Here is a 55720-nt window from a genome sequence, read left to right as displayed (position 1 = left end):
GCGCCGGAGCGCCGACGATTGAACTGCACACCGGGGCTTACGCCGAAGCGCGTTCCGGCAGCGATGCCGCCAATGCGGAGTATCATCGCTTAACCACCGCTGCGACTCACGCTATCTCACTAGGCTTGGTGGTTAACGCTGGCCACGGCTTGCACTATCACAACGTGGAAGCGATTGCGGCGCTGCCGGGCGTTAACGAACTCAATATTGGCCATGCCATTATCGCCCGTGCGCTGTTTGTTGGCCTGAAAGAGGCCGTGCAGGAGATGAAGCGCTTGATCGTCGCTGGCCAAGAGGCAGGGTTAATGGCGGCCTTAGATGCCCACGATCATGAGCACGACCATGACCATGCAGACCACGCTGAGCATATTCATAATGGCTGCTGCGGGCATTAATCAGCGGTTTTCTATTGAGAGGTTGTTTAGGCGATGATCGTGGGAATCGGTTCTGATATTGCCCGCGTTGAGCGTTTTACGCGGGCCATGCAGCGGCACGGCCCACGCTTTGCCCAGCGTATTTTAGGCCCCGATGAGCAGACCCTTTGGCTGCAGAAATCCCAGCCCGCGGCGTTTCTGGCCAAACGCTTTGCTGCCAAGGAGGCCTTTGTAAAAGCCCTGGGGCTAGGCCTGCGCCAGGGATTGCAGTGGAGTGATATTCAGGTGCTGAACGATGCCTTGGGTAAGCCCTATTTCCTGCTCAGCGGCGAAGCCGAACGGCTGTTGCAAGCCGCAGGTGTGATCAACAGCCATGTGACCTTGAGCGATGAAGCTGAGTACGCGGTGGCTTTTGTGGTGCTTGAGCGCTAATTTCAAGATTAATGTTAAGGATTACTGGGTGCTCGATTTACTTAGCGCCCCAATAATTTAATAGACGGTAATTTAATGTCCTGTCATTTAATGTCTAAGTAGCTGTGGGCGGTGCGCACGTAGCCGCGCCATTGCTTGGTATAGCTCTTCCAATAGTCCCTCAACATGGTCTAAACCGCTGGTACGAAGGCGGGTTTCCAGGGCCTCGACCAGCAGAGCTAACTCCGGCGCGCCGCAGTAACGGCTGGCGCCATTAAGTCCATGTACCCAGTCGAGCAGTGTGGGCAAGTGTTGTTGGCTAAAAGCGGTGCGCATATGCTGTTCGCTTTCATCCAAACTGTCGATCAAGCGTTTGAGCTGCTCTCGCGCCAAGTCCTCTTTTCCCCCCGCTAGGCGCGCGCCAATCTCAAGATCAACGACAGGTAGCTTAGCGGGTGCCGTGTGGCTGAAGCGTGGCTTGGTGGTTTTGCTATCGCGCTGAGAGTCGGGCGTTGCAGGGTTGCTGGCGGTTAGCCCTTGGGTAACCCCCAAAAAGCGCTTTAGCAACTGTTCTAGCTGTTCCTCATCAATCGGTTTTATCAGCACGTCATCAAGGCCTTCCGCGAGCCACCGCTGGCGTTCGCTGCTAAGCACATGGGCGGTGACGGCAATAATCGGGCAGCGGGCCCAGGTGCTACTGATTCGGCGCAGCGCCTGGGTGGTCTGGACGCCATCCATCCGCGGCATGCGAATGTCCATTAACACCATGTCAACATTATGGGTGCGGGCGAACTCAAGCGCCTGATGGCCGCTTTCTAGCGTGGTGACATGCAGAGCAGGGGTCTCAAGCATGCTTTTGAGCAGCTCCCTGTTCGGCGCATTATCGTCGACAATCAGTAGTTTGAGTGGCGGAGTCGCGGCTGGAAGCGCTAGCTGTTCCTGTTCGGTGTTAGGCGACGTAAATGCAGGTAATAATAGTAGCTGCTGGAGGGATGTCACCAACTGAGCGCGGGAAAAGGGTTTGTAGAGCGTCTCGCCGCCATGGGTTAAGTGCAGCGGCGGCAGATCAAAGCTGTTGCCATTGGCTAAAATGAGTGTGGGGCAGGGCGTTTGATCAATCACCGTTTGCCAATGGGCGTGCCATTCGGGGCTAAAGTCGCTGTGCTCCAAGCCTAATATGAGTAACTGTGCTGGCTCAGAGGCATCAAAGGTGATCGGCTGTGCTTCCCAGCGCTGCAGTAAATGCTCGAGTACGTGCCGGGTTGGTGCGTGAGTCTCATATAAACGAATAGTCGGATTGGCAAGGCTGATTTCCGCTGGCCGTTCGATGGCTTTATGAGCCAGCATGGGCAGTGTAAAGGAGAACGTCGTGCCTTTGCCCAGCTCGCTTTCGACGCCAATCTCTCCGCCCATGCGCTCAATCAATTGTCTGCAGATAGTAAGGCCAAGGCCGCTGCCACCAAATTGCCGCGAATGGCTGGGCTCTGCTTGAGAAAAGGCGCTAAACAGTGCTTCCTGATGGGCCTCGCTTAGGCCAATCCCCGTGTCACTGACGCTGAGATTGAGCACCACATGCTGGCCTTCCAGGTTGTCCAGCATGACGCGCACAATCACGTCGCCTTCATGAGTGAACTTGAGCGCATTGCCAATTAAGTTATTCAACACCTGATGAATGCGCAGCGGGTCGCCGGTCAGTGGTGTGGGTACGTCGTCATACACCATGGCCACCAAGTGCAGCTGCTTGCGTTGGGCTTCTGGGGCGTGCAGCCCCACCACTTCGTCGACCAGGGCGACGATATCGATATCCGTCTCTTCCAGGGTGAGGCGATTGGCTTCAAGCTTGGAAAAGTCGAGTACATCGTTAACCAGTATCAGCAGATTGTCGCAAGCGCGGTGGACATGCTGCAGCCACTCCTGCTGTCGTGTATCCAGCGACGAACGGCCCAGTAACCGGCAGAAGCCGATAATGCCGTTTAGCGGCGTGCGAATCTCATGGCTCATATTGGCTAAAAATTCAGACTTCACGGCGTTAGCTCGCAGAGAGCTCCGGTGAGCCAAATCGAGCTTGATATTCTGCTCCTCAATGGTTTCCATTGACTCTTGCAGCTCGCTGGTGGCCTGCTTAATTTGCGTTTGCATATCCCGCTGGGCCTGCTGAAAGTGCTCGGCCAGGGCGTTGATATAGCTACTTAAGTGGTGAAGCTCGGTTGCATTTGAGGGCGCCAGACGTAGCCGATAGTCACCGCGGGATAGCCGATAAAGGGCCTGGTTGGCTTCCTCGATAGGGCGGGTGGCATAGCGGCTGATGGCAAACGCAACTAAAAACAGCAGTAGGCCAAGTAGCATGCCGCCTAAGCTTAGACTGGCGATCAGTTTATAGCGTCCTAGGGTTAATGCCCGGGTGTCCATTTCGATATCTAGCCAACCAACGCTGCTATTGTCTGCTTGGCTGGCATTAGTCTGGGGAGTGCTTAGCGGCAAACGCAGTCGCCAAGCCTCTTGCTCCTTAATCAATTGCTGATCAGCGGGGGCGGTTAGCGGTGGTGGGTTGGATTGACCCATTAATAAAAGACGATTGCCTTGTTGATTAAAGAGCGCAACCGTACGCAGCCCTTGCATATTGAGCAGTTGGCGGCCCAAGGTCTCCAAGCGCTGGATATCAGCCGTTTCGACCGCATTAGCAAGACTTGGGGCCAGCAACTCGCCGACGCTGACTAAACGCTCTTGGTGGGCCGCGCGCGCTTGCGTATCACTCAATATGACCAGCATTACCGCCATCAGGGCGTACACCAGGAGTGGAAAACCGAGTAAGGCAAATAGAAGACGGGTATTCAATGACATGAAAAGAAGCTCGTTGATTCAATAAGGTTGCCTGTCCAGTCCAAGGCAGCACCGATATAATGCAGCATAACGGTGACGATAAGGAACATTCATGAATGATCTCAAGGGCTATCTCAAGAACGATCTCAAGGGCTATCCCACGTTAGAAGATGTGGTTGGTAACACGCCCCTGGTACGCCTGAAGCGCATTAGCGCTGGACGTAACAATACACTGTTGGCCAAGCTCGAAGGCAATAATCCTGCCGGGTCGGTCAAAGACCGCCCCGCGCTCTCCATGATTAATGAAGCAGAAGCGCGGGGCGATATTACCCCTGGCGATACGCTGATTGAGGCGACTTCAGGCAATACCGGGATTGCGCTCGCCATGGCGGCGGCGATTAAAGGCTACCAGATGGTGCTGATAATGCCGGAAAACGCCTCCGATGAGCGTAAACAGGCGATGGCAGCTTTTGGGGCTAAATTAATTTCTGCCAGCAAATCCGGGGGCATGGAGGAGGCTCGGGATATCGCAGATGGCATGATTGCCAGAGGCGAGGGGAAGCCGCTCAATCAGTTCGCCAACCCGGATAACCCCCTGGCGCACTACCGCACCACCGGCCCGGAGGTATGGCAACAGACGGGCGGCGAGGTGACTCACTTCGTTAGCTCCATGGGTACCACGGGTACCATTATGGGCGTGTCACGCTATTTGAAAGAGCAAAATCCAGCCATTCAAATTGTCGGCTTGCAGCCTGCCGATGGCGCGAGTATTCCCGGTATCCGCCGCTGGCCACAAGCTTACCTGCCGGCTATTTTTGAGGCACCGCGGGTGGATGTCACCCTGGATATTGGCCAACAGGAAGCTGAAGAGCACATGCGACGTCTGGCGCGCGAAGAGGGTATTCTGGCCGGGGTGTCGTCGGGTGGCAGCCTCGCCGGTGCGCTGCGCATCGCTGAGCAAACCGAAAATGCAGTGATTGTGTTTATTGTCTGTGACCGTGGTGATCGCTATCTCTCCACTGGCCTTTTTGCCCCAGGAGTATAACCATGGCCATGTTGGGAAAACGGCGGCCGCCCAGGCCTGCGTCAGGTCATTCTGGGCTAGCGGGTACGCCAGGCGGCAAAACGCGGCCTACGGCGACGGATGATACATCGCCCCTGGTGATTGAACGCTTGGCCCACGATGGCCGCGGCGTTGCCCACGCTGCCAACGGTAAAACCGTGTTTGTTGATCAGGCGCTGCCCGGTGAACAGGTGGAAGTAGCCGTTCACCTCACCCGCAAGCGCTTTGATGAAGCGCATATCAAGTCATTGCTGACGACGTCGGAGCAGCGCGTTACCCCGCCGTGCCCGCATTTTGGCCACTGCGGTGGTTGCGATTTGCAGCATTTAAATATCGATGCCCAGCGTGCCCATAAGCGCGAAGTAGTGCGCGACCTCTTTGCGCGTCAAGGCATCACGCTGGATCAGATCGCCTCGATTCAGGGGGATGATCAAGGCTACCGTCGCCGTGCGCGGTTGGGCGTCAAAGTCGATAGCCAGGGTAATACGCGGCTTGGTTTTCGCGCTGCCCACAGCCACCGCCTGGTGGATATCGAACGCTGCCCGGTATTGGTGAATCCCCTGCAGCAGTTGCTAACGCCCCTGCGCGAGCTGCTGGAAACCCTGGAGGCCCCGCGACAGGTAGGTCATATCGAACTGCTGGCAACGCCTGCAACACCGGTGGTGTTGGTGCGTCAGTTAAAGGAGCATGGTAACGACGCCGAACGCTGGCAAGCCTTTGCAAAGCAGCAGGCAGTCGCGCTGGGCACTTGGTTGGGGCGTGAATCGCCCACACTGCACTGGCATGGCGCACCGCCGACGCTAGAAGAGTCGTTAACCGTTAACGGCCAGCCACCGCTGAGTTTAAGTTTTGCGCCGGGGGACTTTTTACAGGTCAACGCCCAGGTTAATCAGCAAATGGTCGCTCAGGTGATCCAGTGGTTAGCGCCTAAGTTAGGACAAAAGCTACTCGACCTGTTTGCCGGTATCGGTAATTTCAGCCTGCCCATCGCGGCCGCGGGAGCTGAGGTGCATGCGGTGGAGGGTAACCCCGCCATGGTGGCGCGCATTGCCATTAATGCCAAGCGTAACCAGCTAATGGTTAGCGGCCAGCAGGCCGATTTAAACAGCACTGTCAGCGTTAAGGAGCTGTTAAACGACCACGGCGATAGTGACGCGCTGGTGCTCGACCCGCCGCGTAGTGGCGCTGAAGTCATTTGTCAGGCGCTGGCGCAGCACCCTGTGCCCAGGGTGGTCTATATTTCCTGTGATCCAGCGACGCTTGCCCGGGATGCGGCACATCTTGTGCATGCAGGTTACCGGGTCAAGCAAGTAGCAGTGGCGGATATGTTCCTTCACACTGCACATATGGAAACGCTGATGCTGTTTGAAACTGATGTTAAAAGCTGATGTTAAACGTTGCGGGCTAGGGTTGCCCCATCGCATCAAGCCACGGTGACGGCCGTGTAGAGACCGTCTTCCTGAAAGGATAAGTGATTGTCATGGTGAAAGTGCGTGAAGACCAGCCGCTAACCGCAAGCGGAAAGGTGGACATACAGCAGTGGTTAACGCGCCTGCAGGAGGATGTGCGCCTACCTGAGCCTGAACGTTTAGTCGAGGCCTGTGAACTCGCTGAGCAGTTAGAGCTTGAGGCACCGCGTACCCATCGCGTATGGCTGTCGCCAGGTTCTAGCTTTCGTATGGGCCTGGAAATGGCCGATATTCTTGGCGAATTAAAGCTCGATCAAGCGACGCTGGAGGCCGCCGTTCTCTACCGCGCGGTGCGTGAAGAACTGCTGAGCCTTGAGTCGGTGTCAAAGCGCTTTGGCGAAGAAGTGGCCAGCCTGATTGATGGCGTGCTGCAAATGGCCGCTATCAGCTATCCGCTGGCGCCTGACCATGGTATGGGCCAACACAATCAGCAGGAAAACCTGCGCAAGATGCTGGTTAATATGGTCGGCGATGTGCGGGTAGCGCTGATCAAAATTGCCGAGCGAACCTGTGCCCTGCGCCAGGTAAAAGACGCTCCCCGGGAAAAAAGTTTACAGGTGGCCAGGGAAGTCGCCGATATTTACGCACCGCTGGCTCACCGCCTGGGCATCGGTCAGCTTAAGTGGGAGCTGGAAGACCTATCGTTTCGTTATTTACACGAAGACGAGTACAAAGCGATAGCCAAGCTGCTGGCGGAGAAGCGTCTTGACCGCGACCGCTACATCCACGATGTCGTCGAAACCATCAAGGCTTTGATGGAAGCCCAGCACATCCACCGCTATGACGTGGATGGTCGGGCCAAACATATCTACTCGATCTGGCGCAAAATGAAGCGTAAGCGGATCGATTTTTCCCAGGTACACGACGTACGTGCGGTGCGTATCCTGGTGCCAGAAGTAGCCGACTGCTACACCGTACTGGGCATTATTCACTCGCGTTGGCACCATGTGCCCAACGAATTTGACGACTACATCGCCAACCCCAAAAAGAACGGCTACCAGTCGCTGCATACCGCTGTGATGGGGCCAGAAAACAAGGTGCTCGAAATTCAAATTCGCACCTTCGCCATGCACGACGAAGCGGAGCTGGGCGTGTGCGCCCACTGGCGCTACAAAGGCCACGACACCAACGCCAAAAGCCGTAGCTACGAAGAGAAAATTGCCTGGCTGCGTCAGGTATTAGAGTGGCAGGACGAAGTGGGCGGCTTTGGCGATCTTCGCGAAGGGCTCTCTAGCGATGTGGCACCTGACCGTATCTATGTATTTACCCCCGACGGTCATGTGATCGATTTGCCGCGGATTGCTACACCGATCGATTTCGCCTACCGGGTGCATACCGAAATTGGCCACCGCTGCCGAGGCGCCAAGATTAATGGCCGCATCGTACCGCTCACCTACAAGCTTAAAACCGGCCAGCAAATAGAAATTCTTACTGCTACCAAAGGCGGGCCGAGTCGCGACTGGTTAAACCCCAGCCTGGGCTATGTGCGCACCTCTCGGGCGCGGGCCAAAATCCAGGCGTGGTTTAAACATCAGGCGCGGGATCAAAATCTGGACGAAGGACGCGTGCTGTTTGACCGTGAAATGCGCCGTCTGGACGTCGAGGGCCTTGATCTGCCCAAACTGGCCAAAGCGGTTAACTACCTCAATGCTGATGATATGTACGCCGCCATTGGCGCCGGTGACCTGCGCATTGGGCAAGTGCTACACCAGGCCCAGCAGCTGTTTGGCGAAAGTGACGACCAAGAGCAGCTCGACCGCCTACTCGCCAAGCCAAAACGCCAATCCAGCAAAGCCACCAAAAGCGATATTACCGTGCTGGGTGTCGGCAACCTGAAAACCAGTATGGCCAACTGCTGCCGCCCGGTGCCCGGTGAGCCGATTATCGGCTTTATTACCCAGGGGCGCGGCGTTACTGTTCACCGTCAGGATTGCAGCAATATTCTGCAATTGCGCCTGGACGAACCCCAGCGCATTATCGAAGTGGAGTGGGGCGAGCGCGCCCAAACCCGCTACCCGGTGACCATCGAGATTCAGGCCTGGGACCGTTCCGGTCTATTGCGTGATGTCACTGGTTTACTGGGTAATGAAAAAGTTAACGTGCTGGCGGTGAACACGCTCACCGATACTGATGAGGGCATTGCCCGGCTGCGTATCACGCTGGAAGTCGACGGTCTGGAGTCCCTGGGGCGGCTGTTCTCGCGTATCCAGCAGTTGCCTAACGTTACCGAAGTGCGCCGTTTGCGTAACGCCGACCCGGAACAAAATATCCGCAAGGGAGGAGCATAATGCGCCATGGTATCGACGACCTGCTGACGCTCATGCAGGTGCTGCGTAACCAGGAGCAGGGCTGCCCTTGGGATCTCCAGCAGGATTGGGACAGCATTGTTCCCCACACCCTGGAAGAGGCTTATGAAGTCGCCGATGCCATCGAGCGACGCGCTTTTGACGAACTACCCGGCGAGCTGGGCGATCTGCTCTTTCAAGTGGTTTACTACGCCCAGTTCGGCGCCGAAGAGCAGCGCTTCGACTTTGCTGATATCGTCGATACCCTGACCGCCAAGATGTTGCGTCGCCATCCCCACGTATTTCCGGAGGGCACCCTTGGCTCGCGCCGCCCGCCGGGGGTGAGCGCCGAGGAAGTGCAAACCCAGCAGGTCAACAGCCGCTGGGAGTCGTTGAAAGCCGAAGAACGTGAGAAAAGGAAGCGTGCTGAAAGGGCCGATGAGGCGCCCTCTGTGCTCGACGATGTACCGCGCACGCTACCTGCGCTAAGCCGCGCTGCCAAGCTGTCTAAACGCGCCGCGCGGGTAGGCTTTGAGTGGCCCGATGCCCGCGGTGTGATTGACAAAATTCGTGAAGAGTTGGCCGAGGTCGAAGAAGCGCTTGCCGCTGGCGACCAGCAGCACGCCCAGGAAGAAGTCGGCGATTTGTTGTTTGCGGTCACCAACCTTGCCCGCACGCTGAATGCCGACCCGGAGCAGTGCCTGCGCGCTACCAATGCCAAGTTCGAGCGCCGTTTTCGTTTTGTTGAGCGCGAGCTGAGCGCTGCCCAGCGGCCATTGACGGAGGCTTCTCTAGACGAGATGGAAGCCCACTGGCAGGCGGCGAAAGCAGAAGAAAAACAACCTACCCATCCCTGATTTAATAATTATGCGACCCCTGCAAGGAGGCCATGCCAATGAGTCACGACCTACACGAATCTCTGCGCGATAACGTGCGTATTCTGGGCGACAGCCTGGGGCGCACCATTGCCGATGATTTGGGCCAAGCATTTGTCGATAAAATTGAAACCATCCGCGCCCACGCCAAGCGCGGGCGCCAGGGCGACTCGCTGCAACAGCGCGAGTTGATCGAGTATCTGCGTGAGCTCCCCGAGAGCGACCTGCTGCCGGTCACCCGAGCCTTTAACCAGTTTTTAAACCTCGCCAATATTGCCGAACAGCACTATCGGGCACGCTTTCGCCGGGTAGAGGACTACAAACCCGGTTCCCAGCCGGTGTTGGGGGAGCTGCTTGAGCGCGCCCAGCAGGCGGGCAACTCACCGCGTAATCTGGTTGAGGCCCTCGCCAATATGCGCGTAGAACTGGTGCTCACCGCGCACCCCACGGAAGTTATCCGCCGCACCTTGATCCAAAAATATGACGCCATTGATGAGTGCCTAACCGCTATTGAGAGCTCTGATGACTACCCTGAGCGTGGCACCCGCGCCCAGGGGCGCCTGGAAGAGCTGATTAGTCAGGCGTGGCACACCGACGAGATTCGCCACGAGCGGCCCACCCCGGTAGACGAAGCCAAATGGGGCTTTGCAGTGATCGAAAACTCGCTGTGGCAGGCGGTGCCTGACTTCCACCGCGATCTGGATAATCTGCTGCTGGATACCGCTGGCGAGCGCCTGCCCCTGGACGCCGCACCGATTCGCTACGCCTCCTGGATGGGGGGGGACCGGGACGGTAACCCCAACGTTACCGCACGGGTGACCCGCGAAGTATTGCTACTGGGCCGCTGGATGGCCGCCGATCTCTATCTGCGCGATCTTGAGCAGCTCAAAACCGAGCTCTCCATGTGGAAGGCCAATAGTGCGCTCAAAGCCGAAGCGGGCGATGTCGCTGAGCCTTACCGCGAAGTGCTCAAGCGGTTGCTTGCGAGGATGGAGTCGACCCGGGATTGGGCCAAGGCCGAACTGGAAGGGCGCAACTACGACGGCGGGCCGATTATCGAAACCCGCGATCAGCTCTATTCGCCACTGCTCGCCTGCTACCGCTCGCTGTGCGATGTAGGTCTCGACACCATCGCCAATGGCGCACTGCTGGACACCCTGCGCCGGGTAGCCGTGTTTGGCGTCACGCTGACCAAGCTCGACCTACGCCAAGAAGCCAGCCGCCATGCCCAGGTGATAGAAGAGCTGACCAGCACGCTGGGCCTTGGCCACTACCGCGAATGGGACGAGGCTCAGCGCCAAGAGTTTCTGCTCGCCGAGCTTTCCTCGCGCCGCCCGCTGATTCCTCGCCGTTGGGAGTGCTCCGCCGAGTCCCGGGAGGTGCTGGACACCTTCAAAGTCATCGCCCAGGAGCATTCTGAAGCGCTGGGAACGTACATTATCTCCATGGCCGCTGAGCCCTCAGACGTGCTCACCGTCGCACTGCTGATGAAAGAGGTTGGGGGACAGGTAACGCTACCGATTGCGCCGCTATTTGAAACCCTTAACGACCTGGATCACGCAGGCGACGTTGTCGATAAACTGCTCTCAATTCCTGGCTATCGCTCGCTGATCGATGACCGTCAGGAGGTCATGATTGGCTACTCTGACTCGGCAAAAGATGCCGGCCAGCTGGCCGCTGCCTGGGCGCAGTACCGTGCACAGGAGTCGCTGGTGAATGTGTGTAATCGACACGGCGTCGATTTAACCCTGTTCCACGGCCGCGGCGGCACCGTCGGCCGCGGTGGTGGTCCGGCCCATGCGGCGATACTCTCCCAGCCCCCTGGTTCGGTAAACGGCAGCCTCAGGGTTACTGAGCAGGGCGAGATGATTCGCTTCAAGTTTGGCCAACCCGATATTGCCCTTCGTTCCATGGAGATCTACGCCTGTGCAGTACTGGAGGCCACGCTATTGCCTCCACGCACACCAGAACCCCACTGGCGCGAGGAGATGGATCAGCTCGCCAAGGTGGCGCACGCGGCTTACGTAGGCGTAGTGCGGGAAGACCCGGACTTTGTGCCTTATTTCCGCGCGGTCACACCAGAAGGCGCATTGGGCAGGCTGCCGTTGGGCTCACGCCCCACCAAGCGGCGTCAGGATGGCGGGGTCGAAACCCTGCGCGCCATTCCATGGATTTTCGCCTGGACGCAGATTCGCCTGATGCTGCCCGCATGGCTGGGCAGCGGCGAAGCCTTCTCGCGGCGCTTGGAACAGCCCGGTGGCCGTGATGTGCTGCAAGAGATGCGCAATGAGTGGCCCTTCTTCGGCACCTACCTGGACATGCTTGAGATGCTGCTGGCTAAAGCTGACGTAGCGATTGCCGCTTACTACGAGCACCGCTTAGTCGACGAGCCCTCGTTGAAGGCGTTGGGTAAACAATTACGCCAGCGCTTCGCGTCGTTGGAAGAAGCCGTGCTGGATATTCTTCAGCAGGAGAAGCTGCTGGAGAACACGCCGCTGATTCGCCAGGCGATCGATGTTCGCAACCCCTACATTGATCCGCTGCACGGTTTGCAGGCGGAGCTGCTGCAGCGTAATCGTGATGCCGATGGGGCGATTAGCGCCGATCTTTCCCGCGCACTCATGGTCACCATGGCGGGAATTGCGGCGGGTCTACGTAATACGGGCTAGGTAGTACGGGCTGGTTTTTTTAATTACTCTAAGGAGGAGGCGTCAATGCTCTCAGATGCTCAAGCAGTACTCGATTTTTGGTTTGAGGAATTGACGCCGGCTCAGTGGTTTAAAAAAGACGCTGAGTTGGATCGTACAATCTCGCAGCAGTTTGGCGCGTTGCATGCCCAAGCCGCACAGTGCGAGTGCTACGCTTGGCGGCAAACAGCCGAAGGGCGGCTCGCGGAGATCATTGTGCTGGATCAGTTCTCGCGTAATATCTACCGCGACGACGCCCGCGCCTTTGCCACCGATACCTTAGCGCTGGCGCTGGCCCAAGAGGCAGTGGCCGTTGGAGCCGATGCTCCGCTTTCCAGCGTGCAGCGGGCGTTTTTGTATATGCCCTATATGCATAGCGAGTCTGTGGTCATTCATGAGCTGGCGATGCAGCTGTTTGACCAGCCGGGGTTAGAGAATAATCTCGATTTTGAAGTACGCCACAAGGCGATTATTGATCGTTACGGGCGTTATCCGCACCGCAATGCATTGCTGGGGCGGGCCTCTAGCGACGAGGAGCTGGACTTTCTAAAGCAGCCCGGCTCCTCTTTTTAAGCGTATATTTATTCCCTTTTAGCCCTATGGCGTTATATGTCGTTGCGAAAATCTACCCGGATCAATAAGTACATTAGCGAAAGTGGCATGTGTTCGCGCCGCGAGGCCGACCGCTTTGTGGAGCAGGGCAACGTGTGGATTAATGGCCGCCGCGCCGCTACTGGCGATCAAGTGGTGGCGGGGGATCTGGTTAAGGTCAACGGTCAGGAGATCGAGCCTCAGGAAGAGGAGGATCTGGTGCTGATCGCGCTGAACAAACCGGTGGGCATTGTGAGTACCACCGAGTCCAGCGAAAAGGACAATATCGTTGAGTTTGTAAAACATGGCACGCGGATATTTCCTATTGGGCGGCTCGATAAAGACTCCCAGGGGCTGATCTTTTTAACCAATAACGGCGATCTGGTTAATAAGATTCTGCGCGCCAATAACAACCACGAAAAAGAGTACCAGGTGACGGTGAACAAGCCGATTACCGACGAGTTTATCGACGGCATGCAGAGCGGCGTGCCGATTCTGGGTAAGGTGACCAAGCGCTGCAAGGTGCAAAAAGAGTCCACCTTTGTGTTCACCATTACCTTGGTGCAGGGGCTCAATCGGCAAATTCGCCGTATGTGCGAATACTTTGGCTATGAGGTCACCCAGCTGATTCGCACGCGGATTATGAATGTGCCGCTTAAAGGCTTAGCCCTGGGCGATTGGCGCGATCTCACCGCCAAAGAGATCGAGACCATTATCGCCCTGACTGAACGCTCAGAGGCTGCCCCAGAGAAGAAAAGCAAACCTAAACCTGAAAGACCCAACTACAGCGCAGGCAGAGCAAAGCCGCCCGCCGCTAAAGGGCGTCAGAAACCGGCCAAAGCCGCCGACGCTAAACCCCTTCCCAAAGGTAAAAAAGCCGCCAGCGGAAAAGTCAGTACCGGCCCGAAAGGCGCTGCTTCTGGTAAGCCGCACTCCAAAGGCAAAGCCCCCGGTAAGCCGGGCGCTAAAAGCAAGCTTGGCGCGAAAGGTAAGCCAGTGGGTAAAGGCCGCGGTAAACCGGCGGCGGGCGGCAAGCCTTCACCGCGACGCAAATAGCATTCAACACCTCATCCTTCAAGAGTCTCCACTGTGATCCCAATCGTCGCTTTTTACGCTGTGGTCAGTATTCTCGCTTACGTGACCTATGCCATCGATAAAAAAGCGGCGATTAAAAACCGCCGTCGGGTAAGCGAGAAGTCGCTACATTTGCTTGGGGTGTTGGGCGGTTGGCCGGGCGCGCTACTGGCCCAGCAGCGGCTGCGGCATAAAACCCAGAAAACCGCTTTTCGATTGGTTTACTGGGTTACGGTAGCAGTGAATTTAGCGGGTTTGTGGGGCTTGCTGTTTTACCTAGGCTATTCGTCATAGCAGGTAGATGTATTCATGTTTGGCAACCATGCCTATCACCTGCTCAGTGCCAAGTGGCCGAGCCAACAGTTGCCGTGTATTTAGGGCTTAAACAGCTCGTCGAGAGATTTGGCTGTCAGCATTCGAGTTCCCCAGGTGCTAAGCTGCTCATCGGTTGCCGCGTCAAGCTTTGCCTCTACCCACAAAGGTAACTCACCAAATTTTGAGGCTAACTGAATACGCAGCAGCCCTGAAAAACCTTCTAGTCGACCTTCTTGCTTAGCTTCATTCAAAAACGAAACCTCATCCCGCAGCGCCCGTTCCCGCACAAGCGCCAAACGGCGAGTCTCTTCGTCGGCGCTCAGCTCGCGGATCCGGCTCATCGCTTTCTTAACCGGCTCGTGGGCAATATTGGCCATGGTAAGCTCCTCCTGCCAATGCTTAAAGAAGGTGATCCAGGCGCGCAGCGGGCCTTCCGATCCCCCAAGACGATCCGCCTTGTTTAGTTCGATCAGGTTCATCTGCAGAATGTTCCCCAGCGATACATTCGGCTGCTGCTCGTCGCGCATCTCAAACCGCCACATTGCCTGCTGTCGTTCTGCGTTCGTTGCGGTGAACAAGTCAAAGTCGAGAAGATGTAAACCTACCGTAGCATTAAGCGTTTGGTAATCCTCGCCCGCGCCGAGCTGATTTCCCAACATACGGGCTAGGTAAAACAACCCACGCTTGTGCCAAGCACCGTAGCGACGCACTTGTATTTCTACATTATAGCAGTGGCCTTCGCCATCGCGTGCAAGTACATCGAGTATGATGTACTTGCCGTTCAGCTCTGACGGCTCAATCGTCGGATTGAGTATTTCCACCGACTCAATGTCAGGTAAGTCAGGGCGCAGGTCGTTGATCAAATCCACTAATAGATCAGGAGCTTCGGCAAACAGACGCTTGAAGACGTAGTCGTTGGTGGGATCGAGTAGCTCATTCATCGCACCTCCTTGGGCAGTACGGATATGATCATTCCAATGCCTCAAACTTTAGACGCAAACAGAAAGTTAGCAATCAACTCTTTGCCGCCTTCGGTAGCGAAAGACTCTGGATGAAACTGGATACCGTGAATCGGGTACTCCCGATGTTTAACGCCCATCAGCTCAAACTCACCCATTGACTGCCAGCGGCTGCGCTGTTCGAAATTAGCAGCTTCCAGGGCACCTACGGTGGCGGTTACTTCCAGGCACTCGGGCAGGGTGGCCGCATCGGCAATCAGTGAGTGATAGCGCATTACCTCAAGCTGGTCGGGTACGCCATTAAACACCGAATGGTTATTATGATTGATCGGGCTAATTTTGCCGTGCATGGGTAGCGGCGCTTTCACCACCTTGCCGCCGAATACGTGCACAATGCCCTGCATGCCCAGGCAAACGCCTAGCAGCGGCGTGGTCTTACCCAGTTTTTCGATCACCTCAGCGCACACGCCAAAGTAGTGTGGGTCATCCGGCGAGCCGGGGCCGGGGGATATGATAATGCGATCCGGCGCCATGGCTTCGATGGCGTTAAAATCGATTTGATTATTGCGTTTAACGAGTATCTCGAAATTGGCCAGCCCGCCGCGATTTTTCTCCGTGGTCAGAATCTCACCAATAAACTGGTAGAGGTTATAGGTGAAGGAGTCGTAGTTGTCGATGATCAGCACCTTCATGCGGGGCTCTCCGTTTCCGTGCTCATAAAGGGGGTCAAGGCCTTGCGGGTGCCGGCAAACTTGCGGCGAATCTCTTCGTATTCATCTTCGGCGTTACTGTCATACACGTTGCCGCCGCAGGTTTGCACGTAAGCGCGCTCGCCGTTGACGAATACCGTACGAATGGGAATGGCAAAGGTGCAGTCGCCGTTAAACGAGAACTGGCCCACCGCACCCCCGTAGGGGCCGCGCCCGTCGGTTTCCAGGTCGTCGATAATTTTCATCGCCTCAATCTTGGGGGCGCCGGTGAGTGTGCCTGCAGGGAAGTTGCTGGCCAGCGCGGTAAACATATCTTCGCCTTCGGCGATAATGCCGACGATCTCGCTGGAGATATGCTGAACGTGGCTGAAACGCTTAATATCCATCAGGCTGCGCACTTTGACGGTGCCGAACTGGGCCACCCGGCCAATATCGTTGCGGTGTAGATCCACAATCATATTGTGTTCGGCGATCTCTTTGGGGTCGTTGAGCAGCGCCCGGGCGAGCTGGGTATCCTCCTGGGGCGTTTGGCCACGCAGCGTGGTGCCCGCCAGGGGGAAGGTTTCCATTTCCCCTTGGCGCAGCCGGAACAGAAGCTCGGGGCTGGCGCCAATCAGCTTCTGTTCGCCAAATTTGACGTAGTACATCTGCGGCGAAGGGTTAATGGTGCGTAGCTGGTCGTAGAGCGCCAAGGTATCGCCTTTAATACGAAAACGCTTTTTAAAGCCGACTTCACACTGGAACACCTTACCGTCGATAATATCCTGCTTTACCTTGGCCACCGCCTCGGCGTGCTCTGCCTGGCTCATGGTGTCGCCCAGCGCGGTGATTTGCAGCGGGCCTGCTGGCTCATCGTCTGCATTGATCAGCGTCTGCAAAAAGTCGTAGCGGCTGTTGTCGTAGTAGAAGTAGGTGACTTCCCCGGTCATTTTGTCGAGGATCAGACCATCTTTGTAGAGCCCAAAGCGGAAGGTATCGAAATCGTCGCTGGCTTTGAGCGTTAGCGATGGCTCGAAATACTGCATGGCGTCGTAGCCAAGATAGCCACTTAATCCACCGGCATATTTGCGGGAAATAATATTCTGCGGGATCAAGCTGCGCAGCAGCTCATAGGGATTATCGCTGGGGTAGTGATTGGCGTTGCCTTTGCGGTCTTCGATGGTCAGCGTGTTGCCGTTGGCGTAAAGCGTGTACTCGGGATCAAAGCCAATGATCGAATGGCGCGCCATATGGCTGTCTTCGCCCAGGGACTCCAGCATGTAGCAGGTCGCAAATTGGCGTTCGATTTTTTGAAATAGCGCAAAGAAGTCGCAGTCCGCCGCCAAGGTCACATAGTGAGGTTTGCGTGGCAGCGTAAAAGGCTGCGGGCCTGATGCGGCCTGTGTATTGGCAGTGGTCATGATGGATCATTCCGTGAAGAAGGTGGCGATGTTGAAGAAGGTAACGTTGCTAAGGCGCGGGAGCCCCGTGAAACCGTAGCAATGCCCACGCCCAGGGTTTCGGCAATTTTGCGGTGGGGCACGCCTTCCTGCAGCATTTTAAAAATCTGTAGGCGTTTACTGATTTCTTGGTACTCTGCAGGAGTCAGCAGGCTGGCCAGCGCCTCATCCATTGCGTCCGGCGAGTCGATGGCGAGCAGGTGACGAATGAGCTCAGCCTGGTAGTGTTCGTTTGTGGGCATGGTCAAGGCCGGTTAATAAGCGTGTACTAGCGTACTAGTACGATATATTGTTGGCCAGAAAAGTCAAGCAATGCGTGTTGATTTACGTTAAGGGAATTCGATGACCGGCTACTTTATTCAAGCTTTTATTTACCTTGTCGCCGCGGTGATTGCGGTACCGCTGGCCAAGCGCTTTGGCCTGGGGTCAGTGCTGGGTTATTTGGTTGCTGGGGTGGTGATTGGCCCCATTTTTGGGCTAGTGGGGCAGGAGACCACCACCATTCAGCACTTTGCCGAGTTTGGCGTGGTGATGATGCTATTTTTGGTGGGCATGGAGCTTGACCCCAAGGGCCTTTGGGCGATGCGCGTTAGGCTGATCGGTCTGGGTGGGCTTCAGGTAGTGCTAACGGCCGCTGCTGGCACTGCCATTGCTTGGTGGCTGGGGCTTGTGTGGCAAACCGCCCTGGCGGTGGGGCTGATTTTTGCGCTCTCCTCCACGGCCATTGTGTTGCAAACACTCAATGAGAAAGGGCTCGCCAAAACTGAAGGCGGGCGCAGCGCTTTCTCGGTACTGCTGTTCCAGGATATTGCGGTGATCCCAATGCTGGCGCTGATTCCGCTGCTGGCGCTGCCGGAATTAATGGGCGCGGGCGGCGATGATGGCCATGCCAGCTTAAGCTTGGTCACCCATTTGCCCGGTTGGGCACACGCCTTGGTGGTCGTCGCCGCTATCGCCAGCGTGATAGCCGGGGGCTACTATTTAGTGCCGCTGCTGTTTCGCTATGTGATTGGCTCTGGCCTGCGCGAGGTGTTTACCGCTACGGCGCTGATGCTGGTCATTGGCATCGCCGCACTGATGAGTGTGGTCAATCTATCTCCTGCCCTGGGGGCCTTTCTGGCCGGCGTGGTACTGGCCAATAGCGAGTTTAAGCACGAGCTGGAAGCCAATATTGAGCCCTTCAAAGGGCTGCTACTGGGGCTGTTCTTTATTACCGTCGGCGCGGGCATCAACTTCTCGGTGCTGGCGGCAGAGTGGGGCACGGTACTCTCGTTAGGCGTGGCGGTTATCGTTGTCAAAGGTGTTATTTTGCTGGGCTTGGCGCTGCTATTCCGCGTGCATGGCAGCAACGGCTGGCTATTTACGTTAAGCCTTGCCCAAGCCGGTGAATTCGGCTTTGTGCTGCTAACCTACAGCGTACAAAACAGCGTGATTCCTACTGATATCTCCCAGATTCTCTCACTTGTTGTGGCGCTATCGATGTTCTTAACGCCGCTGCTATTTATTGCCTATGACCGACTGGTGCTGCCGCGCTACCTTATCGCTAAAAACGATGATCGCGAAGCCGATGCCATTGAGGAGCAGGCACCGGTTATCGTGGCGGGGGTAGGGCGGTTTGGACAAATTATCTGCCGCTTGCTGCGCGCCAATAATATCCCCATCGTGGCGCTGGATCTGGAGATTGAGCAGATCGAGAACCTGCGAAAAATTAACATCAAAAGCTACTTTGGCGACGCCAGTCGCTCCGATTTGCTTGAGACCGCAGGGATTGAGCACGCTCGGCTATTGGTTATCGCCTTAGATGATCGTGAGCGTGCCGTGCAGATGGTTAAGCATGTGAAGCATGCCTACCCCCAAGTGTGGGTGTTGGCCCGTGCCTTCGACCGTGGGCATGGCTATCAGCTGCGTGATGCGGGCGCCGACGACGTGATCAGTGAAACCTACCACTCAGCGCTAGAGCTGGGTGGTCACGCGCTGACGGCTATGGGCGTGCACCCCATGCGAGCGAAGCAGATGACCTGGGCCTTTGTGCAGAACGAAGATGCCCATGAAGACGAGCTGTTTGCCGCCTGGAAAGATATCGAAGAGGGCATCAGCTTCAGTCCCCGCTATGGTGAGCTATTTATGAAGCTGGAAGAGTCGCTGAATAGTGCCATGCAGCAGGATTGGCCAGAACCGCAACAGGAAGATGTGCCTATTTGGACACCGCCAGACCAAGATCGCGATAATGTTCAACGTGTAGGTGAAAACTAAAAAGGCAGATGCAGAGAAGCGCTTAGCATATTGAGGTGGTTGAGGGAGGGAGCGTCGATGCGTTCGTACTCCAAACGACTGACGAGTCGGTTAATCGTCACGGTGGCGCCGAAACCTTGTAGCATCGCAGTGCCGCTTTCATCGGCACCTTTCAGGTCGCTTTCACCTCGCCATTCCGTGATGCCGGACTTCGCATAGACGCTGAAAGCGCCCATGCGAATACCGGCAATAACGGCACCTCCCAAGCTCAACGTATCCATAATCAGCGGGCTGACACCAGAGGAAGTGGCGATTTCTTCGCTTTCCCGGTAGGCAATTTCAGCACCGATATCGAGTTGGGGGAGCCGCCAGGGGCTGAAGCCTGCGGTGACTCGAAAACCGCTAGTATAGTTATCAAGGCTTTGAAGATCGCTGCCTTCTAAGATAACGCCGTTATCAAGCTGCATCAGTTCGCTATTGGGTGCGGTATAGGCCATGACCGGCGGGGTATCGTCGGCGTAGCTGCTAAACCAGGGAACAGAGCAGCAGAGCAGGGTGCTTGCCAAGCGTTTGATTGGCATTTCTTATACACCTATCGTTTCGTACCCATCTATTATCGTTTTGCCATGGGTAGGGAGGAAAAGCTATTGCTATTCAGGTTAGCAACTGGCTTGGATTTCCACCACTTTAATTGCGCCAAGAGCTAGGTTATCGACTAAATTTTTACCCATAGTCAGAAAGCGTTCGCCAAATATCCATTGGGGTGACAGCACCGCTTGCCGTGGCGTCTGCTCCTTTTGCCGCTGGCGTTGGCGCCATTCCAAGGCGATTTCGCTCCAGTCTTCCACGTGTTCAAGTAGAAAACCGCCTGTTTCCAGCAGTCGAGTCAGCCCTGTAATAGTCAGTAGGTGGGAGTGCTCGGAAGAGGCTGCCCAGGGCACCGGGTAGCGAAGGTGTGCCACATTGGGGCCGCTGATGACTTCATGCATCACTAGCTGCCCGCCAGGGCGCAGAACACGCTGGCTTTCTGCGATTACCTTGGTGGCATCGGGCATATTGAGTAGGCTGTGCTGAAAGAGCACGGCATCAAAGCTGCTATTGGCAAATGGCAGGGCGCTCGCGTTACCGGTTACCCAGGTGAGTGGTAACGCGTCAGTCTGGTTAACCCGTAAACTCAGCGCTTTGTTCAGTGCACTGAAGCCATGCGTAATATCCAGCCCAGTCACCTTAAAACCCATCGCAGCGCCCTGGCGCATTAATCCGCCCAGCCCCGCGCCGATATCCAGTACTTTGTGGGTGTCAGGGTTGAGGCGTGCCAGCAGCCGAGTAGAGGCCGCCACGCCGCCAATATGCAGCTGATCCAAAGGGGCCAGTTGATGCAGCGTGGGGCCAGCGGGGTAGTGGGCGTCAATCTGCGCCAATATCTCATCAGCGCGCAGGGCGCGCTGATAGTGGTCGGCTAAAGGGTTGGAGGGGATCATCGCTTACGATTCTTGATCCAAGCCCAACTCTTGAATGGAAATTTCACGCATTTTGAATTTCTGAATCTTGCCGGTGACGGTCATCGGGAACTCGTCAACGAACTTGAAGTAGCGCGGAATCTTGAAGTGAGTGATTTTGCCCTTGCAGTATTCACGCAATTCTTCACCGGTGACCTCATCGGCAGTGCTGTTGAGTTTTACCCAGGCAATCAGCTCTTCGCCATACTTCTTATCCGGCACGCCGGTAACCTGTACCTCAGAAATCGCCGGGTGGGCGTATAAAAACTCTTCGATCTCTTTGGGATAGACGTTCTCGCCGCCGCGAATGACCATATCTTTGATGCGGCCGACGATCTGGATGTAGCCCTCCTCATCCATGGTGGCGAGGTCGCCGGTGTGCATCCAGCCCGCTTCGTCGATGGCCTCGGCGGTGGCTTTATCGTTGTTCCAGTACTTGAGCATTACGCTATAGCCGCGGGTACACAGCTCGCCGATTTCACCACGTGGCAAGATACCGCCGTTACCGGGGTCGACAATTTTGTTCTCTAAGTGAGGCTGGGTACGGCCCACGGTGGAAACGCGTTTCTCAATGCTGTCGTTGGCACCCGTTTGAGTGGAGACCGGGCTGGTTTCCGTCATGCCGTAGGCGATTTGCACGCCCTTCATATTCATCTTATTGATGACTTGCTTCATGATTTCCGCAGGGCAGATCGAGCCCGCCATAATCCCGGTGCGCAGTGTGGAGAAGTCAGTGCTAGCAAAACCCTCGTGTTCAAGCTCGGCGATAAACATGGTGGGCACGCCGTAGAGCGCGGTGGCTTTCTGCTCGTGAACCGCTTTAAGTACTTTGCCGGGATCGAAGCCCTCATCCGGGTAAATCATGGTGGCGCCGTGGGTCATACAGCCCAGGTTGCCCATCACCATGCCAAAGCAGTGATAAAGCGGCACCGGAATCACCAAACGGTCTTTGCTGGTAAAGCCCATGCTTTCCGCCACAAAAAAACCGTTATTGAGAATATTGTGGTGGGAAAGCGTTGCACCTTTAGGAAAGCCCGTGGTGCCCGAGGTGTACTGGATATTGATCGCATCATCAAACTGCAGCGTTGCCTGCAGGTCGTCAACATCGGTTTGGCTAACCTTATTGGCTTCTTTCATCAGGTCAGACCAGCGCCACATGCCGCTGAGCTTTTCGCTGCTTAAATTAATAACGCACTCAAGGTCGGGCAGCTTTTGTGACTTCAGCTCGCCATCGTTACTGGCTTTTAATTCTGGTGCCAGTTCATACAGCATGGCGCTGTAGTCAGAGCTTTTAAAGCTGTTGGCAGTGACCAGAAAACGGGCACCGGACTGATTCAGCGCGTACTCCAGCTCATGGGTGCGGTAGGAGGGGTTAATGTTGACCAAAATGGCGCCAATTTTGGCGGTGGCGAATTGAGTTAACGTCCATTCACTGCAGTTGGGCGCCCAGATGGCCACGCGGTCGCCCTTGTTAACCCCAATGGAGAGCAGGGCGCGGGCACAGCGGTTAACCTCTTCGTGAAGTTGGCGATAGCTCCAGTGAATATTCTGGTGCAGCACAATCAGCGCATCGTTATCGGCGTATTGCGTCGCGATCTGGTCGAATTTATCGCCAATGGTCATACCTAGCAGCGGTTTGTCCGCCATGCTGCTGGAGTAGCTGGGTTGGGTAAGAGCAGATGATGCCATGTTGAGACTCTCCGATATTTTTCTTGTCCGAGCGGGAAGGCAGAGGATAGTTAGCTGCTTTTATTATTTTATTGATAATGTCTAATTTTACTGGCTAGGGCCTTTTGCCAGGGCGACTTTGGAGCTCGGCTTGCGGCCTAGCTCGCCAGTGATCCAAAAGCCGGTATCGATCACTGCCTGCAGGTCGATACCCGTTTCAATCCCCAGCCCTTCAAGCATGTAGAGCACGTCTTCGGTGGCCACATTGCCGGAGGCGCCCTTGGCGTAGGGGCAGCCGCCGAGGCCTGCCGTCGCCGCATCAATCACGCTGACGCCCTCTTCCATTACTGCGTAGAGGTTGGCCAGCGCCATACCGTAGGTGTCATGGAAGTGGGCGGCCAGGAACTCAATCGGCACCTGTTGCTGAACGGCTTCAATCATGCGCTTGGCGGCCAGCGGTGTGCCGACGCCGATGGTGTCGCCGAGTGACACCTCGTAGCATCCCATCTCATAAAGCGCCTTGGTGACTTCGGCTACTTTGCCTGGCGCGATCTCGCCCTCATAAGGGCAGCCCAATACGCAGGAGACGTAGCCGCGTACACGTACGCCAGCATCGCCTGCGCGCTTGAGCACCGGTTCAAAGCGTGCCAGCGATTCGGCAATCGAGCAGTTGATGTTCTTTTGCGAGAAAGCTTCAGAGGCAGCACCAAACACTGCGACCTCTTCAACGCCAACGGATAAGGCGTTTTCAAGCCCTTTCAGGTTGGGCGTGAGCGCTGAGTAAACCACGCCGGGTTGGCGCTTAATACCGGCCATCACTTCGATGGCGTCACCCATTTGCGGCACCCATTTGGGTGACACAAAGCTGGCGGCTTCAATATGCGTCATACCCGCCTTGGCAAGCCGCTCGATCAGGGCAATTTTGGTCGCCGTGGGTACTATCCCTCCTGGCTCGTTTTGTAGGCCGTCCCGGGGGGCCATTTCAAACAGGCGAACGTGCTGGGGTAGGGTGGATGGGCGCAATGCCATACAGAGCTCCTTTATTCGTTGGCCGCAAAATCGAGTAGCACAGCGCCTTGGCTGACCGTATCGCCGGCCTGGAAGTGGAAGGTTTCCACGCTGCCGTCCGCCGGAGCGGTCATGGTGTGCTCCATTTTCATGGCTTCCATGACCATTAGCGGCATGCCTTTCTCAACCGCCACGCCGGGTTCCACCAGCAGGGCAACTACGGTGCCGTTCATGGGAGCCGTCAGGGTGGATTCCGCTTCGTGGTGGCCATGATCGATGGCATCAATGCGCCGCCAGAACAGGCGCGTTTCACCGCTGGGGTCGGCCATCACCACCACATGCCCATCGCGGCGGGCCTGCAGGCGGCGGCGGTGGCCGTTTAGCGTGACCGCAACTGCATCACCAGTGAGCGGCTGTAGGCTTGCGGTGAGGGTGTCATTGCCGATAGTCAGGTTCCACAGCGCCTCGCCAGCATTGCGTTTACCTTCGACGATCACCACTGTCTCGTCACTATCAGCGGCTTTTATATCTGCCTGGTCACACAGCGCGATTCGAATGGTGTGGGGTGCGTTTAGGCGGAAGCCATCATGGCGATCCCAGGGGGAGTCACTTTCGCACTCCTGAGCCAATTGATTCAGGCCAATCAGCGCCGCGCTGGCGTAGGCCTCCATGCTGTAAGTTCGGGGAGCAAACAGCGTCGCTTCGTTGCGCTCGATAAAGCGGGTATCCAGCTCCACGTTCTTAAAGCCCGGATGCGTTGCCAGGCGCATTAGGAAGGCGCGGTTGGTCACGACACCTTGTACATCCAGCGCCGCCAAGGCGCGGTTGAGTGTAGCCAGCGCTGCATCACGATCGGCGCCGTGAACGATCAGCTTGGCGAGCATGGGATCGTAGTGCATTGACACCGTATCGCCGCTCTCTACACCGCTATCCAAACGTACTTGGTCGCCGCTTAGACCAGCACCTTCTAAATCCAGCGCGAAACGGTTGAGCAGGCCGGTAGCGGGAAGGAAATCCTGATCCGGGTCTTCGGCGTAGATACGCGCTTCAAAGCTATGGCCGGTGATCGTCAGCTCATCTTGAGAGCAGGGCAGTGGTTCGCCCATGGCGACGCGCAGCTGCCACTCGACCAAATCTTGGCCGGTGATCATCTCAGTGACGGGGTGTTCGACCTGGAGGCGAGTGTTCATCTCCATAAAGTAGAACGAACCATCAATGTCTAAAAGAAACTCGACGGTGCCTGCGCCTACGTAGCCGATCTCCTGGGCGGCGCGCACCGCGGCATCGCCCATGGCGCTGCGCAGCTCCGCCGTCATGCCGGGTGCGGGAGCCTCTTCAATGACTTTTTGGTGGCGCCGCTGAACGCTACAGTCCCGCTCGAACAGGTAAACGCCGTTGCCATGGCGGTCGCAAAATACCTGCACTTCCACATGGCGGGGCTGTACCAGATACTTCTCGATCAGCATCCGGTCATCACTAAAAGCAGCTTTGGATTCGCGGCGGCAGCCATCCAATGCGGCCTGAAAACTATCACCAGACTCAACCACGCGCATGCCTTTACCACCGCCGCCGGCGCTGGCTTTGAGCATTACTGGGTAGCCGATTTTGTCGGCTTCGCTGCGCAGCAGGGTGTCGTCCTGATCGTCGCCGTGATAGCCCGGCACCAGCGGCACGCCCGCATTGGCCATGCGCGCTTTAGCAGCGGATTTATCGCCCATGGCAGCAATCGCCGAGGCGGGCGGGCCGACGAAGGTAATGCCTGCTTCTTCAAGGGCTTTGACGAAGGTACCGTTTTCGGAAAGAAAACCGTAGCCGGGGTGAATAGCGCCGGTGCCGGTGCGCTTGGCGGCGTCAATCACGGCATCAATATTGAGATAGCTTTCCCGCGCAGCGGCAGGGCCTAAGCGCACGGCCTCGTCGGCTTCACGCACATGGCGGGCGCTGGCATCGGCGTCAGAGTAGACCGCGACGGTTTTTAGCCCCATCCGGCGTGCAGTGCGCATCACACGGCAGGCTATTTCGCCACGGTTAGCGACCAGCAAGGTATCAAAAGGCGTCGTGCGAGCGGCTTTTTGGTGTTTTTTCATGGGCGACGCTCCGAAGCGTGAGGTGTGTTATTAGAATCGGCCCAGACGGGGCGGCGCTTCTCAAAGAAACTGGATAAACCCTCTTGGCCTTCCTGGCTTACCCGAAGTTTGGCGATGACCTGGCAGGTGTGTTCTCGAGTGGCGTCACTGTCTGGCGCTTGAGCTACCGCGCCCATCAGCGCTTTAGTGGCGCGCTGGGCCTGGGGTGAACCCGCCTGAAGAGTGGTAAGCATGTCGTCGACCGCGCTATCCAGCGCATCGTGTTCGACCACCTGGTGGACTAATCCGAAGGCGAGCGCCATTTCTGCGTCTATCACCTCGGCGGTTAGCGCATAGCGGCGCATTTGCCGCTCACCAAGGGCGCGCTGAACGTAAGGGCTGATCACGGCGGGGGAAAGACCAATCTTGACTTCCGACAGACAGAATTTGGCTTTCCCTGAGGCAATCACCACATCACAGCAGGCGGCAAGCCCCACCGCGCCGCCAAAAGCCGCGCCTTGCACGCGGCAAAGCGTGGGGCAGGGCAGTGTGTCGAGACCGTGCATCAATGCGGCAAGCTTGCGGGAGTCGGCGAGGTTATCCTCCAGGTCGTAATCGACCATGCGCTTCATCCAGTTCAGATCGGCACCCGCAGAGAAGCTTTTGCCTTCTGAACCCAGCACTACCGCGCGCACATCGCCTGATTCGGCCAACGTATGCAACTGGTCAAGGTGCGCGTTTAGCTCAGCGATCAGGCTGTCGTCAAAAGCGTTATGCACCTCGGGGCGGTTTAAGGTCAGGCGCGCCACACCCTCTTCTATAGTCAGTGTTGAGTAAGCCATGGTAAGACCCCCTTACATCCGGAACACGCCGAAGCGCGTCTCTTCGACTTCTGCATTCATGGCTGCCGCTAATGATAAGCCGAGCACATCGCGGGTTTGCAGCGGATCAATCACGCCGTCATCCCATAAGCGGGCGCTGGCGTAGTAAGGGTGACCTTGATGCTCATACTGCTCACGGGTGGGCTGCTTAAAGGCTTCTTCTTCCTCTTTGCTCCACTCGCGGCCTTCACGCTCGTGCTGCTCGCGCTTCACCTGGGCCAGTACGCCCGCCGCTTGTTCGCCGCCCATCACGGAGATACGCGCGTTGGGCCACATGAATAGCAGGTTGGGGTCGTAGGCGCGACCGCACATACCGTAGTTTCCAGCACCGAAACTGCCGCCAATCAGTACGGTGTATTTGGGCACCTTGGCGCAGGCCACGGCGGTGACCAGCTTGGCGCCGTGCTTGGCAATACCTTCGTGTTCGTACTTGGAGCCGACCATAAAGCCGGTGATGTTCTGCAGGAAGATCAGCGGAATCTTGCGCTGGGCGCACAGCTCGATAAAGTGCGCGCCTTTAACCGCACTTTCGGAAAACAGCACGCCGTTGTTGGCTACGATACCCACCGGGTAGCCATGAATATGGGCAAAGCCAGTGACCAGGGTCTCGCCGTAGTAGCGTTTGAACTCGTCAAAATCGGAGTCGTCGACGATGCGGCCAATCACCTCGCGCACGTCGTAGGGCTTTTTAAGGTCGGTGCCGACAATGCCGTAGAGCTCGGAAGGATCGAGCTTGGGTGGTTTTGGCGCCTGCATGGCGAGCTTGCCACGCTTTTGCCAGTTCAGCCGTGACACGCAGGCGCGGGCAAGCTGCAGTGCGTGGGCGTCGTTCTCCGCGTAGTGGTCGGCCACGCCGCTGACCTTGGCGTGAACATCCGCACCGCCCAAGTCTTCAGCGCTAATGCTTTCACCCGTAGCGGCTTTTACCAGCGGTGGGCCACCCAAGAAAATCGTGCCCTGCTCTTTGACGATGATCGACTCATCCGCCATCGCAGGCACATAAGCGCCGCCCGCGGTGCAGGAGCCCATGACCACGGCGATTTGTGGAATGCCTTCGGCGGACATGGTCGCCTGATTATAGAAAATGCGCCCAAAGTGGTCGCGGTCGGGAAAAACTTCATCCTGGCGGGGCAGAAATGCGCCGCCGGAATCGACCAAATAAATACACGGCAGGCGATGCTTGCGGGCAATCTCCTGGGCACGAATATGCTTTTTCACCGTCAGCGGAAAGTAGGTGCCGCCTTTGACCGTGGCGTCGTTGGCAACGATCACACATTCGACGCCGGAAACGCGGCCAATACCGGTGACCACGCCCGCGGCGGGTATCTCGCTGTCGTAAATGTTGTGGGCCGCCAGGGCGGAGAACTCTAAAAACGGCGAGCCTTCATCGATCAAGTGATCGATGCGGTCGCGGACAAACAGCTTGCCCCGGCTTTCGTGGCGTTCGCGGGCTTTGGCACCGCCACCTTGAGCGATGGCGGCGGTCAGTTCACGCAGTTTGTTCACTTCACCGAGCATTGAGGCTGCGTTGGTTTGAAACACATCGCTGCGCGGGTTGATCTGAGTGGAAATGGAGCTCATGACAGGACCCTTACTTACTTTCGGTGAAGAGTTCGCGACCAATTAGCATCCGCCGAATCTCGCTGGTGCCTGCGCCGATCTCATACAGCTTGGCGTCACGCAGCAGGCGCCCGGTGGGGTATTCGTTGATATAGCCGTTGCCGCCGAGCAACTGAATCGAATCCAGCGCCACTTGAGTGGCTTTTTCCGCGCAGTAGAGAATCACTCCAGCGGCGTCTTTGCGCGAGGTTTGGCCGCGGTCGCAGGCACCTGCAACGGCATATAAATAGGCGCGGCAGGCGTTCAGGGTGGTGTACATATCCGCCACTTTGCCCTGCACCAGTTGGAACTCACCAATCGACTGGTTGAACTGCTTACGCTCATGGATATAGGGCATCACCACATCCATGGCGGCCTGCATGATGCCAATGGGGCCAGCGGCGAGCACGGTGCGCTCAAAATCCAGGCCACTCATCAGAACCCGCACGCCTTTGCCTTCGCCACCGAGGATATTCTCAGCGGGCACGGCGCAGTCCTGAAACACCAGCTCGCAGGTGTTGGAGCCACGCATACCCAGCTTGTCGAGCTTCTGAGCCGTTGAAAAACCGGGCATGCCTTTTTCGATAATAAAGGCGGTGATGCCTTTGGAACCGGCGTCTGGATCTGTTTTGGCGTACACCACCAGCACGTCCGCATCGGGGCCGTTGGTGATCCACATTTTATTGCCGTTGAGGATATAGTGATCGCCACTCTGCTTGGCTCGTAGCTGCATTGAGACCACATCAGAGCCTGCGCCGGGTTCGGACATGGCCAAAGCGCCCACGTGGTCGCCGCTGATTAGTTTGGGGAGGTACTTGGCTTTCTGTTCGGGGGAGGCGTTGATCTTGATCTGGTTAACGCACAGGTTGGAGTGGGCGCCGTAAGAGAGCGCTACCGATGCGCTGGCCCGGGAGATCTCCTCCATAGCGATACAGTGGGCAAGATAGCCCATGCCGCTGCCACCATCCTCTTCGGAGACGGTAATGCCCAGCAACCCCATATCGCCAAACTTCTTCCACAAATCGTTGGGAAACTCGTTATTGCGGTCGATTTCAGCAGCGCGGGGAGCAATCTCGCTGGAAGCAAAGGCGTTGACCTGCTCACGCAGCATGTTCAGCTCATCATCGAGGCCAAAATTAAGTTCTGAGTAGTGTGAAAACATGGTCAATCACCTGCTATTAATTATTGGTGTTTGCTAACTATGCTGGCTAGCTGTGTCGGCGAGTCGAGCTGGCGTTAGAGATGAACGGGCGCTGAGTCAGTGCATGGTGGCGGAAGAGGTTGCGTTTTTTTCGGAAGAACCATCAGCAGTACCCGTGCGCTCCTCTTCATGCTGTTTTTCGTGTGGCCCTTTTTCATTTAGCTCTTCGAGCGCTTGGCGGCAGCGAATTTCGGCGCTTTCAAGCTCTAACTGCACCATCGTGATGTCTTTCATCTGCTGGTCGAGAGCCGACCGGCGCTCGGCTATCTTGCTGAGCATTAAATGCAGCTGCTTTTTACTGCCGCTGCGGGTTTCGTCCCATAGCTCGAATAGCTCGCGAATCTCAGCCAGAGAGAAGCCCAGTCGCTTGCCGCGAATGGTCAGCTTGAGACGCACCCGATCTTTGCTGCTGTAGACCCGGGTCTGCCCGCGACGGGTGGGGTGAAGCAACTCCTGGTCTTCGTAAAATCGGATGCTGCGGGTGGTCAAGTCAAACTCGTTGGCCAGTTCGCTAATCGAGTAAGTTCTGCTCATGGCGACGTTCTCTCAAAAAGGCATGTTGTTAACAATCATTCCTAAGGATCATTCCTAAGATATACCTTCTATGGAACACTGCCACTGAGGCTAAAACAAGTTTACGTTAACGTAAAGTAATAATTGCTAGCAGTTTAAAAGCGTTGAATGTATTTAACCAATTGATATTTATGTTTTTAATATGTTTGTTTAGGTAAGAGAATCTCGTCGATAGACCAAAGTTGTAATTGTATTGCCATAGCGAGAGTTGCTAGTTTGCACATACACCTTACGTTCAGGTAAGGCAGTGGCAGCCACATCTGCTTACCTGTAAAGATTTAGCACAACAACAATAAGAGGCTTGCCACTCTATGAGTGCAAACGATGTCCTTCAGGGACCTGTCCTCGAAACCCGAGGGCTGACCAAAGAGTTTCGCGGCTTCACCGCCGTGGACGATGTCAATCTCCAGGTACAGGAAGGGCATATACACGCGCTGATAGGCCCCAATGGTGCGGGTAAAACCACCGTATTTAACTTATTGACCAAATTTCTGCCGCCTACCCGCGGCGATATTTTGTATCGTGGCAAGTCGATCACGGGTAAAAAGTCCAATGAAATTGCTCAGTTAGGTTTGGTGCGTTCGTTTCAGATTTCAGCGGTGTTTGCCCATATGACCGCGCTGGAAAACGTGCGGGTAGCACTCCAACGCAAACTGGGCACTTCGTTTCATTTCTGGAAGTCAGAAAAATCCCTGGATCACCTCAACGAGCGCGCCCTTGAATTGCTAGAAGAAGTGGGGCTGCGGGAGTACGCCGACACCCTAACCGTGGAAATGCCCTACGGGCGCAAGCGGGCACTTGAGTTGGCTACTACGTTAGCGCTAGACCCCACCATGATGCTGCTGGATGAACCGACCCAGGGCATGGGCGCGGAAGATGTGGATCGCATTGTGGCGCTGATCAAGCGCGTGTCTCAAGGGCGCACGGTATTGATGGTGGAGCATAACTTAAGTGTGGTTAGCCGTCTGTGCGACCGCATCACCGTGTTGGCGCGAGGCGCTGTTTTGGCCGAGGGTGATTACCAGGCTGTTTCTCGTAACCCACTGGTACGTGAAGCCTATATGGGCAGCGACGCTGCGGAAGAAGAAGGAGCTGCCGTATGAATACCGCTGAAGCGCAGGCGCCTATCGATACTGTTCAAAGCCTGGAAATGTTGCGGGTGCAGGATCTGCACGCCTTTTATGGCGAGTCGCATATCCTGCACGGCGTTAATTTCGATGTGAAACGCGGCGAGCTGGTTACGCTGTTAGGGCGCAACGGCGCCGGGCGAAGCACCACGCTGAAATCAATTATGAACATGGTGGGGCGGCGCACTGGCTCGATTGTGATTAACGGCAATGAAACGCTGCATATGAAGCCGCACCATATTCCGCGTTTAGGGATTGGTTACTGCCCAGAAGAGCGCGGCATTTTTGCCAGTTTGGATGTGCATGAAAACCTGCTGTTGCCGCCAACGGTTCGCTCAGGTGGTATGAGCCTGGATGAAATCTACGCCATGTTTCCTAACCTCTATGAGCGGCGTCGAAGCCAGGGCACGCGGCTTTCCGGTGGCGAGCAGCAGATGTTAGCCATGGCGCGTATCTTGCGCACCGGTGCGCGCATGCTGCTGCTGGATGAAATTACCGAAGGGCTGGCGCCGGTTATCGTGCAGAAGCTGGCCGAAGTGCTGGTTCAGCTTAAAGAGCGCGGTATGACCATTGTGCTCGTAGAGCAGAACTTCCGCTTCGCGGCGCCGCTGGCAGACCGCCACTTCGTGATGGATCACGGTCAGATTGTCGAAGAAATCAGTGCCGCGCAGCTGCCATCGCGGCGGGAACATCTCAACTCAATGCTGGGGGTATAACGCACCAAAAAGCACGCTAGCACCACCTTGCTCCGAAGACTTTTTCGTTTTGCTATTAACCGTAGCATCACAGCAGCTCAATAACTAAACAACAGCTGAACAACAACCGCACAATAACAAATGGGCCCCCAAGGGCCAGGAGACGAACATGACCTTTATGAAAAAAACGCTGACCGCCAGTATTGCCGTCGCGGCAGCTTCAAGCCTCGCTGTGTCCACTGCCCAGGCGGATATGAGCGATGGCGAAGTGCGCATTGGCTACCTGGCCGATATGTCCGGCACTTATCGCGACCTCGCAGGTCCGGGCGGTTTAACCGCCATGGAAATGGCGGTGGCCGATTTTGGCGGCAGTGTCAACGGCGCATCCATCGTTATTTCCAGTGCAGACGATCGCAATAGCGCAGACGTGGGTGCTAACACCGTGCGTGGCTGGATCGATCAGGATAACGTCGATATGGTCGGCGGCTTAGTGGCGTCTTCTGTGTCCATTGCGGTCACCAAAGTGCTGGAAGAGAACAACGGGCTGGGCATCGTCTCCGGCTCTGCGGCTTCGAGTATTACCAACGAGCACTGCACCCCTAACCATATTCACTGGGTCTACGACACCTATCCGCTGGCTAATGGTACGGCCAAGGCCGTTGTAGAGCAGGGCGGGGATACGTGGTTTATGTTGACTGCTGACTACGCCTTTGGCCATGCATTGGAGGGCGACGTAACCAAAGTAGTGGAAGAGAGCGGCGGTGAAATTGTGGGCGGCGTACGCCACCCATTCCCCACGAACGACTTCTCGTCGTACATCCTTCAGGCGCAAGGCTCCGGCGCGAAAATTGTTGGCTTGGCGAACGCCGGTGCCGATACGGTTAATGCCATCACCACGGCCAGCCAGTTTGGCCTGACGCAATCCGGACAGCAGCTTGCCGGCCTGTTGATTTTCTTGAACGACGTTCACGCCCTTGGCCTCGAAGCTACTCAGAACCTGTTGCTGACGACCGGCTGGTACTGGGATATGGATGAGCAGTCCCGCGAGTGGGCGCAGCGCTACTTCGATGAAGTAGGCCGTATGCCGACCATGGTTCAAGCGGGTATTTACTCCAGCACCATGCACTACCTGAAAGCCGTTGAAGCTGCAGGCACCGACGACCCAGAAACCGTGCGCGCGCAAATGGCCGAGATGCCAGTTGAAGACTTCTTTGCCCGCAACGGCACTATTCGTGAAGATGGCCGCATGATTCACGATATGTACCTGGCCCAGGTGAAAACGCCGGAAGAGTCCACCGGTGAGTGGGACCTTTACGAAATCCTCAGCACCATTCCCGCCGAAGAAGCCTATCGCCCGCTGTCTGAAAGTCAGTGCAAGCTAGTGCAAAACTAGGCTGTTCCCACTGAATAGGCCGAGCCACTGTAGGTGGCGTTTAGAACCGGTTGGCGGCAAGTGGCCGCCAACCGCTTGACGGCGAGGAGAGTCGTATCATGATGATGATATTCGGCGTGCCAATGGCCGTCTTCATGGGGCAGCTAACGCTGGGCCTTGTGAATGGCGCCTTTTACGCACTGCTTAGCCTGGGTCTGGCGGTCATCTTCGGCCTGTTGAAGATCGTTAACTTTGCCCATGGGGCGCAATACATGCTGGGGGCCTTCGCCGCGCTGTTAGGCTTTCGTTACCTGGGCATTAACTACTGGCTGGCGCTGCTGTTGGTTCCTTTAGTGGTCGGTGCCTTCGGTGTGCTGCTGGAACGCTTTTTACTGCGCAGGATCGCGCACTTAGATCACCTTTACGGGCTGCTGCTGACCTTTGGTTTGGCGCTGATTTTTGAAGGTACGCTGGTCAACTTCTTCGGTGTTTCCGGGGCGCGCTACGCCACGCCGGAAATTTTTCAGGGTGGTTTGAACCTGGGCTTTATGTTCCTGCCCACTTACCGCGCCTGGGTGCTGGTGGCGGCGCTGGCGATGTGCCTGTTTACCTGGTTTATGATCGAACGCACGCGGTTGGGGGCTTACCTGCGTGCGGGTACGGAGAACTCGCAGCTAATGCAGGCGTTTGGCGTCAATGTGCCGCTGCTGATAACGCTAACTTACGGCTTTGGGGTTGCTTTGGCTGCGTTTGCCGGGGTACTGGCTGCGCCGCTCTATCCGGTATCGCCGACCATGGGCTCAAGCCTGCTGATCGTGGTGTTCGCGGTCGTGGTAATTGGCGGTATGGGCTCGATTCTAGGCGCCATTATTACCGGTCTCTCCATGGGTATCATCGAAGGGCTGACCAAGGTGTACTACCCAGAAGCCGCGAATACAGTGATCTTTCTTGTCATGATCCTTGTGCTCATGTTGCGCCCTGTTGGGCTGTTCGGTAAGGAGGCATAAACATGACAGAATCGCAAACAATAGCGGCGCCGTCCGCGGTGCTGGAGCGGCAAAAGCGGGCGAAGTTTCGTCGCAATATGTTCTATCTGGCATTGATTGTGGTGGGCTTGGTCGCGCCGTTTTTGGCCTACCCCGTGTTCTTAATGAAAGTGCTCTGTTTCGCGCTATTTGCCTGTGCGTTTAACCTGCTGCTGGGCTATGCGGGGTTGCTCTCCTTTGGCCATGCGGCCTTTTTAGCGACCGGCGGCTATGTGACCGGCTACCTGCTGGCAAGTTACCCAGGGCTTACGCCGGAGCTGGGTATTATCGCTGGCACCTTGCTAGCCACGCTGCTTGGCGTAGTGTTTGGGGTGCTTTCTATACGTCGTCAGGGCATCTATTTTGCCATGGTGACCTTGGCGATCGCCCAACTGGCGTACTTCATGTTTGTCCAGGCGCCGTTTACCGGTGGTGAGGATGGCTTGCATGGTGTGCCCCGTGGCGACCTATTTGGGGTGATCAGCCTGAGTAGCAATCTGGCGATGTACTACTTTGTTTTCGCGATATTTATCGCTGGCTTCGCGCTGATTCAGCGCACGGTGCATTCGCCGTTTGGCCAGGTGCTCAAAGCGATTCGTGAAAACGAGCCCCGGGCGGTATCGCTAGGCTACAACGCCGACGCCTATAAACTCGTTGCGTTTATCATCTCAGCGGGTTTGGCGGGGTTAGCAGGCTCGACGAAAACCGTGGTTTTCCAGCTGGCTTCACTGACCGATGCGCACTGGCATATGTCGGGTGAGGTGATTTTGATGACGCTGCTGGGCGGCGTGGGCACTTTGCTGGGCCCGCTGATGGGCGCGGGCATTGTGGTTAGCTTGCAGCATATCCTGGCGCAGTCGCCGCTGGGCAACTGGGTCAGCGTCATTCTCGGCATTATTTTTGTGGTCTGTGTACTCAGCTTCCGTAGCGGCATCATCGGTGAGCTCGACAAGATGTACCGCAAAAACTTTAAGTAAGCGCTTTTTTAAATAGCACTCTCTCTGTCCCGTACTTATAAATACTTCTTGTTGGGCGCCGTTTGGCGCCCTTTTTTCTATCTAACCGTTGAGTGCCTACACCTAAGGTCGCAAGCGCTGGCATGTTGCTTGTGGTCGAGTAAATAGATAAGTTAACGTAAACGTCAATTACAACGACAACAGCCAGTGTGCACGTACACTCGCGGAGATGCGCCATGAATTTTGAGCTTAACGAAGACCAGGTCGCCTTTGCCGATATGGCGCGGGCATTCGCCCAAAACGAACTGGAGCCCCATGCCGCCGAATGGGATCAAACCTCGTTCTTCCCCGTTGATGTGATTCGTAAAGCGGGCGAGCTGGGTTTCTGCTCCCTGTATGCCCCGGAAAGCGTCGGTGGATTAGGCCTTTCGCGCCTGGACGCCAGCATCATCTTTGAACAGCTCTCCATGGGCTGCACCTCAACCACGGCCTACCTAACCATTCACAATATGGTCACCTGGATGCTGGCGGATTTTGGCACACCGGAAGCCGTAGAGCAGTGGGGCGAACGGCTGGCCACGGGTGAGCTGTTGGGCTCTTACTGTTTAACCGAGCCCAATTCAGGCTCGGATGCTGCCTCGCTTAAAACCACGGCGAAGCGTGACGGTGACGACTACCTAATCAATGGCAGCAAGATGTTTATCTCCGGCGCCGGGAGCACCGATTTTCTGGTGGTGATGGCACGTACCGGCGGTGAAGGTGCCAGCGGGGTCTCGGCGTTTGCGGTAGATGCCAAAACCGACGGTATCAGCTACGGGCGCAAAGAAGAGAAAATGGGCTGGAACAGTCAGCCCACGCGCATGATCACCTTTGAAGACGTGCGCGTGCCCGCCAATCATCTACTAGGCAACGAAGGCGACGGTTTCAAAATTGCCATGAAGGGCCTCGACGGTGGCCGGATCAATATTGCTACCTGCTCCATCGGCACCGCTCAGCAAGCGATTAACAAAGCGCGGGAATATATGCTGGAGCGCAAACAGTTCGGCAAGCACCTGGCCGAGTTTCAGGCGCTGCAGTTCCGCTTGGCCGATATGGTCACCGAGCTGGTCGCCGCACGCCAGTTAGTGCGTATGGCCGCCACCAAGCTAGATGCAGGCCACGCCGACGCCCCTACCTACTGTGCCATGGCCAAACGCTTTGCTACCGATGTGGGCTTTAAAGTGTGCGACGAAGCGCTTCAACTTTACGGTGGCAACGGCTATATCAAGGAGTACCCCATGGAGCGCTATGTGCGTGATACCCGGGTACACCGCATTTTGGAAGGCACCAACGAAATTATGCGCCTGATTATCTCTCGCCGAGTGCTAGCAGATGGCGCCACCGAGCTGTAAGAGGATAAGGAAAGCCAATGAGCAGCGTACTGTTTACCGAACACCCCACTGATGATGGCCACGTCATAGGCGAAGTTAAGCTCAATGCCGAGCGCTCGCTAAATGCGTTAACCCTTGAGATGTGTGAAGAGATGTTGCCCCACCTGCGTAGCTGGGCTACCGACGAGCGGGTCGTGGCGATACTGCTAGATAGCGCCGGTGAGAAAGCCTTTTGTGCCGGTGGCGATGTCGTCAACCTCTATAAAACCATTACTGGCGAGGGCGACCCCAGCTTCCCAGAGCGCTTTTTCGAGACCGAGTATCGGCTCGACTTTTTGCTGCACACCTACCCCAAGCCGGTGATCTGCTGGGGCAATGGTATTGTGATGGGCGGCGGCATGGGGCTGTTAAGCGCCAGTAGCCACCGTGTCGTGACCGAGACCTCGCGTTTGGCAATGCCGGAAGTCACTATCGGCCTCTACCCGGATGTAGGCGCCAGCTGGTTTTTAAACCGGCTTCCCAACGGCGCAGGGCGATTTCTAGCCATGACCGGCTGCCAGATCAATGCGCCAGATGCCGTTCATCTAGGTTTGGCTGACCGCTGTATCGCCAGCCACCACCGTGACGCTATGCTGCAGCAACTGACCGACGCGCGCTGGGGCGCCGGTGAACATACCGATGCCAACGGTGTGGTTAACCGCATTATGCGGGAGCTTGAGCAAACATCGCAGCCGGTATTCGCCGAGCTGGAAACGCCCGTTTACCAACACTCACCGCTGATTCGTGAGTTGATGGATCACGACAGCGTAGAACAAATTGTCGCCGCCATTACGGCGGTAAAAAGCGACAATAAGTGGTTTGTCAAAGCCCAGCAAACGCTGGCCCACGGCAGCCCTGTCTCTGTTAAGTTAATCGATGAGCAGCTAAAGCGCGCCAAGCATATGTCGCTCGCGGAAGTGTTCCAATCCGAGATGGCGCTTTCGGTACAGTGCTGCCGCCACCGTGAATTTCCTGAAGGCGTTCGCGCGCTGCTGGTCGATAAAGACGGCCAACCGGCATGGACGTATCCCGATGTGGCCTCGGTAGAGGAGAGCTTTATCAACGAGCTACTATCTTCCGCATGGTCGCAAAATCCGCTGGCGGATCTACGCTAATATAATCTTCCCATTACCGGCTAATAAGGATAATAAAATGAACACTATCGCATTTATCGGCCTGGGCAATATGGGCGGCCCCATGGCTGCCAACCTAGTAAAAGCTGGCTTTGACGTGCGCGCCTTTGATCTTTCTCAAGAGGCGCAAGAGACCGCCAAAGCGAATGGCTGTGAAGTGGCTTTCTCGGCCCAGGAAGCTGCCACCGATGCCGACTTTATCATTTCAATGCTGCCCGCCGGAAAGCATGTACGCGGGCTATATATTGAAGACGATGCGCCGCTGTTTGAAGTGATCAAGCGGGGAGCGCTGGTCATCGACTGCTCTACCATTGACGGTGCCACTGCCCGAGGCGTTGCTGAAGAGGGCGAGAAGCTGGGTATCGGGTTTGTCGATGCGCCGGTTTCCGGTGGCGTGGGCGGCGCTCAAGCGGGCACCTTGACCTTTATTGTGGGCGGCAGCGAGGTCGAGTTCAGGCTGGCCAAACCGGTGCTGGAAGCCATGGGCAAAAACATCTTCCACGCTGGAGGCCATGGCGCAGGGCAGGTGGCCAAAGTCTGCAACAATATGCTGCTCTCTATCCTGATGGCGGGCACCTGCGAAGCGATCAATATGGGGGTTAAAAACGGCCTGGATCCCGCGGTGCTTTCCGAAATCATGAAGCAGAGCTCCGGCGGCAACTGGGCACTCAATGTTTACAACCCCTACCCAGGCGTCATGGAAAACGCACCGGCTTCTAATAATTACCAGGGCGGCTTCCAAGTCGACCTGATGATCAAGGACTTAGGCCTCGCCATGGATGTCAGTCAGCAGAGCGCCTCCGCAGTCCCCATGGGCTCCGCCGCCCGCTCACTCTTTACCCTGCATAAAGCCAAGGGCAACGGCAAACTCGACTTCTCAAGCCTGATGCAGTTTTATCAGGATAAAGAGGGTGAATGGTGAGGAGTGAATGGTGAGGAGTGAATCGTAAGTGGTGAGGAGCGAGATTTTGTAGCGCGTGGTAACGAGTTTTGCGAGGAACGAGCAACACGAGGCACCCGCGGGAGGGCGGCGAAGCCGCCCCAGCTATCCCACCAAAGCCACAGCTTGTCTCCGACCTCAAGGGCGGGCAAACTTAAAGAAACTGCTCATATACAAGGACTACCATGATCACGCTTTGGGGCCGCAACAACTCCACCAACGTTAAGAAAGTGCTCTGGGTGCTAGAAGAGCTGGAACTGCCGTTCGAACAGATCCAGGCGGGGCTTGAGCACGGGGTGAATAACACGCCGGAATACCTGGCTATGAACCCCACCGGGCTAGTGCCGCTACTCAAAGATGACGCCACCAACAGCGTACTGTGGGAATCCAATACGATTATTCGCTACCTTGCCGCCCAGTACGGGCAAAGCAAGCTATGGATCGAAGCCCCCGCCGAACGGGCACAGGCTGAAAAGTGGATGGATTGGTCGAACAGCACCCTGTCACCCAGGCACCGCACGATCCTAATGGGCTACGTCAGAACCCCACCCGAAAAACGCGATCACGCCGCTCTTGAAACGGGTATGCAAGCGTGTGAAGAGCTGTTTGAGTTGATGGATAACGTGCTGGCCAAGCAAGCGTTCTTTTCGGGCAATGACTTTGGCCTGGGCGATATTGCCGTTGCACCCTTTATCTACAACTTATGGCATATCGGCTTAACCTGGCAGCCGCGCCCCCATCTAGAACGCTGGTACCAAAGAATCGCCGAACGCCCCGCCTACCAACAAGTGGTGGTGATTCCGGTTACCTGATATTTGAATCTGAATGAGAGAAGTGCGCTTGTGGCACGCTCTAAAAGCCTGGCTAGGAAGAGGTTTTTATGTAGCGCGTGGTAACGAGTAGCGAGCACCCGCGGGAGGGCAGCGAAGCTGCCTTGTTATCACGCACGCAATTCAATTCAATTCAGACACTACTCATTTTTCCATTTGATCTGAAATTCAATTTCCTCTTCATCATCTGAGCGTTCGTGTTCAATGGTGAATTCGGCGCGAACGGGGACATAGATGCGCTCGCCTGCAATCTGAATATCGAAACGTTCCCCGTTCTCGATGGCATCAGCCAGTCGTCTTAGCTTGGCCACAAAATCGGCCTTCGGATAGCCTTTCTCTACGTCCCTCTCTTCTTTGGATCCCATTTGCTTCTCCTGGGTAAAGTCATTAATGCCGACGCCTACGGTGAATCAGGCTCGTATCCAGTCTAGCAGGTGATCCGCACATATAACGGGTGACCTTTCCTCAATGACGAAGAGTGCCTAAATAACTCACTTCTATCTCCGCCAACTCATCATCCAACCCCTGCAACACCTCGCACGCCAACCCATGCCGCTCGGCACTCTCAATCAACGGCCCCAATATCGCCCCGCGCTCAGTGGGGCGTTTGGCCTCCACATCCTGCAACATCGAAGCTTTATTATTGGCGGTGTTCTCAACCACCTGCCATACCAACGCCAACCAAGCTTCCTCACCCTGGCCGTTAATGGGCGGCTGAATGCCCTCAGCTATCATAATCGCCGTAACTTCCTTTACCACCGCCACCACACGGCCCGCATAAGCTTCACCACGCAATTCACCATTACGCACGCCATTCAATGCCACCAGTGGATTAATCGCCGCGTTAACCGCCAGTTTCTGCCACAAGCGCTGGCGAATATCATCCACCTTGGTGGCGGCAAACCCCGCCTGGGTTAATGTTTGCGCCAATTCTTCCGCCAGCGCACCGTGCTGGTTATGCAAATCGCCCACAAAAGTATGCCCGCGCCCCGCATGAACCACGCCATCATCACCGGTTAGATAAGCCCCCTCAGTTGTTGTCGCGCACAACACCGGCCCCGGCCACGCCCGGGTAATACGCGGCTGCGCCAAAAAGCCGTTTTGCCACAGCACCAGCGGGGTAGAAGGGGGGACGCAGCCCGTAATGTCAGCCAGCGCAGACTCAGCCACCATGGCTTTGGTAGTGATATGCACAAAAGCAGGCGGTTCAAGCGGATTTGATGCCAGTTGAGCTATCGTCAACGAGTTAAACGGCAGCACGCGCTGTTCGCCTTCCGGTGTGGTCAGTATCTGACGCGCAGGCAGCCCACGGCGACCAACTAGCGTGATGGCCGCTATAGGTGAAAGCGAATGGGCCAGCAGGCGGCCAATGGCACCCGGGCCGAGTATCCAGTGGGTAGGCATTATCAAAAATATCATCAGCAGCAGGAGTGCCGCCAAGCTTACCGCGTTTGGTTTAGGGGCGCGAAGGTGATAAAGGCACGAGCAAAGGGGACTAATGGATAGTGACGGTGGTAAACAATGTCTGATAGGTTTGAGGCTAAGTGAAATTGATGGATGAGGCGGTCAATGCATGATGGCGTGTTATGTATGATGTTGTCATGAGACATTATTTGATGGCTGCTTTCGACCCAAAGCGGTCATCCGCAGGATAGGACCTCTGGCTCACAATGCGTTTTTTCTGGTTAGTTCTGTAACGTGAAGGCTTGTATTGCCAGAGGATAATCTTGCAAATACTTATAAAACAATTGCTTACGATCAGAGTTTTTATATTTATGCGCAATTTTCAGAGACTGGTGATAATGTTAACGCGCATGCGCATTTTTCTAACGAGCCTTACTAGGATGAAATAGTATTTACGCTTTTTTATCAGTAGATTAGATGCATTTTGGCAAGGTGGGGCTTCCCAGAAAAACGCGCATGCGCATGAATAAAACTGTTAGCTGAAAAATATATCGAGGTAATAAATGACACACCATGAAATGCATAGATCTCATAGAGTAGGCTGGTTGCGAGCGGCAGTTTTAGGGGCCAATGATGGTATCGTATCTACAGCTAGCCTTATTATTGGTGTGGCGGCAGCAAGCTCATCACAGGAAAGCATTCTTTTAGCTGGTATTGCTGGCCTAGTTGCAGGTGCGATGTCAATGGCAGCAGGTGAGTACGTATCTGTAAGCTCTCAGTCAGATACAGAAAGTGCTGACCTTGCACTAGAAAAAAAATCATTAGCCAATAATTTTGAGTTTGAAAAAGATGAACTCGCAAAAATATACGAAAATAGAGGGCTCGAACCTGTATTAGCAGAAAAAGTAGCTGAACAGTTAATGGCGCATGATGCTTTAGGGGCGCATGCCAGAGATGAAATAGGTATATCAGAAACAGTTAGCGCTCAGCCAGTTCAAGCTGCTTTTTATTCGGCTGGTACATTTACAGTAGGAGCTGCGCTTCCACTATTAGTGGCTTGGGTTATTCCTGGAAACTTATTAATAACAGCTGTTTCTGTGTTATCTCTAGTATTTTTAGCAGTTCTTGGCGGACTTGCAGCTCGTGCTGGTGGAGCATCAATTGCTGTTGGTGCCTTTAGAGTAACTTTTTGGGGAGCTCTTGCCATGGGTTTAACTGCAGTAGTAGGTAGTGTCTTTGGCGTCGTTGCTTAATAAGTAATTAGCCAATGGCGCTATATCATCTAAATTCAGCTAACAAACAGCTCCACCGGACTCTGTAATGTTTGCACCTTTCCTGCAAAAACACGCAGCAAAGTCGCCAACATCACATCGCGCGGTGAGCTGGGCGTTAAATTTTCAATCAGGTTTAGTGATGAATATCGAGATCGTAGAAAAAGAAGATCACCTTAAGCTGATAACAATCTGGGAGGAATCGGTCAGAGCAACTCACGACTTTTTAGCTGAAGATGATCTGCAGGAGTTAAGGCCGCTAATTCTGGAACAGTATTTTGACGCCGTTGACTTAAGGTGCGTTAAAAACGGCAATGGTGAAATACAGGGATTCTGCGGCGTCCATGACGGCAATATTGAGATGTTGTTCATCTCACCTGATGCGCGTGGAAAAGGCATTGGTGCAAGGTTAGCTGCCCACGCTATCAAAGAGCACGGAGCATCAAAGGTCGATGTAAACGAGCAGAATGAGCAGGCGCTAGGTTTTTACCAGCATATTGGCTTTAAAGTGACAGGCCGCTCACCAGTCGATGGTCAGGGCAAGCCTTATCCACTGTTGCATATGGCGCTATAAAAATTTAACAAGGCCAGCCACGGCGACGTCTTTTTCGTTGCGGCTTCGCCTTCACTACAAAGCCGCGCGTGCTGGCGGCGTTAGGCAGTAGCAGTCAGGTACCACCATTAATATTCAAAAGGGATTAATATGCTTGTTTATGCAAACTATATTGAACTAGAAGGAGAGGATTCATTTAGAGCGGTCTTTTCGTCGCTTTGTGGATGGCTAAAGAGGGTTACAAACGAGGCCATCAAACCTAGAGATCTTATGGGTTCAAACAAGCTCAATTTCGATAATGTCTGGGTTACAACAGAAATAGCTAATCAAGAAGCTCCGCACTTGTTCGCTGTAACAATAAAGCATCCCGATAGCTCAGTGCGTGGCAGGCAATGGATAGTTGAGATCGGAATACGCTCTTCGGATGAAAAAACAGCCGTATCGGTTGTGCTTAAAACTGACGAAATGAGTAGCTTGGTAACTTCTGACGTATTTACGACAAGGCCTTTATTAATAAAGTATATCGCTGAAAATTCTAGCTTGGCGCCAGATACGGTCGGTGTATCACCTAAGAAGATTGGTGCTACAAATGATGAATATAGGGCCTTGCTTTATGATATTGAAAAAACAGACAGAAGCTATCCAATTGTCTTGGTAAGCCCAGGGAGAGATGGGGATTATCCGGTTGATATTTCACGGCTACAAGAGCAATTGATTGGTTTGGCCCAAGTTGTTCAGGTTTCATCTGAGTGCAATAGCTATGATATGGCTGAAGTTTTAAGCCAACGTTTTTCGTCATGGAATGGTGCAATTAATATCATCTACACGCCATTTAAAAATGGACACATTAGAAACAAGCTATTTCAATCAAATTACCTTGATGGTCGCTTCTCTTCACAAAAAGAGCTTATTAGTTTTCTTCTATCAACAGTAACGCACAATACGAACATTCCTAAAATTAGAAAGCAAATTCGGTCAGAAGGAGTTAAAGCTAAATCGCTCAAAGAAAGGTTTTTGTCACGAATAAATAACAGTGAGAATGCAAGCTCAGAAGATATAGAAGAAATCCTTGAGATTGCAGCTAGTCAAGAAAATCAATTTAAAATTGACTTAGATCGTATTGAGTTAGAAAAACTTCAGCTTGAAGAAGATAAGGACTCTCTAGAAAACAAGCTGGCGACAGCAAATTGGAATATAGGCTCACTTAAACGGCAGTTGCAGGGCGCGGGGTACAGCACAACCAATACTGATAACAAAGAATTATTGGCCGTTGCCTGCCGGGTCGATGAGCCTACACCCAATGAGTGCATATCTATCATAGAATCTGCACTTGGTGATCAGGTTGTATTCCTTGAGTCGGCCTCTGTGAGCGCCAAGAACTCAACCACCTTTAAGCGGGGTAGAATTATATTAGATATGCTAAGAAAGCTTGTTATCGACTATCTCCCTCTCTATTTGGAAGGAGGCGACAATAAGGCACGCACGATATTTACCAATAAACAATATGCAGCTAATGAATCAGAAAGCGTCGTGAATAATGCCGATCTCGCAAAAACTCGAGAGTTTGTTTACAAAGGAAACTCTGTTTATATGTGGCAGCATCTAAAAATTGGAATTGCTGACAATCCTGAACATACAATTCGAATTCACTTTATGGTGGATAGAGACGACGAAAAGATGGTAGTTGGGTACTGTGGAGAACACTTGCCTTTACCTGGTAGATAAATGCCTAACAAGCAAAGGCAGGCGGATGCTGCGCACCGCTGCTTTGGGCGTTAATTTGCACAAGGAGTCACCATGACTTTTTCAGACATGTTAAATGACAACGTCACCCTTTTGAAAAAGAACGGTGATCGAGTAGATGGCATCAAAGCCAGTGTTCAGTCGAAGAAGATCTTCATCAATCGGTCTGATGTTTTGATCGAAACCGGGGACCTCATTCAGCGGAAAATGTCGAATGGTGGAGAAGAAACCTACGAGGTTATCGACCCTGGCTTTCATGAAGGTTTCGGTGGTATTGAGGCACACTACCAAATGACCCATCGGAAACTTGGCCTGCCAGAAGCCAAGGCAGCAGTTCAGAGTATTACTTATAACATTTCCGGGCCAAACGCTCGCGTTAATAATCATTCCACTGATAACTCAGTTAACACAGTCAATATTAATCCTGATGTCGCAGAGCATATTTCTATGTTACGGCAGGAGGTGAAACGTCGTTTACCTCAGCAGGACCAGCAGCCGGCTCTTGAGGTGGTTGATGCCATTGAAAGTCAGTTCGAATCAAGCACACCAAGTAAGGTTGTAGTCAAAACGCTACTGGGTGCTTTGCCGAGTGCTGGCAGCATTGCATCTATTGGCTCGTTCCTTCTCTCAGCGCTGAGTGGCTGAGGTACAAATTAACAAGTGCAGGCAAGGGACGCTCCTGACGTCGCGCCCCTGCTGCAAGCGTTAGCTTTGGATAGACACATGAGACATTTAATAATTCTCCTGATCGTAATCGGCCTTGCTGGATGTGCAACAAATACATTCCTTGGCAGACCGATGGCTGTATCAGTAGCCGTGATACCTTCCGTGGCTAAATACCAAATTGCGGATTATCTGCGAAGGGAGGGCTACTTAGTATCAGAATCAGCTGATGGATTAATGGTCGACACCAAGCCCTATAAGTCAAAGCCAAAAGGTATATTTGGGTGGGGCCCAGTATGGGAAGAGAAAATTGTCTATCAAATTACATTTGAAGAAGAACCAGTAGTGTCACCTGTCGTCAAGAACGGAATTAGAACATATGTAACAAGCACCGGAACCGCCGTTAATGTGGAAGCGTTAGTGTACGAAAGGCAAAACGCCAATTTTGAATGGGTTGAAGCGCAGGGTGAAGCGTCTAATCAACAAGTAATCCATGACTTTTACAAAAACGTCGAAAAACAATTGAGAGTGTAATAATGGATCACGAAAAGGTTAGAGCAATACTTGCGCTATCTGTCGTAATAGGTGTCTTAGCTGTAGCTGCGCTATTGGTGCTTATGCCTTTAGCCGCCGGAGTTCAAAACGCAACCGATTATTTGAAAGCATTAAAAGAATTTGGCGCTATTTTTAGCGGAATCATAGGTACAATAATTGGCTTTTACTTCGGAAAATCAAAAAGCTAACAATGCCATAAACGCGGACGTCAAAAAGCTGCGCCAGTCGTTCCTCCCTCTGCAGCTTTTTGCCCAGAGCCTAATTTTTTCTATGTATTGGGCACAAACTGAAAAGGAGTATTGCAATGCCAGATGATAAAACAAAGCGTAGCCCTGAAGATAATAAACAAATCGATATCAATGACCCGAGTGAAGTCTCAAATTGGTGTCGGTCTCTAGGGTGTACAGAAGATGAGCTTAAAGCTGCTGTTTCGGCTGTGGGTAAGTCGGCCGAAAAAGTAAAAGAGTACCTAGGAAAGTAAGCCTAACAAGCGCAGGCAATCTGACCGGCAAACCTGTCACTCAAATTGCTTTCGCAATTTAAGCGCCATCTTTGCCGGCAGTTGCTGCGGGCGTCAGCCATTCCGAGGACATCATGAGTACAGCTACAATTTCTGAACTAATCTCGGGAGATAAGGCATATCAGGTAAGGGCGCGCGCCGCATTACCGTTGCTTGTCCGTCAAGCTGAGGCTGGTGCTCCAGTTTTCTACTCTGATCTTGCGGAAGAGTTGAGAATGCCGAACCCGCGCAATCTCAACTACGTCCTTGGGAGCATCGGCCAGTCTCTAGAACGACTTTCGAAGGCATGGAAAGTTAAAGTCCCACCTATTCAATGTCTTGTAGTTAATAAAAACACGGGGCTACCGGGAGAGGGTGTCGGTTGGTTTCTCGTCAAGAAGGAAGACTTTGCAACGCTCCCGCTGAAAAAGAAGAGAGCAATCGTCGAAGCAGAACTTCAGCATGTGTTCTCCTATCCACGATGGCAAGAAGTTCTCAAGGCTCTGGAGCTTGAGCCAACGATCTCTGATTTCACGCCGTTAGTAAACAAAGCCTCGGGTGGCTTTGGAGGTGGTGAGAGCGACGAGCATAAGGCTCTCAAAGCGTATGTTGCAAAAAATCCAAAAGTCATCGGGCTTGGCGCCAACACTCCTGTTGGCACGACCGAATACCCGTTGCCATCAGGTGATAGTCTGGACGTTTCATTTAATAGTAAGAAGATTTGGGTGGCTGCAGAGGTCAAGTCCTCCATATCTACAGAGGGTGATATTGTCCGTGGTCTATTTCAATGCGTTAAGTACAGAGCTGTCATGGAAGCTGTATTGCTTACCGAATCACTGCCACAAAACGCACGAGCTTTACTTGTCTTAGAATCAAAACTGCCTCAATCACTTATTACCTTGCGAAATATGCTGGGCGCTGAAGTTGTTGAAGGTGTTTTGCCCAAAAATGGCTAATAAGTTCCTGCACGTGGATAAATTACTCGCTGCGCTCCTAATTTACCGGTGAACAAGGCGTTAATCAGAACTTCCTTAAAGACCGCTTTTGGCCGATAACAGCAATCCAGCTAGGGCCACAGTGTCAGTCCCTGCGATCAATGAGCATCGGGGACGTTCACAAAGTCTCCAGTCATGGCAACCCCGGGCATTGGACGCCAAATCACGACAAGGCTCCGCTCGGCGGCCCTTCGTGACCAGGCACGAAACCGCCCAGCAGGCGGTCGATTTCCTTGGCAGGCATCGGACGGTAGAAGAAGAACCCCTGGACTAGGTCGCAATCCATTTCGCGAAGCAATGACAACTGTTCAGCGTTCTCGACGCCCTCGGCCACCACCTCCAAACCCAACCGATGACCGATGAAGATGGCACCCTCCATGATGGCCCTATCCTTCGGCTGTGTGGGAGCGTCGTGGATGAAGGAACCATCGATTTTCAGGGCGGTGGCTGGAAAGTGCTTTAGGTAGCTCAGGGAGGAATAGCCCGTCCCGAAGTCGTCGATAGCAATATGAAAACCGCGATGATAGAGGCGCCGCAGATCCTCGAGGACGGTCTCGTCGGCTTCGATCAGGACACTCTCGGTCAATTCGATGCCGATATCCCGCGGGCCTAAGCCGTGACGCTGCAGCGAGTCCTCGAAGCTCTTGAGGGCATCGAGACGCACCAGTTGACGACCCGAGACATTGATGTCGAGGCGGTGCTGATGAAATCCCTTGGATCGCCATTCCACCTGCTGGCGGCAAGCCTCTTCGATGACCCAGTCGCCCAGACGATGGATCAAACCGGAACGCTCGGCCAGCGGGATAAACTCGGCAGGCGATATCGTCGGGCCCTCGGTAGGCTCCCAGCGTATCAAGGCCTCGAGATTCTCTATTCGCCCACTGGCAGCCGAGACCTGGGGCTGGTAGTGGAGGGTGAATTCACCGTTATCCAGGGCTTCCTCTAGTCGTGCCGAGAGATCGTGCTGGCGAACCAGCTCATCATGGAGCTTCTGTTGGAAGAAGCGAACAGCACCCCGACCATCCAGTTTGGCACGATTCTTGGCAACATCGGCATTACGGATCAATTCGCGTGACGATTCACCATTCTCGGGAAAGAGTGCCACGCCCAGACAGGCCGTGACCTGACGCTCCCGACCATCCAGGGCAAAAGGTTCCCGAAAGACATTCTGGACATGACGAACGACCCGTCTGACATCGGAGTCCAAATGGACGCCGGGAAAGGCCAGCACGAATTCATCGCTAGAGACACGAGAGACCAGGTCGGTGACTCGCTGGCGCTCTCTCAGTCGCCGAGTCAGCTCAACGAGCAGGCGATCACCCTGATCATAACCAAGGGCATCATTGATTTCGACGAAGTGATCGATGTCCAGGTAGATGGTTGCCAGGCCATTGCCCTGGCGTCGACAGGAATCCAACAGGCTATCCAGGTCGACCTCGAAGGTCTGGCGGTTAGGGAGATGGGTGAGCCTGTCGAAATGGGTGGCGAATTCCAGGTCACGGTGGGCGCGCTTTTGGTCGGAAAGATCGACATCCACGCAGAACATCAAGGGTGAGTCGGTATGCTCATTGAGCATCAGATGCTGCGAAAAGACCGATACCAGTTCGCCGGTTTTGTGCTTGAGTTCGAGCTCATCGGCGGGTATATCGACCCCTTCTTTGATCCAGGCACTATGCGCCTGGATCACCCCGTCACGCATGAAGGCAGGAATGATCAGATCTTCCAGTAACTGTCCCAGGGCTTCCTCAGCGGTATAGCCATAGAGACGAGTGCTACCCTCATTCCAGTAAATCACTCGCCGATCGCGATCATACCCCTGAACCGCCACCTTCGGCAGACTCTCCAACAGGGCGCGGAATCGCTGCTCGCTCTCCAGATACTGGCGACGTACTAACTTGACTTCTTCCTTGCCGGCGTCATGCGAATCGATGCCATTCGTTGAAGGTGTTTTAGATACCTTCGATACGAGCTTACTGGAAAACTTTCTACGGTTCTCCTTAAGGCGTTCCGAATCTCTGTGATGTCGGGAATCGCTGGCAGTCATGGGATCCACTTAAAGAAAAAACACAGTCAAGAGCCACCATAATGGCAACGTTAGGCACATTGTTGTGATTATCCTACACCTATTTGTAGGAGAATCGACATATATACCTCATCAACGATTTGATCTTGTTTTCAAAAAAATCACTCTTTTTATGTACATTTCTTTGACATATCCTTGCAAATCTTTTCATTTTCCTTCTGTTGGCCGCAGTGTTTACACCGGCAACACCGGGCAATTTCGCCCAGTTAACAGGAGAATACTCACATGAAACTCGATACTCTCAAGCATGGTTTCGACCTCACCTCCATGCCTGCCGATTCACTCGCCGATTATTGGAATCCGGGAGTGACCGAGGCGCTGAGGCATCAGGATTGGGCAAAAACCGATATTCGGGAGCGAATCGATCTGACCGCCTGGCAGGGGTTTGTCGCTGACCTGCCGCGCGATCCCTATGTCAATCAGCGATGGAAGCGGATGTCATGGCTTGCCCTGAATGATCAGGGAGATGTCGAGGATATGGGCCAATGCCCCATGGCTCAGGGGGGTGCCTTCAACGACGCGGAAAGCATGGCGGATCGCCTGCGGTATTATGATCCGCTGACTCGGGAATTCATGGTACGCCCCGATGTGAAGGCCTTCGTTCGCGCCTGGGCAAGGCTGTGGAGTATCGGTGCGCACGAACCCATTCTGATGCAGATCACTGGGGTTCGCGGGGAAGGCAGCATCGACCCCCTTCAGGGACAGGGGGTTCATGCCGATGGCTGCAAGGCCCTGAGCATTCTGGTCCTCAATCGAGAAAACGTGACGGGGGGTGAAAACCACCTCTACGCAGACAAGGCTGGAACGCAACCCTTGGTCGATATCACACTGAATCCGGGTGATATCCTTCATCTGAGCGATGACCGGCTATTCCACAGCGTCGACGGGATCGAACAGCTCGACAGCGAGGCACCCTTCGAGCGGTTCATTATCATCATCAACAGTCGCTTCGTGGACGACTTCCAGAACCGGATGTTGCGTCGCTACTTCCCGGAAGCGATCCTCAATGAGAGCTAATGACACTCTCGGTCAATTGAGAACCTAGCAACACCAACGCCCCTGGAACTCCGGGGGTGTCTTGTTTGTGCGCCTGACTGGCGATGTTCCCGCCGGTGGTGCTGGGAGTAAAAGTCTCCCTCATAAGGCACGAGATCTGTGCGAGCAGCAGGCTCTCGATGAACACGGGTCAACCCTGAGTGCTATCCTGATTCGCTAAGGTATCTATGACAAAACCGAACGCAGGCAAGCTGTGGCTTAATGCAGGCGGGTAAGCTTACCGGCCTTTATGAGCCGGCTTTTTCGGGGGAGTGAGATCAGGGAGCGATGCGGTCACCGCGTGGACTAATCATGCTGAGGGTTGCCGTATAGCCACTGCGGAGTTGCTGCAACTCCACCCAGTCTTTCTGAGCTTTTTTTTATTTAAGAGGTAGGGCGGTTTGATCGCTCTAAAGGCTGCTGTCTATCCTGCCGATATAAATATGGCATTATATTTCGAGCAATATTCAGATATACCCAGGTTGTATTTATAACCTGCTTAACTTTGCAGTTTTTATTGGTGTGGTTTGTGTAGTGGTCAATTAAAACTGAAAGGCAAGAGAATAAGCTTTTAGTTTAAAATTCTTATAGGTGAAGCAGTTGTCGCTTTACTATAATCGGTGCCTAGACAATATTGCATTTTCGACATTAGGCTTGGCAGGGCACCGTAGTGCTTGGTTAGCTAGGTTCGTTTAATGCCCTAGTACATTGGTCTCGCTTTTCTTTGATGATTTTGCAGCTTTCTTCTCTTTTGCAGTTAAAAGTGGCTTCTTCTTGACATTTTTTTTACTGTCTTGTCCTTTGCTCATGATATTTACCTGTATTAAGCTATTAATTGACCAGAATTAAGCTGTATGTAGCCAGCAGCTTTTGAGAGTTGATATTAGCGCACAAAGGAACATCACGCATTGTTAAATAATGATGGACCGACCAAAAAGTAAGTGAAAAAGAAAGGTGCTACGTCGAAGGCCCAATAGATAAGTATCTTCCATCCCCTGGACTCATGAGCTAAGCGATCCCTCGCTCGCCCCAGCCAGTCACATCTTGGCCACCAAATATCATGCGGCGGATCATCGGCTTGGTGAGTCCAGTACTAAATCCGACAGGCGGCGCGCTAGCCTCGTTTAACCGCGCCATGTGCTCTGCGCTCAGCGAGATGTCGGTCGCTGCGATATTGCTTTTGAGTTGCGCAACGCTGCGGGCGCCGACAAGCGTGGAAGTAGTGCCGGGGCGGGCCATTAGCCAGGCAAGTGCGACCTGCGCAACAGGCCGATCAAGATCACCGGCCACAGACGTCAGTACGCCGAGGATGTCCCAGTTTCGGTTCGTAAACTTGCTATCTCCGAAGGGATTCGCACCGCTCAAGCGCTCGTACTGATGGCTTTGTCGCGCTTGTATTTGCCGCTAAGAAAACCGCCCGCGAGCGGACTCCAGAGCATCACGGCCATGTCGGAGAGGGCGTAATAGCGGATTTTGCCCGCGCGAACAAGGTCGCATAACGTCTCTACAATCTCTTCGACGGGCGTTACGCCATCCCAGATGTGCATCCAGTAAAGGACGATATAATCGGTGCCCAGCCGCTTGAGAGATTCATTGATCGCACGGTGAATGTTCTTCGCGTCTGCCCCGCCATAGGTTACCTAACGCCCAAAAAGCCGGGACAGCGTCAGGGCGTGACACGAAACTGTTAGGCTGCATGGCATTCGTTCTTCCGCTCATTGCTGCAATGCCAAACGAAGTATTTATTCAGACCTTGAGTCGGTGGTGGCCATAGATACCGTGCTGACTAGTTCTATCTCCGGCATCGCCGCGTCTCGGTTCACTAGCCACCTGAAACACCCTGAGCGCTGCTTATATGAAAGGGGTTATTTTAAGAGCCTAGCGGGTCTAGAATACTCGGCGCAATTCAGTTTCACTGCTCGCAAGTGTTTTGTGCGACGCACCGTGTGCGTGCCATAAATTGACGAGGTCGCCAGCTCCGCTACTCGTCGCCCGTCATTTTTGCGACAAAACCCAAACCGGTGCTTTGGCGCGGCATGATGATGTCAGATGCTGCGAGGCGTCGGTCAGCCTCATCAATTAGCGTATCGAATGCCGCCAAAACAATATTGCGTAGCCACCGGGTGGCGGGGTCACCATCGAGTTCTGATTTCCACATCACCCGAAAAGACACGTCAGGCAAGGATTCGGGAGGCTCAAATACCTGAATATTTTCACCCTGCGTGCCTCCCAGTAGACACAGCGCGACAAAATTACCCAGCATGTCGGTATTGTTCAAGACTGCACCAATGCCTGACCAACTGGCAGCGTGTAACCCAATCCGGCGTTTCAGACCTAAGCTGTCGAACCGCTCTTCTACGGTCCCATGTGTTGCACCTGGCACGCGCACAACGACATGAGGCCAACTCATCCAACTTTCCGTTGTCCAGTCATTTGACGCGGGGTGTCCATGACGAGCGAAGACATAGCGTTTTAATGGGGGTAGAGCCTTAGCCTTCAATCCTGCCGGAAGAGGGAAGTTGGCATTCCCAAATGCAATGTCTATTTCGCCACTTACGATCTGACCCATGGTCTCCTTTGACAGGGGCTGCCATGCAAGGCCGGACTCTGGTGCTTCTCTGTGCATCCTGCTGACAACTTCTGTGGCCACGATGTCCAAGCCGGGACCGGCTATTTTGAAAATACGGGTGCTTTTCGAGGGATTAAATTCCGTTGGCGGCTGCACGACGCGTTCAATCCTGGCGAGGATCGGCTGTATTTCTTGGTAAAGTGCGAGAGCCCTTGGACTGGGCTGCATAATTCCACCCACACGAGCCAAAAGCGGATCACCAAGCTGGTCGCGTAACCGGCCTAAAGCATGGCTGACTGCCGAAGGTGTCCGGCCGAGTTGTTCTGCGGCCCGATTGACACTGCCTTCATCCATCAACACACGGAAGACCAAAAGCAGGTTCAGGTCTAGGTTTCTAATCTGAATTTCATTCATGCTAAGTGAAGACTATTTGCTTTTCTGACATGGAGTTCCCGGCATAATGGCCCCGTGTCAGTTAAAGATCAATATACAGCTGAAAGGAATTCACGATGGCGTTCTCGCTACCAAACGCAAAGACTCTATTTGTTGATACCGGCCCAAGACTGGTGCTTGGAGGCATCTTTCTGATCGGCGCGATTGATGGGTTTTGGTACATATTCACTGGATCGCATCTCATCCACCCACCAACATCAGTAGATGGTCTGGCTTTTGAAGCCGCTCTCAAACAGGTTGGATTTTTCTGGCCCTTAATGAAAATTATCGAACTGATCGGCGCTTCGTTGTTGCTGAGCAATCGAGCGCCTGCACTAGGGTTGGCATTGCTTGCGCCTGTGATGGCGGTGATTGTGATGTTTCATGCGGTGTTGAATCCCGCCGGACTGCCGCTCGCTGCCATATTGGTGGCAACCGGCGGAATGACCCTTTGGGCCCAGTTTGACCGTTTCAAACCGCTGACAGCTTCTGGAAAACCGTAAGATCCGACCAACGACGCCGACGGCCAGTATCCGTGACCGGGAGAACTTCTATTTGGAACCTGAAGCTATGGCCTGCCATAGCTTCAGTCACTTATACCCAGACGACTAAAACCGTGAAACGGCTATCGGCGTAGGGATACCCAAGAACGCGATCGTCAAGCGCCAACCTGATTACTGGCAACAAACAGTAACGAACGTCCCGGCGCTTTCACACTGGAACTGTCAACGCATTTTGCAGGTATTGGTTGTGGGGCACGCAACCGTCGAAGCCAGCAGAGCCACTGCCAGGCAGGGGCATAGTGGGCCAAGATAGTCCAAGCTCGCTCTCAATGGCTCGGTCGGCGCCCACCTATTCCCCCTCCGGTTCCTGCTATTCTTCCATTTGCTCGGCCATCTCCAAGGCATCGCCTACCGAGATGGCAACGGCTGAGTAGACTTGTCGGCACTGTTAAGCCGGCTTCGTCGGGCAAGGCCCCTAAGATCAGGGAGCGATGCGGGTACTGGCGTCGGTAAAGCCGATCAATGAAATATCTAGGTCTATGCGGTCACCGCGTGGACCAATCATGCTGAGGATTGCCGTATTGCCACTGCGGAGTTGCTGCAACATCGACGGTTCAATGGGAGCATCAGCACGGCACCCTTGTTCTTGGCAAACCTGATAGGGAAACTGGATTGGCTCACCGTTATCCACACTCAATTGCAAGCCCGCAGCCAGACGTACCCCCAGCGGCACGAAGAAGCTCATCACCGGGTCATCGATCTGGGGCGGATAGTCGAGAATTACCTGCATCAAGGGCTGGTCGCTGTTAGGTCGAGTGATCAATTGCGACATCGCACAAGGGGTCGGACCCTCGGCATTACGCTGGCAACGAACTTCCCAGTCCTGGAACGACTCGGTAGTGACATCATTACCGGAGGCTGCCCCCGGTTGTTGTTGGCTGAAGGCATTGGGGGACAACGCCAAGAGCGATAATAGCCCTATCCTGCATAGGTTTTGAGTAAGGTAATGCGGCATTGTCGTAACCTCCTGTTGGTTCACTGATGGTGGATAATAATACCCACCATGCCTGCTTGTTCGCTTGAGGTCGAGCCCCTTGGTTTACGAGAGCGTGGTAGGGCGGTTTACCTTCCTATTCACCCAGCCTTCCTTCAATTGACGGGTTGTAGGATACCGCGCGGCGCCGTGCCTGACCCCATAGATGGTGACAGAATGCAAATCTACACAAAGATGTTGTGTGCACGGAAATAACGATACTAGGCCTTACCATTCTCACTGTGACTCAACAGACTGCTTCGGATCAGGCGGAGTGGCTCTCACCATCAAAAATTCTCTCGATGGGCAAACCGAATGCGCGAGAAATCTGGAAAGCAAGTGGCAAACTTGGGTCGTACCTGCCATTTTCAATCGCGTTAATCGTCTGGCGTGAGACGCCCAATATCGTGGCCAAATCCTGCTGCGACCAATTGTGGTGGGCTCGCAGCTCTTTAAGTTTGTTTTTCATTGATATCGATTCTTAGCGATCATTAACCCAACGATCCACATCAGCCCCATTACTGGCCAAACCCATAGCCATGGCAGATGAGGCGCACCGATGTTTTCCATGAAGCCATAGCTAAACGTCAATAGTGCGGAGGCTGCGAATGCGAACCCCAGAGCCTCGAACTGAATGCGCAGTTGCATCTCGTCCAGCCGTCGCAACTGCCGGACTACCGCCCAACACATAAATGCCGCAGGGATTACTGGGCAAAGGGTGATGGCCGCGCGGGCTACAAAATTGGCTTCCTGAAATTGTTTCAGAGCGATCAATGATGCCACCAGTACAGCCATGTAACACACCAAGGCAGCGCCCATCTCGTAAAGGTATCTCATCTATGCAATCTCCAATGTAAAGTAAGCTTTACATTAACTAATGCTAGGCTGGTAGTAAAGCTAGCTTTACATCCTCTGCCGTCACTCGGTGTACTTAGCCATCAGCGCTTTGAAACCGGCCTGCCTCGGTAGTCGATAGAAGACCCACCATGTTAAATGGGTAAAAAGGGGACGTGGTTATTCATCGGACAAACAGTCCGCTCCTAGCCGCTAGCTGAGATACATAACGTGGCCGTTTTCTTTGCAGCTTGCGCATGTC

Annotated in this window: 54 protein-coding genes (1 of these 54 cut by a window edge); 31 read left to right on the top strand and 23 right to left on the bottom strand. The window is 54.4% G+C overall.

Translation table 11 applies throughout. From position 1 onward, the window contains the following. Positions 1-395 carry the 3' portion of a pyridoxine 5'-phosphate synthase gene (pdxJ, locus tag ACT3UM_RS17505; protein ID WP_498900898.1) on the top strand. Its footprint begins 442 nt before the window's first position, so only the last 395 of its 837 coding nucleotides appear in the window; the start codon falls outside the window, past its left edge; it ends in the stop codon at positions 393-395. Positions 396-428: 33 nt separating this feature from the next. After that, positions 429-806 (top strand): holo-ACP synthase, encoded by a 378-nt coding sequence (gene acpS, locus ACT3UM_RS17500; RefSeq protein ID WP_035578627.1) that lies wholly within the window; start codon positions 429-431, stop codon positions 804-806. 87 nt (positions 807-893) lie between these two features. Here acpS and ACT3UM_RS17495 read toward each other — a convergent pair whose 3' ends face one another. Continuing rightward, complete coding sequence (locus ACT3UM_RS17495) at positions 894-3626, bottom strand: ATP-binding protein (RefSeq protein ID WP_498900895.1); 2733 nt, start codon at positions 3624-3626, stop codon at positions 894-896. A 91-nt stretch (positions 3627-3717) separates the two neighbouring features. Between ACT3UM_RS17495 and cysM the strand changes: the two genes are divergently transcribed. The 8 genes from cysM to ACT3UM_RS17455 all read left to right on the top strand — a co-directional run bounded on the left by cysM (position 3718) and on the right by ACT3UM_RS17455 (position 13943). Then, positions 3718-4650: a cysteine synthase CysM gene (gene cysM, locus ACT3UM_RS17490; RefSeq protein WP_498900893.1), complete on the top strand. Its 933-nt coding sequence runs from the start codon at positions 3718-3720 to the stop codon at positions 4648-4650. Positions 4651-4652: 2 nt separating this feature from the next. Beyond that, positions 4653-6056: a 23S rRNA (uracil(1939)-C(5))-methyltransferase RlmD gene (gene rlmD, locus ACT3UM_RS17485; RefSeq protein WP_498900891.1), complete on the top strand. Its 1404-nt coding sequence runs from the start codon at positions 4653-4655 to the stop codon at positions 6054-6056. 92 nt (positions 6057-6148) lie between these two features. Then, positions 6149-8425, top strand: a complete 2277-nt coding sequence (gene relA / locus ACT3UM_RS17480; RefSeq protein ID WP_498900889.1) for a GTP diphosphokinase — start codon at positions 6149-6151, stop codon at positions 8423-8425. Next, positions 8425-9279: a nucleoside triphosphate pyrophosphohydrolase gene (gene mazG / locus ACT3UM_RS17475; RefSeq protein WP_498900887.1), complete on the top strand. Its 855-nt coding sequence runs from the start codon at positions 8425-8427 to the stop codon at positions 9277-9279. Before relA ends, mazG begins: the two co-directional genes overlap by 1 nt. 38 nt (positions 9280-9317) lie before the next feature. Then, the gene (gene ppc / locus ACT3UM_RS17470; RefSeq protein ID WP_498900885.1) at positions 9318-11966 is read left to right on the top strand and encodes a phosphoenolpyruvate carboxylase; all 2649 of its coding nucleotides are present in this window, start codon (positions 9318-9320) and stop codon (positions 11964-11966) included. 45 nt (positions 11967-12011) lie between these two features. Then, positions 12012-12557, top strand: coding sequence for a DUF924 family protein (locus ACT3UM_RS17465; RefSeq protein WP_498900883.1), 546 nt, complete (start codon positions 12012-12014; stop codon positions 12555-12557). A gap of 36 nt (positions 12558-12593) precedes the next feature. After that, positions 12594-13631 (top strand): 23S rRNA pseudouridine(2604) synthase RluF, encoded by a 1038-nt coding sequence (gene rluF / locus ACT3UM_RS17460; protein WP_498900881.1) that lies wholly within the window; start codon positions 12594-12596, stop codon positions 13629-13631. 33 nt (positions 13632-13664) lie between these two features. Continuing rightward, entirely contained in the window at positions 13665-13943 is a 279-nt protein-coding gene (locus ACT3UM_RS17455) for a DUF1294 domain-containing protein (protein ID WP_498900879.1), read from the top strand. An 80-nt stretch (positions 13944-14023) separates the two neighbouring features. Here the strand turns inward: ACT3UM_RS17455 and ACT3UM_RS17450 are convergent, their stop codons facing one another. The 4 genes from ACT3UM_RS17450 to ACT3UM_RS17435 are packed head-to-tail and all read right to left on the bottom strand — an operon-like array spanning position 14024 to position 17314. Further along, a complete protein-coding gene (locus tag ACT3UM_RS17450; RefSeq protein WP_498900877.1) occupies positions 14024-14905 on the bottom strand; it encodes an Rpn family recombination-promoting nuclease/putative transposase in 882 nt (293 codons plus the stop codon). Positions 14906-14946: 41 nt separating this feature from the next. After that, positions 14947-15615: an anthranilate synthase component II gene (locus tag ACT3UM_RS17445; protein WP_498900875.1), complete on the bottom strand. Its 669-nt coding sequence runs from the start codon at positions 15613-15615 to the stop codon at positions 14947-14949. After that, complete coding sequence (locus ACT3UM_RS17440; protein WP_498900873.1) at positions 15612-17033, bottom strand: anthranilate synthase component I family protein; 1422 nt, start codon at positions 17031-17033, stop codon at positions 15612-15614. Before ACT3UM_RS17440 ends, ACT3UM_RS17445 begins: the two co-directional genes overlap by 4 nt. Continuing rightward, the gene (locus tag ACT3UM_RS17435) at positions 17030-17314 is read right to left on the bottom strand and encodes a Trp family transcriptional regulator (protein WP_498900871.1); all 285 of its coding nucleotides are present in this window, start codon (positions 17312-17314) and stop codon (positions 17030-17032) included. Before ACT3UM_RS17435 ends, ACT3UM_RS17440 begins: the two co-directional genes overlap by 4 nt. A gap of 100 nt (positions 17315-17414) precedes the next feature. On the opposite strand from ACT3UM_RS17435, the gene ACT3UM_RS17430 reads away from it, so the two are divergent. Then, positions 17415-19325, top strand: coding sequence for a monovalent cation:proton antiporter-2 (CPA2) family protein (locus tag ACT3UM_RS17430; protein ID WP_498900869.1), 1911 nt, complete (start codon positions 17415-17417; stop codon positions 19323-19325). Here the strand turns inward: ACT3UM_RS17430 and ACT3UM_RS17425 are convergent. From ACT3UM_RS17425 to ACT3UM_RS17385, 9 genes are all read right to left on the bottom strand, one after another. Beyond that, complete coding sequence (locus ACT3UM_RS17425) at positions 19322-19885, bottom strand: hypothetical protein (RefSeq protein WP_498900867.1); 564 nt, start codon at positions 19883-19885, stop codon at positions 19322-19324. The genes ACT3UM_RS17430 and ACT3UM_RS17425 overlap by 4 nt on opposite strands. 78 nt (positions 19886-19963) lie before the next feature. After that, positions 19964-20785 (bottom strand): class I SAM-dependent methyltransferase, encoded by an 822-nt coding sequence (locus tag ACT3UM_RS17420; RefSeq protein WP_498900865.1) that lies wholly within the window; start codon positions 20783-20785, stop codon positions 19964-19966. A 3-nt stretch (positions 20786-20788) separates the two neighbouring features. Continuing rightward, the gene (locus ACT3UM_RS17415) at positions 20789-22492 is read right to left on the bottom strand and encodes an AMP-binding protein (RefSeq protein ID WP_498900863.1); all 1704 of its coding nucleotides are present in this window, start codon (positions 22490-22492) and stop codon (positions 20789-20791) included. Positions 22493-22579: 87 nt separating this feature from the next. Continuing rightward, positions 22580-23500, bottom strand: coding sequence for a hydroxymethylglutaryl-CoA lyase (locus ACT3UM_RS17410; protein WP_498900861.1), 921 nt, complete (start codon positions 23498-23500; stop codon positions 22580-22582). Between the two features lie 11 nt (positions 23501-23511). Then, positions 23512-25566 (bottom strand): acetyl/propionyl/methylcrotonyl-CoA carboxylase subunit alpha, encoded by a 2055-nt coding sequence (locus ACT3UM_RS17405; protein WP_498900859.1) that lies wholly within the window; start codon positions 25564-25566, stop codon positions 23512-23514. After that, the gene (locus ACT3UM_RS17400; protein ID WP_498900857.1) at positions 25563-26387 is read right to left on the bottom strand and encodes an enoyl-CoA hydratase/isomerase family protein; all 825 of its coding nucleotides are present in this window, start codon (positions 26385-26387) and stop codon (positions 25563-25565) included. The genes ACT3UM_RS17405 and ACT3UM_RS17400 overlap by 4 nt, the downstream gene beginning before the upstream one ends. Before the next feature lie 12 nt (positions 26388-26399). Next, entirely contained in the window at positions 26400-28007 is a 1608-nt protein-coding gene (locus ACT3UM_RS17395) for a carboxyl transferase domain-containing protein (RefSeq protein WP_498900855.1), read from the bottom strand. 10 nt (positions 28008-28017) lie between these two features. Further along, positions 28018-29187, bottom strand: a complete 1170-nt coding sequence (locus ACT3UM_RS17390; protein WP_498900853.1) for an isovaleryl-CoA dehydrogenase — start codon at positions 29185-29187, stop codon at positions 28018-28020. A 96-nt stretch (positions 29188-29283) separates the two neighbouring features. Next, positions 29284-29760 (bottom strand): MerR family transcriptional regulator, encoded by a 477-nt coding sequence (locus tag ACT3UM_RS17385; RefSeq protein ID WP_498900851.1) that lies wholly within the window; start codon positions 29758-29760, stop codon positions 29284-29286. 350 nt (positions 29761-30110) lie between these two features. Between ACT3UM_RS17385 and ACT3UM_RS17380 the strand changes: the two genes are divergently transcribed. The 9 genes from ACT3UM_RS17380 to ACT3UM_RS17340 all read left to right on the top strand — a co-directional run bounded on the left by ACT3UM_RS17380 (position 30111) and on the right by ACT3UM_RS17340 (position 39268). Then, on the top strand, positions 30111-30902 hold the full coding sequence (locus tag ACT3UM_RS17380; RefSeq protein WP_498900849.1) for an ABC transporter ATP-binding protein: 792 nt from the start codon (positions 30111-30113) through the stop codon (positions 30900-30902). After that, entirely contained in the window at positions 30899-31642 is a 744-nt protein-coding gene (locus tag ACT3UM_RS17375; RefSeq protein ID WP_498900847.1) for an ABC transporter ATP-binding protein, read from the top strand. The genes ACT3UM_RS17380 and ACT3UM_RS17375 overlap by 4 nt, the downstream gene beginning before the upstream one ends. Positions 31643-31790: 148 nt before the next feature. Then, on the top strand, positions 31791-33014 hold the full coding sequence (locus ACT3UM_RS17370; RefSeq protein ID WP_498900845.1) for an ABC transporter substrate-binding protein: 1224 nt from the start codon (positions 31791-31793) through the stop codon (positions 33012-33014). 98 nt (positions 33015-33112) lie between these two features. Next, positions 33113-34000 carry a branched-chain amino acid ABC transporter permease gene (locus ACT3UM_RS17365; protein ID WP_498900843.1) on the top strand — a complete coding sequence of 296 codons (888 nt, stop codon included), beginning with the start codon at positions 33113-33115 and terminating at the stop codon, positions 33998-34000. A gap of 2 nt (positions 34001-34002) precedes the next feature. Beyond that, on the top strand, positions 34003-34995 hold the full coding sequence (locus ACT3UM_RS17360) for a branched-chain amino acid ABC transporter permease (RefSeq protein WP_498900841.1): 993 nt from the start codon (positions 34003-34005) through the stop codon (positions 34993-34995). A gap of 215 nt (positions 34996-35210) precedes the next feature. Then, the gene (locus ACT3UM_RS17355; RefSeq protein WP_498900839.1) at positions 35211-36365 is read left to right on the top strand and encodes an acyl-CoA dehydrogenase family protein; all 1155 of its coding nucleotides are present in this window, start codon (positions 35211-35213) and stop codon (positions 36363-36365) included. A 17-nt stretch (positions 36366-36382) separates the two neighbouring features. Next, positions 36383-37498: an enoyl-CoA hydratase/isomerase family protein gene (locus ACT3UM_RS17350; RefSeq protein ID WP_498900837.1), complete on the top strand. Its 1116-nt coding sequence runs from the start codon at positions 36383-36385 to the stop codon at positions 37496-37498. 37 nt (positions 37499-37535) lie between these two features. Next, positions 37536-38438, top strand: a complete 903-nt coding sequence (mmsB, locus tag ACT3UM_RS17345) for a 3-hydroxyisobutyrate dehydrogenase (RefSeq protein ID WP_498900835.1) — start codon at positions 37536-37538, stop codon at positions 38436-38438. A 203-nt stretch (positions 38439-38641) separates the two neighbouring features. After that, entirely contained in the window at positions 38642-39268 is a 627-nt protein-coding gene (locus ACT3UM_RS17340) for a glutathione S-transferase family protein (protein WP_498900833.1), read from the top strand. Positions 39269-39426: 158 nt separating this feature from the next. Here the strand turns inward: ACT3UM_RS17340 and ACT3UM_RS17335 are convergent, their stop codons facing one another. Both ACT3UM_RS17335 and ACT3UM_RS17330 read right to left on the bottom strand, forming a co-directional pair. Next, on the bottom strand, positions 39427-39651 hold the full coding sequence (locus ACT3UM_RS17335; protein WP_064233106.1) for an amphi-Trp domain-containing protein: 225 nt from the start codon (positions 39649-39651) through the stop codon (positions 39427-39429). A gap of 100 nt (positions 39652-39751) precedes the next feature. Beyond that, on the bottom strand, positions 39752-40690 hold the full coding sequence (locus ACT3UM_RS17330) for a ketopantoate reductase family protein (RefSeq protein WP_498901054.1): 939 nt from the start codon (positions 40688-40690) through the stop codon (positions 39752-39754). A 563-nt stretch (positions 40691-41253) separates the two neighbouring features. Between ACT3UM_RS17330 and ACT3UM_RS17325 the strand changes: the two genes are divergently transcribed. From ACT3UM_RS17325 to ACT3UM_RS17290, 8 genes are all read left to right on the top strand, one after another. Continuing rightward, a complete protein-coding gene (locus ACT3UM_RS17325) occupies positions 41254-41943 on the top strand; it encodes a VIT1/CCC1 transporter family protein (RefSeq protein ID WP_016898901.1) in 690 nt (229 codons plus the stop codon). Positions 41944-42103: 160 nt separating this feature from the next. Next, complete coding sequence (locus tag ACT3UM_RS17320; protein ID WP_498901052.1) at positions 42104-42535, top strand: acetyltransferase; 432 nt, start codon at positions 42104-42106, stop codon at positions 42533-42535. Positions 42536-42664: 129 nt separating this feature from the next. After that, positions 42665-44239: a hypothetical protein gene (locus ACT3UM_RS17315; protein ID WP_498900830.1), complete on the top strand. Its 1575-nt coding sequence runs from the start codon at positions 42665-42667 to the stop codon at positions 44237-44239. A gap of 72 nt (positions 44240-44311) precedes the next feature. Then, entirely contained in the window at positions 44312-44902 is a 591-nt protein-coding gene (locus ACT3UM_RS17310) for a hypothetical protein (RefSeq protein WP_498900828.1), read from the top strand. 78 nt (positions 44903-44980) lie between these two features. Further along, entirely contained in the window at positions 44981-45454 is a 474-nt protein-coding gene (locus tag ACT3UM_RS17305; RefSeq protein ID WP_498900826.1) for a hypothetical protein, read from the top strand. 2 nt (positions 45455-45456) lie between these two features. Beyond that, the gene (locus ACT3UM_RS17300) at positions 45457-45663 is read left to right on the top strand and encodes a hypothetical protein (protein WP_498900824.1); all 207 of its coding nucleotides are present in this window, start codon (positions 45457-45459) and stop codon (positions 45661-45663) included. Positions 45664-45779: 116 nt separating this feature from the next. Further along, entirely contained in the window at positions 45780-45956 is a 177-nt protein-coding gene (locus tag ACT3UM_RS17295) for a DUF3606 domain-containing protein (protein WP_498900822.1), read from the top strand. 113 nt (positions 45957-46069) lie between these two features. Next, positions 46070-46930, top strand: coding sequence for a hypothetical protein (locus tag ACT3UM_RS17290; protein ID WP_498900820.1), 861 nt, complete (start codon positions 46070-46072; stop codon positions 46928-46930). Between the two features lie 202 nt (positions 46931-47132). Here the strand turns inward: ACT3UM_RS17290 and ACT3UM_RS17285 are convergent, their stop codons facing one another. Next, positions 47133-49013 carry a putative bifunctional diguanylate cyclase/phosphodiesterase gene (locus tag ACT3UM_RS17285; RefSeq protein ID WP_498900818.1) on the bottom strand — a complete coding sequence of 627 codons (1881 nt, stop codon included), beginning with the start codon at positions 49011-49013 and terminating at the stop codon, positions 47133-47135. Between the two features lie 264 nt (positions 49014-49277). Between ACT3UM_RS17285 and ACT3UM_RS17280 the strand changes: the two genes are divergently transcribed. Next, positions 49278-50069 (top strand): 2OG-Fe dioxygenase family protein, encoded by a 792-nt coding sequence (locus tag ACT3UM_RS17280; RefSeq protein WP_498900816.1) that lies wholly within the window; start codon positions 49278-49280, stop codon positions 50067-50069. A gap of 1026 nt (positions 50070-51095) precedes the next feature. On the opposite strand, the gene ACT3UM_RS17275 is transcribed toward ACT3UM_RS17280, so the two are convergent. Continuing rightward, positions 51096-51452: an aldo/keto reductase gene (locus ACT3UM_RS17275; RefSeq protein WP_498900814.1), complete on the bottom strand. Its 357-nt coding sequence runs from the start codon at positions 51450-51452 to the stop codon at positions 51096-51098. Continuing rightward, the gene (locus tag ACT3UM_RS17270; RefSeq protein WP_498901050.1) at positions 51449-51649 is read right to left on the bottom strand and encodes an aldo/keto reductase; all 201 of its coding nucleotides are present in this window, start codon (positions 51647-51649) and stop codon (positions 51449-51451) included. Before ACT3UM_RS17270 ends, ACT3UM_RS17275 begins: the two co-directional genes overlap by 4 nt. 130 nt (positions 51650-51779) lie before the next feature. On the opposite strand from ACT3UM_RS17270, the gene ACT3UM_RS17265 reads away from it, so the two are divergent. Further along, on the top strand, positions 51780-52046 hold the full coding sequence (locus ACT3UM_RS17265) for a 3-hydroxyacyl-CoA dehydrogenase NAD-binding domain-containing protein (protein WP_498901048.1): 267 nt from the start codon (positions 51780-51782) through the stop codon (positions 52044-52046). Positions 52047-52068: 22 nt separating this feature from the next. On the opposite strand, the gene ACT3UM_RS17260 is transcribed toward ACT3UM_RS17265, so the two are convergent. Next, a complete protein-coding gene (locus ACT3UM_RS17260; RefSeq protein ID WP_498900812.1) occupies positions 52069-53070 on the bottom strand; it encodes a LysR family transcriptional regulator in 1002 nt (333 codons plus the stop codon). A 95-nt stretch (positions 53071-53165) separates the two neighbouring features. Here ACT3UM_RS17260 and ACT3UM_RS17255 point away from each other — a divergent pair, with 95 nt between their 5' ends. Beyond that, entirely contained in the window at positions 53166-53591 is a 426-nt protein-coding gene (locus tag ACT3UM_RS17255; RefSeq protein ID WP_498900810.1) for a hypothetical protein, read from the top strand. Between the two features lie 481 nt (positions 53592-54072). Here ACT3UM_RS17255 and ACT3UM_RS17250 read toward each other — a convergent pair whose 3' ends face one another. The 3 genes from ACT3UM_RS17250 to ACT3UM_RS17240 all read right to left on the bottom strand — a co-directional run bounded on the left by ACT3UM_RS17250 (position 54073) and on the right by ACT3UM_RS17240 (position 55419). Continuing rightward, positions 54073-54606, bottom strand: coding sequence for an invasion associated locus B family protein (locus tag ACT3UM_RS17250; protein ID WP_498900808.1), 534 nt, complete (start codon positions 54604-54606; stop codon positions 54073-54075). 283 nt (positions 54607-54889) lie between these two features. Further along, a complete protein-coding gene (locus tag ACT3UM_RS17245; protein ID WP_498900806.1) occupies positions 54890-55093 on the bottom strand; it encodes a helix-turn-helix transcriptional regulator in 204 nt (67 codons plus the stop codon). Continuing rightward, positions 55090-55419: a hypothetical protein gene (locus ACT3UM_RS17240; RefSeq protein ID WP_498900804.1), complete on the bottom strand. Its 330-nt coding sequence runs from the start codon at positions 55417-55419 to the stop codon at positions 55090-55092. Before ACT3UM_RS17240 ends, ACT3UM_RS17245 begins: the two co-directional genes overlap by 4 nt. Positions 55420-55720: the final 301 nt, after the last annotated feature.

The sequence above is a fragment of the Halomonas sp. AOP13-D3-9 genome (assembly GCF_052379125.1).
Lineage (GTDB): Bacteria > Pseudomonadota > Gammaproteobacteria > Pseudomonadales > Halomonadaceae > Vreelandella.
The sequence above is the reverse complement of the archived record's forward strand: the minus strand, read 5'-3'. Positions and strand labels throughout refer to the sequence as shown.

Excerpts from the sequence above, each read along its gene's own strand:
- cysM (WP_498900893.1), top strand. The coding sequence starts at position 3,718 with ATGAATGATCTCAAGGGCTATCTCAAGAACGATCTCAAGGGCTATCCC.
- ACT3UM_RS17375 (WP_498900847.1), top strand. The coding sequence starts at position 30,899 with ATGAATACCGCTGAAGCGCAGGCGCCTATCGATACTGTTCAAAGCCTG.
- ACT3UM_RS17360 (WP_498900841.1), top strand. The coding sequence starts at position 34,003 with ATGACAGAATCGCAAACAATAGCGGCGCCGTCCGCGGTGCTGGAGCGG.
- ACT3UM_RS17285 (WP_498900818.1), bottom strand. The coding sequence starts at position 49,013 with ATGACTGCCAGCGATTCCCGACATCACAGAGATTCGGAACGCCTTAAG.
- ACT3UM_RS17465 (WP_498900883.1), top strand. The coding sequence starts at position 12,012 with ATGCTCTCAGATGCTCAAGCAGTACTCGATTTTTGGTTTGAGGAATTG.
- ACT3UM_RS17385 (WP_498900851.1), bottom strand. The coding sequence starts at position 29,760 with ATGAGCAGAACTTACTCGATTAGCGAACTGGCCAACGAGTTTGACTTG.
- rlmD (WP_498900891.1), top strand. The coding sequence starts at position 4,653 with ATGGCCATGTTGGGAAAACGGCGGCCGCCCAGGCCTGCGTCAGGTCAT.
- ACT3UM_RS17445 (WP_498900875.1), bottom strand. The coding sequence starts at position 15,615 with ATGAAGGTGCTGATCATCGACAACTACGACTCCTTCACCTATAACCTC.
- ACT3UM_RS17395 (WP_498900855.1), bottom strand. The coding sequence starts at position 28,007 with ATGAGCTCCATTTCCACTCAGATCAACCCGCGCAGCGATGTGTTTCAA.
- ppc (WP_498900885.1), top strand. The coding sequence starts at position 9,318 with ATGAGTCACGACCTACACGAATCTCTGCGCGATAACGTGCGTATTCTG.
- ACT3UM_RS17245 (WP_498900806.1), bottom strand. The coding sequence starts at position 55,093 with ATGAAAAACAAACTTAAAGAGCTGCGAGCCCACCACAATTGGTCGCAG.
- ACT3UM_RS17450 (WP_498900877.1), bottom strand. The coding sequence starts at position 14,905 with ATGAATGAGCTACTCGATCCCACCAACGACTACGTCTTCAAGCGTCTG.
- ACT3UM_RS17335 (WP_064233106.1), bottom strand. The coding sequence starts at position 39,651 with ATGGGATCCAAAGAAGAGAGGGACGTAGAGAAAGGCTATCCGAAGGCC.
- ACT3UM_RS17415 (WP_498900863.1), bottom strand. The coding sequence starts at position 22,492 with ATGGCATCATCTGCTCTTACCCAACCCAGCTACTCCAGCAGCATGGCG.
- ACT3UM_RS17425 (WP_498900867.1), bottom strand. The coding sequence starts at position 19,885 with ATGCCAATCAAACGCTTGGCAAGCACCCTGCTCTGCTGCTCTGTTCCC.
- ACT3UM_RS17260 (WP_498900812.1), bottom strand. The coding sequence starts at position 53,070 with ATGAATGAAATTCAGATTAGAAACCTAGACCTGAACCTGCTTTTGGTC.
- ACT3UM_RS17255 (WP_498900810.1), top strand. The coding sequence starts at position 53,166 with ATGGCGTTCTCGCTACCAAACGCAAAGACTCTATTTGTTGATACCGGC.
- ACT3UM_RS17435 (WP_498900871.1), bottom strand. The coding sequence starts at position 17,314 with ATGCCCACAAACGAACACTACCAGGCTGAGCTCATTCGTCACCTGCTC.
- ACT3UM_RS17400 (WP_498900857.1), bottom strand. The coding sequence starts at position 26,387 with ATGGCTTACTCAACACTGACTATAGAAGAGGGTGTGGCGCGCCTGACC.
- ACT3UM_RS17390 (WP_498900853.1), bottom strand. The coding sequence starts at position 29,187 with ATGTTTTCACACTACTCAGAACTTAATTTTGGCCTCGATGATGAGCTG.
- ACT3UM_RS17350 (WP_498900837.1), top strand. The coding sequence starts at position 36,383 with ATGAGCAGCGTACTGTTTACCGAACACCCCACTGATGATGGCCACGTC.
- acpS (WP_035578627.1), top strand. The coding sequence starts at position 429 with ATGATCGTGGGAATCGGTTCTGATATTGCCCGCGTTGAGCGTTTTACG.
- ACT3UM_RS17320 (WP_498901052.1), top strand. The coding sequence starts at position 42,104 with ATGAATATCGAGATCGTAGAAAAAGAAGATCACCTTAAGCTGATAACA.
- ACT3UM_RS17300 (WP_498900824.1), top strand. The coding sequence starts at position 45,457 with ATGGATCACGAAAAGGTTAGAGCAATACTTGCGCTATCTGTCGTAATA.
- ACT3UM_RS17440 (WP_498900873.1), bottom strand. The coding sequence starts at position 17,033 with ATGACCACTGCCAATACACAGGCCGCATCAGGCCCGCAGCCTTTTACG.
- ACT3UM_RS17340 (WP_498900833.1), top strand. The coding sequence starts at position 38,642 with ATGATCACGCTTTGGGGCCGCAACAACTCCACCAACGTTAAGAAAGTG.
- ACT3UM_RS17355 (WP_498900839.1), top strand. The coding sequence starts at position 35,211 with ATGAATTTTGAGCTTAACGAAGACCAGGTCGCCTTTGCCGATATGGCG.
- ACT3UM_RS17295 (WP_498900822.1), top strand. The coding sequence starts at position 45,780 with ATGCCAGATGATAAAACAAAGCGTAGCCCTGAAGATAATAAACAAATC.
- ACT3UM_RS17290 (WP_498900820.1), top strand. The coding sequence starts at position 46,070 with ATGAGTACAGCTACAATTTCTGAACTAATCTCGGGAGATAAGGCATAT.
- ACT3UM_RS17370 (WP_498900845.1), top strand. The coding sequence starts at position 31,791 with ATGACCTTTATGAAAAAAACGCTGACCGCCAGTATTGCCGTCGCGGCA.
- ACT3UM_RS17495 (WP_498900895.1), bottom strand. The coding sequence starts at position 3,626 with ATGTCATTGAATACCCGTCTTCTATTTGCCTTACTCGGTTTTCCACTC.
- rluF (WP_498900881.1), top strand. The coding sequence starts at position 12,594 with ATGTCGTTGCGAAAATCTACCCGGATCAATAAGTACATTAGCGAAAGT.
- ACT3UM_RS17240 (WP_498900804.1), bottom strand. The coding sequence starts at position 55,419 with ATGGCTGTACTGGTGGCATCATTGATCGCTCTGAAACAATTTCAGGAA.
- ACT3UM_RS17250 (WP_498900808.1), bottom strand. The coding sequence starts at position 54,606 with ATGCCGCATTACCTTACTCAAAACCTATGCAGGATAGGGCTATTATCG.
- ACT3UM_RS17330 (WP_498901054.1), bottom strand. The coding sequence starts at position 40,690 with ATGCCTACCCACTGGATACTCGGCCCGGGTGCCATTGGCCGCCTGCTG.
- ACT3UM_RS17410 (WP_498900861.1), bottom strand. The coding sequence starts at position 23,500 with ATGGCATTGCGCCCATCCACCCTACCCCAGCACGTTCGCCTGTTTGAA.
- relA (WP_498900889.1), top strand. The coding sequence starts at position 6,149 with ATGGTGAAAGTGCGTGAAGACCAGCCGCTAACCGCAAGCGGAAAGGTG.
- ACT3UM_RS17405 (WP_498900859.1), bottom strand. The coding sequence starts at position 25,566 with ATGAAAAAACACCAAAAAGCCGCTCGCACGACGCCTTTTGATACCTTG.
- ACT3UM_RS17315 (WP_498900830.1), top strand. The coding sequence starts at position 42,665 with ATGCTTGTTTATGCAAACTATATTGAACTAGAAGGAGAGGATTCATTT.
- ACT3UM_RS17305 (WP_498900826.1), top strand. The coding sequence starts at position 44,981 with ATGAGACATTTAATAATTCTCCTGATCGTAATCGGCCTTGCTGGATGT.
- ACT3UM_RS17420 (WP_498900865.1), bottom strand. The coding sequence starts at position 20,785 with ATGATCCCCTCCAACCCTTTAGCCGACCACTATCAGCGCGCCCTGCGC.
- mmsB (WP_498900835.1), top strand. The coding sequence starts at position 37,536 with ATGAACACTATCGCATTTATCGGCCTGGGCAATATGGGCGGCCCCATG.
- ACT3UM_RS17280 (WP_498900816.1), top strand. The coding sequence starts at position 49,278 with ATGAAACTCGATACTCTCAAGCATGGTTTCGACCTCACCTCCATGCCT.
- ACT3UM_RS17365 (WP_498900843.1), top strand. The coding sequence starts at position 33,113 with ATGATGATGATATTCGGCGTGCCAATGGCCGTCTTCATGGGGCAGCTA.
- ACT3UM_RS17430 (WP_498900869.1), top strand. The coding sequence starts at position 17,415 with ATGACCGGCTACTTTATTCAAGCTTTTATTTACCTTGTCGCCGCGGTG.
- ACT3UM_RS17310 (WP_498900828.1), top strand. The coding sequence starts at position 44,312 with ATGACTTTTTCAGACATGTTAAATGACAACGTCACCCTTTTGAAAAAG.
- ACT3UM_RS17325 (WP_016898901.1), top strand. The coding sequence starts at position 41,254 with ATGACACACCATGAAATGCATAGATCTCATAGAGTAGGCTGGTTGCGA.
- mazG (WP_498900887.1), top strand. The coding sequence starts at position 8,425 with ATGCGCCATGGTATCGACGACCTGCTGACGCTCATGCAGGTGCTGCGT.
- ACT3UM_RS17380 (WP_498900849.1), top strand. The coding sequence starts at position 30,111 with ATGAGTGCAAACGATGTCCTTCAGGGACCTGTCCTCGAAACCCGAGGG.